Source organism: Brevundimonas sp., assembly GCF_035626975.1.
GTDB lineage: Bacteria > Pseudomonadota > Alphaproteobacteria > Caulobacterales > Caulobacteraceae > Brevundimonas.
This window is the reverse complement of the sequence record NZ_DASPMQ010000037.1, coordinates 56,058-113,728: the sequence shown is the minus strand read 5'-3', so window position 1 is coordinate 113,728 and position 57,671 is coordinate 56,058. Positions and strand designations below refer to the sequence as shown.

34 protein-coding genes (2 of these 34 cut by a window edge) are annotated in these 57,671 nt (G+C 70.1%); 9 read left to right on the top strand and 25 right to left on the bottom strand.

Annotation, left to right across the window (positions count from 1 at the left end):
• Window positions 1-9,133: the 3' portion of an autotransporter outer membrane beta-barrel domain-containing protein gene (locus VEB62_RS09660; protein WP_324798624.1), read on the top strand. The gene continues 3,512 nt to the left of window position 1, outside the view; only the last 9,133 of its 12,645 coding nucleotides appear in the window; its start codon lies off the left edge, out of view; its stop codon occupies window positions 9,131-9,133.
• Between the two features lie 48 nt (window positions 9,134-9,181).
• Here VEB62_RS09660 and VEB62_RS09655 read toward each other — a convergent pair whose 3' ends face one another.
• The 13 genes from VEB62_RS09655 to VEB62_RS09595 form a co-directional block, all read right to left on the bottom strand.
• Window positions 9,182-9,568, bottom strand: a complete 387-nt coding sequence (locus tag VEB62_RS09655; protein WP_324798622.1) for a RidA family protein — start codon at window positions 9,566-9,568, stop codon at window positions 9,182-9,184.
• On the bottom strand, window positions 9,565-9,996 hold the full coding sequence (locus VEB62_RS09650) for an acyl-CoA thioesterase (protein ID WP_324798620.1): 432 nt from the start codon (window positions 9,994-9,996) through the stop codon (window positions 9,565-9,567). Before VEB62_RS09650 ends, VEB62_RS09655 begins: the two co-directional genes overlap by 4 nt.
• Window positions 9,993-11,597 (bottom strand): benzoate-CoA ligase family protein, encoded by a 1,605-nt coding sequence (locus VEB62_RS09645; RefSeq protein ID WP_324798618.1) that lies wholly within the window; start codon window positions 11,595-11,597, stop codon window positions 9,993-9,995. The genes VEB62_RS09650 and VEB62_RS09645 overlap by 4 nt, the downstream gene beginning before the upstream one ends.
• Window positions 11,590-12,774, bottom strand: a complete 1,185-nt coding sequence (locus tag VEB62_RS09640; RefSeq protein ID WP_324798615.1) for an acyl-CoA dehydrogenase family protein — start codon at window positions 12,772-12,774, stop codon at window positions 11,590-11,592. Before VEB62_RS09640 ends, VEB62_RS09645 begins: the two co-directional genes overlap by 8 nt.
• A 3-nt stretch (window positions 12,775-12,777) precedes the next feature.
• On the bottom strand, window positions 12,778-13,590 hold the full coding sequence (locus VEB62_RS09635) for an enoyl-CoA hydratase family protein (RefSeq protein ID WP_324798614.1): 813 nt from the start codon (window positions 13,588-13,590) through the stop codon (window positions 12,778-12,780).
• Window positions 13,587-14,084 (bottom strand): MarR family winged helix-turn-helix transcriptional regulator, encoded by a 498-nt coding sequence (locus VEB62_RS09630; RefSeq protein ID WP_324798611.1) that lies wholly within the window; start codon window positions 14,082-14,084, stop codon window positions 13,587-13,589. Before VEB62_RS09630 ends, VEB62_RS09635 begins: the two co-directional genes overlap by 4 nt.
• Window positions 14,081-14,842, bottom strand: a complete 762-nt coding sequence (locus VEB62_RS09625) for an SDR family NAD(P)-dependent oxidoreductase (RefSeq protein ID WP_324798608.1) — start codon at window positions 14,840-14,842, stop codon at window positions 14,081-14,083. Before VEB62_RS09625 ends, VEB62_RS09630 begins: the two co-directional genes overlap by 4 nt.
• The gene (locus VEB62_RS09620; protein WP_324798605.1) at window positions 14,839-17,139 is read right to left on the bottom strand and encodes a bifunctional salicylyl-CoA 5-hydroxylase/oxidoreductase; all 2,301 of its coding nucleotides are present in this window, start codon (window positions 17,137-17,139) and stop codon (window positions 14,839-14,841) included. Before VEB62_RS09620 ends, VEB62_RS09625 begins: the two co-directional genes overlap by 4 nt.
• Window positions 17,140-17,205: 66 nt before the next feature.
• The gene (locus tag VEB62_RS09615; RefSeq protein WP_324798602.1) at window positions 17,206-18,711 is read right to left on the bottom strand and encodes a tryptophan halogenase family protein; all 1,506 of its coding nucleotides are present in this window, start codon (window positions 18,709-18,711) and stop codon (window positions 17,206-17,208) included.
• Window positions 18,712-18,736: 25 nt separating this feature from the next.
• Window positions 18,737-20,683 carry a glycoside hydrolase family 3 protein gene (locus VEB62_RS09610; protein ID WP_324798599.1) on the bottom strand — a complete coding sequence of 649 codons (1,947 nt, stop codon included), beginning with the start codon at window positions 20,681-20,683 and terminating at the stop codon, window positions 18,737-18,739.
• Between the two features lie 106 nt (window positions 20,684-20,789).
• On the bottom strand, window positions 20,790-23,645 hold the full coding sequence (locus tag VEB62_RS09605; RefSeq protein ID WP_324798596.1) for a TonB-dependent receptor: 2,856 nt from the start codon (window positions 23,643-23,645) through the stop codon (window positions 20,790-20,792).
• Window positions 23,646-23,848: 203 nt separating this feature from the next.
• The gene (locus tag VEB62_RS09600) at window positions 23,849-25,285 is read right to left on the bottom strand and encodes a glycoside hydrolase family 30 protein (RefSeq protein ID WP_324798593.1); all 1,437 of its coding nucleotides are present in this window, start codon (window positions 25,283-25,285) and stop codon (window positions 23,849-23,851) included.
• 101 nt (window positions 25,286-25,386) lie between these two features.
• A complete protein-coding gene (locus VEB62_RS09595; RefSeq protein WP_324798590.1) occupies window positions 25,387-26,454 on the bottom strand; it encodes a LacI family DNA-binding transcriptional regulator in 1,068 nt (355 codons plus the stop codon).
• Window positions 26,455-26,574: 120 nt separating this feature from the next.
• On the opposite strand from VEB62_RS09595, the gene VEB62_RS09590 reads away from it, so the two are divergent.
• Complete coding sequence (locus tag VEB62_RS09590; protein ID WP_324798588.1) at window positions 26,575-27,807, top strand: MFS transporter; 1,233 nt, start codon at window positions 26,575-26,577, stop codon at window positions 27,805-27,807.
• A gap of 21 nt (window positions 27,808-27,828) precedes the next feature.
• Here VEB62_RS09590 and VEB62_RS09585 read toward each other — a convergent pair whose 3' ends face one another.
• Window positions 27,829-28,791, bottom strand: coding sequence for a helix-turn-helix domain-containing protein (locus VEB62_RS09585; protein WP_324798585.1), 963 nt, complete (start codon window positions 28,789-28,791; stop codon window positions 27,829-27,831).
• A 230-nt stretch (window positions 28,792-29,021) separates the two neighbouring features.
• Here VEB62_RS09585 and VEB62_RS09580 point away from each other — a divergent pair, with 230 nt between their 5' ends.
• From VEB62_RS09580 to VEB62_RS09565, 4 genes are all read left to right on the top strand, one after another.
• Entirely contained in the window at window positions 29,022-32,426 is a 3,405-nt protein-coding gene (locus VEB62_RS09580) for a calcium-binding protein (RefSeq protein ID WP_324798582.1), read from the top strand.
• Window positions 32,427-32,596: 170 nt separating this feature from the next.
• A complete protein-coding gene (locus tag VEB62_RS09575; protein ID WP_324798580.1) occupies window positions 32,597-32,785 on the top strand; it encodes a hypothetical protein in 189 nt (62 codons plus the stop codon).
• Window positions 32,786-32,931: 146 nt separating this feature from the next.
• Window positions 32,932-34,329: a glycoside hydrolase family 47 protein gene (locus VEB62_RS09570; protein ID WP_324798578.1), complete on the top strand. Its 1,398-nt coding sequence runs from the start codon at window positions 32,932-32,934 to the stop codon at window positions 34,327-34,329.
• A 12-nt stretch (window positions 34,330-34,341) separates the two neighbouring features.
• A complete protein-coding gene (locus VEB62_RS09565) occupies window positions 34,342-34,869 on the top strand; it encodes a hypothetical protein (protein ID WP_324798576.1) in 528 nt (175 codons plus the stop codon).
• Between the two features lie 10 nt (window positions 34,870-34,879).
• On the opposite strand, the gene VEB62_RS09560 is transcribed toward VEB62_RS09565, so the two are convergent.
• Window positions 34,880-37,204 (bottom strand): GH92 family glycosyl hydrolase, encoded by a 2,325-nt coding sequence (locus VEB62_RS09560; RefSeq protein WP_324798574.1) that lies wholly within the window; start codon window positions 37,202-37,204, stop codon window positions 34,880-34,882.
• A gap of 164 nt (window positions 37,205-37,368) precedes the next feature.
• Between VEB62_RS09560 and VEB62_RS09555 the strand changes: the two genes are divergently transcribed.
• Entirely contained in the window at window positions 37,369-38,292 is a 924-nt protein-coding gene (locus VEB62_RS09555) for an ROK family protein (protein WP_324798571.1), read from the top strand.
• On the opposite strand, the gene VEB62_RS09550 is transcribed toward VEB62_RS09555, so the two are convergent.
• Complete coding sequence (locus tag VEB62_RS09550) at window positions 38,273-39,064, bottom strand: helix-turn-helix transcriptional regulator (RefSeq protein ID WP_324798569.1); 792 nt, start codon at window positions 39,062-39,064, stop codon at window positions 38,273-38,275. The two genes, VEB62_RS09555 and VEB62_RS09550, sit on opposite strands and share 20 nt — an antisense overlap.
• A 672-nt stretch (window positions 39,065-39,736) precedes the next feature.
• Between VEB62_RS09550 and VEB62_RS09545 the strand changes: the two genes are divergently transcribed.
• Both VEB62_RS09545 and thrC read left to right on the top strand, forming a co-directional pair.
• Entirely contained in the window at window positions 39,737-46,177 is a 6,441-nt protein-coding gene (locus tag VEB62_RS09545) for a VCBS domain-containing protein (protein ID WP_324798565.1), read from the top strand.
• A 191-nt stretch (window positions 46,178-46,368) separates the two neighbouring features.
• Window positions 46,369-47,736 carry a threonine synthase gene (thrC, locus tag VEB62_RS09540; protein WP_324798562.1) on the top strand — a complete coding sequence of 456 codons (1,368 nt, stop codon included), beginning with the start codon at window positions 46,369-46,371 and terminating at the stop codon, window positions 47,734-47,736.
• Here the strand turns inward: thrC and VEB62_RS09535 are convergent.
• From VEB62_RS09535 to ilvG, 9 genes are all read right to left on the bottom strand, one after another.
• On the bottom strand, window positions 47,733-48,680 hold the full coding sequence (locus VEB62_RS09535; protein ID WP_324798559.1) for a homoserine kinase: 948 nt from the start codon (window positions 48,678-48,680) through the stop codon (window positions 47,733-47,735). The two genes, thrC and VEB62_RS09535, sit on opposite strands and share 4 nt — an antisense overlap.
• A 2-nt stretch (window positions 48,681-48,682) precedes the next feature.
• Complete coding sequence (locus tag VEB62_RS09530; RefSeq protein WP_324798556.1) at window positions 48,683-50,428, bottom strand: amino acid kinase family protein; 1,746 nt, start codon at window positions 50,426-50,428, stop codon at window positions 48,683-48,685.
• Between the two features lie 341 nt (window positions 50,429-50,769).
• Window positions 50,770-51,870: a 3-isopropylmalate dehydrogenase gene (gene leuB, locus VEB62_RS09525; RefSeq protein ID WP_324798554.1), complete on the bottom strand. Its 1,101-nt coding sequence runs from the start codon at window positions 51,868-51,870 to the stop codon at window positions 50,770-50,772.
• Window positions 51,870-52,454 carry a 3-isopropylmalate dehydratase small subunit gene (gene leuD, locus VEB62_RS09520; protein WP_324798551.1) on the bottom strand — a complete coding sequence of 195 codons (585 nt, stop codon included), beginning with the start codon at window positions 52,452-52,454 and terminating at the stop codon, window positions 51,870-51,872. The genes leuB and leuD overlap by 1 nt, the downstream gene beginning before the upstream one ends.
• On the bottom strand, window positions 52,447-53,904 hold the full coding sequence (leuC, locus tag VEB62_RS09515; protein WP_324798548.1) for a 3-isopropylmalate dehydratase large subunit: 1,458 nt from the start codon (window positions 53,902-53,904) through the stop codon (window positions 52,447-52,449). Before leuC ends, leuD begins: the two co-directional genes overlap by 8 nt.
• Window positions 53,897-54,865 carry a branched-chain amino acid transaminase gene (locus VEB62_RS09510; RefSeq protein WP_324798546.1) on the bottom strand — a complete coding sequence of 323 codons (969 nt, stop codon included), beginning with the start codon at window positions 54,863-54,865 and terminating at the stop codon, window positions 53,897-53,899. The genes leuC and VEB62_RS09510 overlap by 8 nt, the downstream gene beginning before the upstream one ends.
• Window positions 54,849-56,078, bottom strand: a complete 1,230-nt coding sequence (locus tag VEB62_RS09505) for a 2-isopropylmalate synthase (RefSeq protein ID WP_324798544.1) — start codon at window positions 56,076-56,078, stop codon at window positions 54,849-54,851. Before VEB62_RS09505 ends, VEB62_RS09510 begins: the two co-directional genes overlap by 17 nt.
• A complete protein-coding gene (locus tag VEB62_RS09500; protein WP_324798541.1) occupies window positions 56,075-56,335 on the bottom strand; it encodes an ACT domain-containing protein in 261 nt (86 codons plus the stop codon). Before VEB62_RS09500 ends, VEB62_RS09505 begins: the two co-directional genes overlap by 4 nt.
• 2 nt (window positions 56,336-56,337) lie before the next feature.
• On the bottom strand, window positions 56,338-57,671 hold the 3' portion of the coding sequence (gene ilvG, locus VEB62_RS09495) for an acetolactate synthase 2 catalytic subunit (RefSeq protein WP_324798538.1). It continues 370 nt past the right edge of the window; only the last 1,334 of its 1,704 coding nucleotides appear in the window; the start codon falls outside the window, past its right edge — the gene reads right to left on this strand; it ends in the stop codon at window positions 56,338-56,340.

The window sequence follows — 57,671 nt, the reverse complement described above, 5'->3', positions numbered from 1 at the left end:
CGGCTTCAATGTCGCCGGCAGCATCGGCGGCGGCGGCACGGTCGGGGCCGGCCTGGCGGTCGGCGTGGGCGGCTCGGGCGGCGGCGGCGGGGCCGGCGGCTCGGCCAACGGGACCAGCGGCGGCACGATCCTGACCCTCGGCAACCAATCCGGCGGCCTGCTGGTGCAGAGCGTCGGCGGCGGCGGGGGCTCGGGCGGCTTCAACGTCTCGGGCAGCATCGGCGGCGCCGGCACGGTCGGCGGGGCCCTGTCCGTGGGCGTCGGCGGGGCCGGCGGCTCGGGCGGCGCGGGCGGCGCGGTCACCGGCGCGGCCCAGGGCGCGGTCGAGACGCGCGGGGACCAGTCCGCGGGTGTGACCATCCAGAGCGTCGGGGGCGGCGGCGGCTCGGGCGCCTTCAACGTGGCCGGCGGCATCGGCGGCGGCGGCACGGTCGGTGCGGCCCTGTCGGTCGGCGTCGGCGGCGCGGGCGGCGGCGGCGGCGACGGCGGCTCGGTGATCGGCTCGTCCGTCTCGGTCCTGACCTGGGGCGAGCAGTCGGCCGGCTTCCTGGCCCAGAGCGTGGGCGGCGGCGGCGGCAACGGCGGCTTCAACGTCGCCGGCAGCATCGGCGGCGGCCAGACCGCCGGGGTAGGCCTGTCGGTCGGCGTCGGCGGCTCGGGCGGGACCGGCGGCGCCGGCGGCGCGGTCCAGGCCACGATCACGGGCGACGTCACGACCCGCGGCGGCGAGTCCGACGCGGTCACGGCCCAGAGCGTGGGCGGCGGCGGCGGCAACGGGGGCTTCAACGTCTCGGGCAGCATCACCGGCGCCCAGACCGGCGCGGCATCGCTGGCGGCGGGGGTCGGCGGCTCGGGCGGCGGCGGCGGCTCGGCCGGGGCGGTCGGCCTGACCATGACCGGAAGGGCCCAGACCACGGGCGCCTACAGCGACGCGGTCATCGCCCAGAGCGTGGGCGGCGGCGGCGGCAATGGCGGCTTCAACGTCACCGGCAACATGGCCTTCGCCCAGAGCGGGGCCGGCACCCTCGGGGTCGGCGTCGGCGGCATGGGCGGCGGCGGCGGCGACGGCGCCGCGGTGACACTGAACCTCAACACCGGCGTGGCCGATCCGGGCGACACCCTTGTCGCGGCGGTGACGACGGGCGCCAACGCCCGCGGCGTCCTGGCCCAGTCGGTCGGCGGCGGTGGCGGCAACGGCGGCTTCACCATCACCGGCGGCCTGTCGGGCGCGCAGTCGGCGGCCGGCAACGTCGGCTTCGGCGTCGGCGGCGGCGGCGGCGGCGGCGGGAACGCCGCGGCCGTGATCGGCAACATCAACGGCGACGTCGGCACCAGCGGAGCCGACTCTTCGGCCGTTCTGATCCAGTCGGTCGGCGGCGGCGGCGGCAACGGCGGCTTCAACATCTCGGGCGGGATCACCGGCTCGCAGAGCGCGGCCGGCAACCTGATGGTCGGCGTCGGCGGCTTCGGCGGCGCGGGCGGCGACGCCGGCCCGGTCAGCGGGACGCTGACGGGCGACGTCGCGACCGTGGGCAATCGCTCGTTCGGCGTGAGTTATCAAAGCCTTGGCGGCGGGGGCGGCAACGGCGCCTTCAATATCACGGGCGGCGTCGCCCTGGCCGCGAGCGGCGGCGGGGCCGGCAACATCGGTGTGGGGGTCGGCGGCTTTGGCGGCGATGGCGGCGACGCCTCGACCGTCAACGCCACGGTCACCGGCGACATCTCGACGGGCGGCTCGGACGCCTGGGGGGCCCTGCTGCAGAGCGTGGGCGGCGGCGGCGGCGCCGGCGGCTTCAACATCACCGGCGGCCTCAGCGCCTCGACCAGCATGTCCGGCACGCTCGGCTTCGGCCTGGGCGGCTTCGGCGGCGGCGGCGGCGACGCCGGCGACGTCACCGGCTTCCTGACCGGCGACGTGCAGACCCTGGGCGACGGCTCATTCGGAACCATGCTGCAGAGCCTCGGCGGGGCCGGCGGCAACGGCGGCTTCAACGTCACCGGCGCCCTTTCGCTGTCGGTGAACAGCAATCCGGCGGTCGCCGTCGGCATCGGCATCGGGGGCTTCGGCGGCGGCGGGGGCGACGCCGGCGCCGTGAACGGCGCCGTGGTCGGCGACTACATCACCCGCGGCGCCAACGCCGACGGCGTGGTGGCCCAGAGCCTGGGCGGCGGCGGCGGCAACGGCGGGCTGAACGTCACCGGCAACGTCGCGTTGAGCTCGGGCACGGCCGGCACGGTCGGCATCGGGATCGGCGGCTTCGGCGGGGCGGGCGGCGATTCGGGCGCGGTGACCTTCGCCTACACCGGCGATATCGACACCGACGGAGCCAACTCCGACGGCCTCATCGTGCAGAGTCTGGCGGGCGGCGGCGGCAACGGGGCGATCAACGTCACCGGCGGCATCGCGGCCAGCACCAGCGGCACGGCGGGCGGGCTGAGCTTCGGCCTCGGCGGCTTCGGCGGCGGCGGCGGCGACGCCGCCGACGTCAGCGCCACGGTGACCGGCAACGTCCGGGCCCGCGGCCTCGGCAACGACGAGGTGATCCCGGCCGAAACCACGATCGGCGGCCTGCCGGGGACGTGGGACGATACCTATATCCCGCCGCACCGCATCCGCGAGGACGGCTCGAACGGGGTGGTCGTGCAGTCGATCGGCGGCGGCGGCGGCAACGGCGGCCTGAACGTCTCGGGCCAGATCTCCCTGACGCCCCCGGGGACCCAGGCGGCGCGCTCGGTGACGCTGGGCGTCGGCGGCTTCGGCGGCGCCGGCGGCGACGCCGGCAACGTCACGCTGAACCTCGGTTCGCCGGACGCCTCGCAGGTCCAGATCAGCGCCATCGGCGACAACCGCTCGGCGGTGATCGTCCAGTCGGTCGGCGGCGGCGGCGGCGCAGGCGGCATCAACGTCTCGGGCGGCGTCGCCATGGACGGCGTGCTGACCGCCGGCATCGGCGGGTTCGGCGGCGGCGGCGGCCTGGGCCGCGACGTGGTGGCCAACGTCGACGCCGACCTGTTCGCGGCGGGCAGCCTGTCGCGCGGCCTGATGGTCCAGTCGATCGGCGGCGGCGGCGGCGCCGGGGCGATCAACATCTCGGGCGGCCTCAGCGCCGACCCGGCCGGCACCGAGCCCTCGCTGACCTTCGGCCTCGGCGGCTTCGGCGGCGCCGGCAACCGCAGCGGCGACGTGACCGCCAACCAGAGCGGCCAGGTCGTGGTCGAGGGCGCCGGCGCCATCGGCGTCCTGGTCCAGAGCGTCGCCGGCGGCGGCGGCTCGGGCGGCCTGAACGTCACGGCCGACATCCACCTGGGCGAAGGCGGCTCGAGCGCCCGCACGCAGGGCGTGGCCATCGGCGTGGGCATCGGCGGGACCGGCGGCGACGGCGCGGACGCGGGCGAGGTTTCGCTGCGCAGCGTCGGCAACATCTTCATGAACGCGCGACCGGTGGCCTCGCCGCCCCCTGGCGGAGACGCCTTCGAGGCGATCGACTTCGCGGCCGACGCCCCGGGCGTCCTGGCCCAGTCGGTCGGCGGCGGCGGCGGCGTCGGCGGCGTCAACGTCACCGGCGTGGTGGCCCCGTTTGGCCAGCCGGCGGCGATCGGCGTCGGCGGTTCGGGCGGTTCGGGCGGCAACGCCGGGACGGTCAGCGTCGTGCGCGGCTACGCCGGCAGCGGCGCGGGCGAAACCGAGGCCGCAGGCCTCATCCGCACCTTTGGCGACCACTCCGACGGTCTGGTGGCCCAGTCGGTCGGCGGCGGCGGCGGCCGCGCGGGGGTCAACGCCGTCTTCGGCCTGACCACCCACTCGCCGGGCAACAATCCGATCGCGGCCATGATCGCGGTCGGGGGGTCCGGCGCGGGCGCGGGCAGCGGCGACGACGTCTCGGTCCGCCACCTCGGCGACATCCAGACCGCCGGCACGGATTCCGATGGCATCTTCGCCCAGTCGGTCGGCGGCGGCGGCGGCGACGCCAACTACAACATCGGCTTCGGCGTGCTGCGCAACGCCACGGCGCTCAACCTCGCCGTTGGCGGGGCGACAGGCGCGGGCGGCACGGGCGGGAACGTCACGGTGCGGCACGAGGGCGTGATCGTCACCGCCGGCCGGGACTCCTCCGGCATCCACGCCCAGTCGGTCGGCGGCGGCGGCGGCGACACCGTCCTGGACCTGGCGATGGGCATCCTCGCCAACAACTCGCTGGACATCACTATCGGCCGCCAGGGTGGGACGGGCGGCTCGGCCGGCGACGTCACGGTCGTCGCCGACGGGACCATCCAGACCTCGGGCGAGAATGCCGACGGCGTGCTGGCGCAGTCGATCGGCGGCGGCGGCGGGGCGAGCAGCGCCACGACCGTGGGCGTCACCGGCACCAGCGGGGCGAACACCCCGCAGGCCGAGTCCTACAGCGTCGGCGTCTCGGTCGGCCTGGACGGCGGCGTCGGGGCGTTCGCCGGCGACGTCGACGTCGACGTCAGCGGCTCGATCCGCACGGCGGGCTACGAGGCGCGCGGCGTCTTCGCCCAGTCGATCGGCGGCGGCGGCGGCCGCGGGGGCTCGGCGGCGAACACAATCGTCCGCAGCGCCGGGGCGGCCACGGTCGCCGTCGGCGGCACGGGCGGCACGGGTGCGGTTTCGGGCGACGTCAGCGTGTCGAGCGACGCCACCATCGTCACCACCGGCCACCGCGCCGACGGCATCCTGGCCCAGGCGATCGGCGGCGGCGGCGGCATGGGCGGCGTGGCCCGCACGCTGGCCTTCCAGGTCGGCGGCCCGCCCCCGACGACGACCACGCGGACCCTGTCGGTCAGCGTCGGCGGCTCCGGCGGCGCCGGCGCGGTCGGCGGCGCGGTCGACGTCTCGAACTTCGGCGTCATCGCCACCGGGGGCGAGTACTCCCACGGCATCCGCGCCCAGTCGATCGGCGGCGGCGGCGGGGTGGGGGGCATGGTCCTCAATGCGGCCCTGCAGTACCGCGGCAGCGACGACATCGACCTGAACATCGGCGGGGCGGGCGGGACCGGCGGCGCCGGCGGCTCGGTCAGCGTGCTCAACGAGGGCCTGATCTTCACCGAGGGCCGCTTCGCCACCGGCATCAGCGCCAACAGCATCGGCGGCGGCGGCGGCGACGCCGGCCTCGTCCTCGACGTCCAGCTGGGCTACGCCGGCACGGACGCCCAGACCCACCGCTTCGTCGCCAACATCGGCGGCTCGGGCGGCGACGGCGGCGTCGGCGGCGCAGTGTCGGTGATCAACCGGCCCATCGCCGGCGATGACCACACCGGCGAGATCGTCACCCGCGGCGAGGGCGCCTACGGCATCTTCGCCCAGAGCCTCGGCGGCGGCGGCGGCAACGGTTCGAGCGTCCTGTCTCTGACCGGCATGATCACCGGCCGCGACAGCTTCATCTTCGGCCTGAACATCGGCGGTTCGGGTGGAACCGGGAACACCGGCGGCACGGTCGACGTGCTCAACGCCGGCCTGATCGACACCACCGGGGCGGGCGCGCACGGCATCCTGGCCCAGTCGATCGGCGGCGGCGGCGGCAACGGCGGGGCCGCCTTCGCGGCCAACGTCATGATCGCCCCGACGACCCAGATCCTGACCCATGCGCCGCTGGTCACGGTCGGCGGCTTCGGCGGCGACGGCGGCGATGCCGGGGCGGTGACCGTCACCAACACCGGCGCCATCGTGACCCGCGGGGCCAACGCCCACGGCATCCTGGCGCAGTCGATCGGCGGCGGCGGCGGCAACGCCCAGATGGGCTTCGGCCTGACCTCCGACGTCGGCTCGATGATCCTGTCCCACGCCGTGTCGGCCCTCGTCGGCAACTTCGGCGGCGGCTCGGGTGGCGTCGGCGGGCCGGTGACGGTCAACCACTCGGGCGACATCACCGTGCTGGGCGAAGGCTCGCAGGCGATCATCGCCCAGAGCATCAACGGCGGCGGCGGTTCGCTGACCTTCGACTTCAGCGGCATCGTCGGCCTGCCCGGCGCCCCGTTCGTCGACATCCATGGGAACACCGTGACGCCGGACCCGATGGTGCTGGCCCGCGCCGGCGCCGAGAACGCGGTCAATATGTCGTCGGGCGACGTGACCGTCACCTCGACCGGCACCTTCCAGGTCGGCGGCCGCAACGGCGTCGGCAACCTGACCCAGGCGATCGGCGGCGGCGGCGGCTCGGTGATCATGAAGGCCACGATCTCGCCGCTGGCCCCGCCGCCGGCTCCGGCTCCGGCCGTGATCCCGGCCCTGGCCGCGGACAAGGCCGCCGACGGCCCCGAGGTGTCGCCGATGGCGGCCCCGGGCGAAGGCCCGGCCGCGGCGCCGGGCGATCCGATAGCCATCCCGTTTGCCATCGCCCTGGGCGGCACGAACGGCGTCGGCAACAACGGCGGCGTCATCGACAGCCAGCACACCGGCTCGATCCTGACCACCGGCCTGAATTCGCCGGCCGTGGTGCTGCAGTCGGTGGGCGGCGGCGGCGGCCTCGGCTTGCTCGACCTGACCATCCCCGACGGCGCCCTGATCGGGGCGCTGTCCGCCACCCTCGGCGGCGTCAATGGTACGGATGAGGCGGGCGGGCCGGTGTCGCGCGTCAACACCGGCGACGTCACCACCGGCGGCGACCTGTCCCACGCGGTCGTGCTGCAGAGCATCGGCGGCGGCGGCGGCTCGGTCAGCGTGGTCCTGACCGGCGGCGGGGCGGCCAACGCCGCTCTTGACGCCACGCTTGGCTCCGACGGCGGCTCCAACCTGCACGGCGGCGCGATCGTCGGTGAGTTCAGCGGTGACATCCGGACCTACGGCGACCATGCCGTCGGCCTGATGGCCCAGTCGATCGGCGGCGGCGGGGGCGAGCTGCGCCTGTCCGGCGTCTCGAGCGCCGACGTGACGCTCGGCGGCGCGGCCGGCGCGAACGGCGACGGCGGCTCGATCGAGCTGGAGAACAACGGCCTGATCGTCACCCAGGGCGACCGCTCGCATGGCGTCCTGCTGCAGTCGATCGGCGGCGGCGGCGGCGCGGTGTTCGGCGACTTCGCCGCCAATGTCACGCTCAGCGGCGTCAACATGGGCAGCGGCGGGAACATCACCTTCACCCAGAGCGGCGACATCCTCACCTTCGGGGCCGGGTCCTACGGCGTCATCGCCCAGAGCCTGGGCGGCGGCGGCGGCTGGGTCGACGGCGTCTTCGCCGGCACGGCCGGCGGTATCGGACTGAGCGGTACGATTGATCTGAACCTGTCGGGCGCGGTGTTCGCGGCCGGGGTCGACTCGACGGCGATCTTCGCCCAGAGCGACGCCAGCTTCGTCAGCGGCGGCATTTCGATCACCACGGACAATCTCGTCCGTGGCGGCTCGGGATCCGGCGCCGGCGTGCGCATGGACGGGCCGGCGGACAACCGCCTGCACATAACGGCCGGATCGGTTTCGGCCGTCTCGGGCCTGGCGATCGACACGACCTCCGGCAACGACACGGTCGACAACGAGGCCCTGGTCGTCGGCAACATCGACCTCGGCAATGGCGACAACGCCTTCAACAATCGGCTCGGATCGACCTTCGTCGCCTTCAACACCATCGACCTGCGCGACTGGTCGGGCGCTTCGGGGGTCTTCACCAACGCCGGCGATTTCGACATGGGGCTGAGCGCCTCGCGCACGCCGATCGACCTGGCGGCCGGCGAGACCTTCGGAAACCTCGACGCCCTGGGCGATCCGACCACCAACCTGATGTACGGGGCGCGGGTCATCAACACGGTCGCGCTGGACGGCGACTTCGTCCAGACGGCCGCCGGCCACCTCGACTTCGACATCGCCTTCGGGCCCTACGCCTCGGATCGGGTGAACGTCACCGGCGACGCCTTTGTCGACGGGACCGGGGACATCGTCCTGACCTGGCTGGAAAACGACGAGGAGGTCACCCTCTTCGCCACCGGCGGGGTCGGCGTCGATAACGGGCTGGAGATCACCGACACCCTGGCCATGGACTACAGCGTCCGCGGCGACGCGGACGGGGTGCACCTGTCGTTCGTCAGCGACTTCGGCCAGCCGTTCCTGAACCGCAACGGCCGGCAGTTGGGCAGCCACATGGACTTCGCCATCCGGGCCGGGGACTCGGGCGGCATCGGCCAGCTGATGGCCCTGATCGGCAACCTTCAGGTGGGCGAGGAGGACGCCTATGCGCAGATCTTCGAGGAGCTGAATCCCGAGCCGCTGATGGCCCCGCTGGTCACCCAGCTGGCCGCCGCCGAAGACTTCTCGGACCAGCTGTTCAGCTGTGCCTCGCCGGCCTTCAAGGCCCGCGAGCGGTGCGTCTGGGCGCGGATCGAGGGCTCCTCCTACGAGCGCGAGGGCGACTTCGAGCACTTCCGCATGGACGCCCAGGAAACCCGCCTGCGCGCCGGCTTCGAGCGGCCCGTGGCCGAGACCTGGTCGTTCGCGGGAGCCATCGGCTTCGACCGCGTCAACGAAATGGACGTCGGCGGCCGCGCCCGCGCGGACGGCAAGGGCATCCACGGCAGCGTCGGGCTGCAGCGGACCGGCTTCGACGGTCTGCAGTTCGGGACCGCGCTGTCCGGGGGCATGCAGTGGATGGAGACGGCCCGCGCCGTCGACGTCTTCCAGCCGCTGATCGGCACCTCGGAGTCGGATAGCGCCTACGTCCAGGCCAGCGCCCACCTCGCCTATGTGGGCCGCAGCGGGTCCCTGTTCGTCCGGCCGGCGCTGAACGTGTCAGCGACCGCCCTGACCCAGGCCAACTTCTCGGAGGAGGGGTTGGACGGCCTCGGAGTGGAGGCGCTGGAGGAAACCCAGGTGTTCGGGACCCTCAATCCGGAACTGGGCCTCGGCGCGGTGCTGAGCGACACCGAAGCGGCCCAGGCCACCCTGCTGTTCACCGCCGGGGGCGTGTTCCGTTCGGAGGACGAGATCCGGATGCCGTACCGGCTGCGGGGCTCGAATCCCGACGCCATCCCGGCGCTGATCGGCACGGGTCTGGACAGCGAGGCCTGGCGCCTGGGGGCGGACCTGCGGGTAGCCACGCGGGCGGGGGTGGAGCTGCGCTTCACCTATGAGGCGGAGTTCGGCGACAAGGCCGACAATCGGACCGCCGGCCTCAACCTGCGGATGACGTTCTGAAGGATCGGCCCCGGGTTCGCCCGGGGCCGAAGTCCTCGTGACTCCGGCCTAGATCACCGCCGTGGTCTCGATCTCGACCCGGGCGGCGTCCTCGATCAGTCCCTTGACCTCGACCACGGCCATGGCGGGGTAGTGAGGGCCGATCAAATCGCGCCAGATCATGCCGATCTCCCTGAGCGCGGCGAGATATTCGGTCTTGTCGACAACGTACCAGGTCATGCGCACGATGTGTTCCGGCCCGGCTCCGGCCTCGGCGAGGACGGCGAGGGTGTTGTCGAGCGTCTGACGGAACTGGGCGGCGAAGCTGGCGGGGAAGGCGCCGGCCAGGTCCCAGCCGATCTGGCCGGCGACGAAGACGAGGCGACCCTCGGCGGCGATTCCGTTCGAATAGCCTTTGGGACGGGGCCAACCCTCGGGCAGCAGGACGCGGTTCATTGCTGGACCTCCAGGAAGGGCTGGATGCGGGCGCGCAGGGGCCGGGGCCAGGGCTCGGGCTTCATCGAGCGGCCGACGAACACGATCGTCTGTGTGGCCTCGAAGCGGCGCTGACCGCCGGACTCGATGGTGTGGCGCAGGCCGCAGGAGGCGCCGCCCAGTCTGGTCACGACGAGGGAGAAGGTCAGATCGTCCTCCAGCCTCGACGGGGCGATGAAGCGGGCCTCGACGGCGGCGGTCGGGACGCTGGCGCCGCGCTCCATGTGCAGTTCGCGGAACGAAGCGCCGAGCGGGCCGGCGAACCAGTCCTCGACCACGCCGTTCAGCATCTCGAAATAGCGCGGGAAGAAGACGATGCCGGCGGCGTCGCAGTCGGCGAAGCGCACGCGGCGGGTGGTGGTGAAGACCCGGGGAGTCATCTGGCTCATGCGTCCGCCTTCAGCCGGAAGCGCTGAAGCTTGCCGGTCTGGGTCTTGGGCAGGGCGTCCACGAACTCGAGCGCGCGGGGGTATTTGTAGGGGGCGATGACGCCCTTCACATGCGTCTGCAACTCGGCCTTCAGGGCGTCGGAGGCGTCGTGACCTGGGTTGAGGACCACGAAGGCCTTGACGATCTGGCCCCGTTCCTCGTCGGGCGCGCCGATGACGGCGGCCTCGGCCACGGCGGGATGGCGCAGCAGGGCGTTCTCCACCTCGGGCGCGCCGATGTTGTAGCCGGACGAGATGATCATGTCGTCGGCCCGGGCCACGAACCAGAAATAGCCGTCCTCATCGAGCCGGTAGACGTCGCCGGTCAGGTTCCAGCCGCCCTGGACGTAGGCCGCCTGCCGGGGATCATCGAGGTAGCGGCAGCCGGTCGGGCCGCGCACGGCCAGCCGCCCCGTTTCGCCCGGAGGCAAGGGACGGCCCTCTGCATCGATGATGCGGGCCTCGTAGCCGGGCACGGGCTTGCCGGTCGCCCCGGGCCGGATTCCGTCGCCCGAGGCGGAGATGAAGATGTGGATCATCTCGGTCGATCCGATGCCGTCGATGATGCGGAGACCGGTGGCCTGATGCCAGGCGTCGGAGGTGGCGGCGGGCAGGGTCTCGCCGGCTGAGACGCAGGTGCGCAGGGACGACAGGTCATGCGCGCCGGCCAGTTTGAGCAGGGCGCGGTAGCCGGTCGGGGCGGTGAAGAGGGCGGTCGCCTTGTGTTGTTCGATGGTCTCGGCGAGGGCGTCGAAGCCGGGCCGGGAGGCGAAGGCGGTCGCGGCGCCGGCGGCGGCGGGGAACACCACCAGCCCGCCGAGGCCGAAGGTGAAGGCGATCGGCGGGGTGCCGACGACGATGTCTCCCGGGGCGAGATCAAGTGTGTGCCTGGCGAAGGTGTCGGCCATGGCGAGGATGTCCCGATGACCGTGGACGCAGCCCTTGGGCTTGCCGGTGGTGCCCGAGGTGAAGGCGATCAGGGCCGGGTCGTCGGCGGCCGTGTCGACCGGATCGAAGCGGGCTCCCGGCGGCTGGGCCTGGGCGGCGGCCTGGAGCGTCGCGGAGTCCATGACGTGTTTCAATGACGGAGCCGCCGTCTGCGCCTCGGTCACCGCCTCGGCGAGGGAGGCGTAGACGAGGGCATGGCTGACCCGCGCCTTGTCGATGACGGTCGCCAGTTCGGCGGCGCGGAGCATCGGCATGGTGGCCACCACGACGCCGCCGGCCTTGAGGATGGCGAACCACGCCATCGCGGTCCAGGCCGAGTTCGGGCCGTGCAGCAGCACGCGATTGCCGGGGACCAGGCCCATGGTTTCGACCAGCACCCGCGCCATACGGCCGGAGATGGCGTCGACCCGGCTCCAGGTGAACTCGTGGTCGAAGTCGATCAGGGCGCGGGCGTCGGGTCCGGCTGCGGCGATGGCGCGGCGCAGCAGTTCGGCGGCGGCGTTGAGCCGTTGGGGGTAGGCGAGTTCCGGCAGGCTGAAGATCAGCTCCGGCTGCTGCGTCGGCGGCGGCAGGTGGTCGAGGACGAAGCGGTCGATGTGGGCCGTCTCAGCCATGAACCCCTCCCGTCATGGCCGCCAGCGCCTGCCGGGCGATGACGATCTTCTGCACCTCGGACGCGCCCTCGTAGATGCGCAGGGCGCGGATCTCGCGGTAGAGCCGTTCGACGGGATGCCCCGAGACGACGCCGAGGCCGCCGAACAGCTGGACTGCGGCGTCGATCACCGCCTGGGCCTCGTCGGTGGCGTAGAGCTTGGCCATGGCGGCCTCGCGGGTGACGCGCGGGGCGCCCTGATCCTTGAGCCAGGCGGCGCGGTAGATCAGCAGGGCCGAGGCGTCGATCTTGAGCGCCATCTCGGCCAGCGAGGCCTGGACCAGTTGCAGGTCGCTCATCGGTGCGCCGAACAGGGTGCGGGATGCGGCGCGGGCGGCGGCCTCGCCGAAGGCGCGGCGGGAGAACCCGAGGGCGGCGGCGGCGACGGTCGAGCGGAACACGTCGAGGGTGGCCATGGCGATGCGGAAGCCCTCGCCGGGCTGGTCGAGGATGCGGTCGCCGTCGATGCGGCAACCGGTGAAACGGATCGTCGCCAGCGGGTGGGGGGCCATCAGGGGGATGCGCTCGACCACCTCGAAGCCGGGCGTGTCCGCATCGACGACGAAGGCGCCGAGGCCCTTGGCGCCGCCCTCGCCGGTGCGGGCGAAGACCGTGTAGCGGTCGGCGAGACCGCCGTTGGAGATGAAGGTCTTGGCGCCGTCCAGCACCCAGCCGTCGCCGTCGCGGCGGGCGGTGGTGGAGAGGGCGGCGACGTCCGATCCGGCCTCGGGCTCGGACAGGGCGAAGGCGGCGATGGTCTCGCCGGCGGCGACGCCCGGCAGCCAGCGGGCCTTCTGGTCGTCGGTCCCGAACAGGCTGATCGGGCCGGAGCCGAGGCCCTGCATGGCGAAGACGAAGTCGGCGAGGCCGGAACGTCGCGCCAGGGTCTCGCGCGTCAGGCACAGGGTGCGGACGTCGAGCTTGCCGTTGGCGTCGGGCACGGCGTTGCGGAGCCAGCCGCCCTCGGCGAGCGCCTTCAGGATGGTGCGGCAGTCGCCGTCGAGGTCATGGTCGCCGTGGAGGCCGACGGCGCCCGTCCTGTCCGCCCAGGCTTCCAGATCGGCGGCGAAGGCGCGGTGGCGGTCGTCGAAGAAGGGCCAGTCGAGGAAGGTCGTGTCACGAAAGCGATTGGCGGCCATGGTTCAGTTCCCCTCGAACACCGGCTCGCGTTTCGCGGCGAAGGCCTCGTAGGCGCGACGGAAGTCCCTCGTCTGCATGCAGATGGCCTGGGCCTGGGCCTCGGACTCGATGGCCGCGTCCAGGCTCATGTCCCATTCGACGTTGAGCTGGTTCTTGGTGATCCCGTGGGCGAAGGTCGGGCCCTTTGCGAGGGACAGGGCCAGTTCGCCGGCGGCGTCCAGCAGGGCGTCGGGTTCGACGAGGCGATTGTGGAAGCCCCAGCGCTCGCCCTCGTCGGCGGTCATGACCCGGCCGGTGAACAGTAGCTCGGAGGCCCGCCCCTGGCCGATCTGACGGGGCAGGATGGCGCAGGCGCCCATGTCGCAACCGGCCAGGCCGACGCGGGTGAACAGGAAGGCGGTCTTCGTCCGCGGCGTGGCGAGGCGCAGGTCGGAGGCCATGGCCATGATGGCGCCGGCTCCAACGCAGACGCCGTCCAGCGCGGCGATGATCGGCTGGGGACAGCCGCGCATGGCCTTGACCAGATCGCCGGTCATGCGGGTGAAGGCCAGCAAGGCCGGCATGTCCATTTCGGTCAGCGGGCCGATGATCTCGTGCACGTCGCCGCCCGAGGAGAAGTTGCCGCCGGCCCCGGTGAGGATCACCACCTTGCAGTCGTCCGCATGGACGAGGGCGCGGAACAGGTCGCGCATCTCGGCATAGGACTGAAAGGTCAGCGGGTTCTTCCGCTCGGGCCGGTTGAGGGTCAGCGTCGCCACCCCGTCGTCGTCGACCGACCACAGGAAATGTCCGGCCTTGTAGTCGCGCGCCTTCATCGGTTCGGCTCCTCGTGGATGGCGGACCGGAGCGACCGCTTGGTCTGCTCCAGCAGGCGGATCAGGTCGTCGGCCTCCGGCCCGGTCAGGTCGGCCAGCAGGGTCTCGATCCAGTGTTCGTGAGCGGCGGCCATGGCGGCGAAGCGGCCCCGGCCCGTGGCGGTCAGGCGGACGCGCTGCACCCGGCGGTCGGCGCCGGGCAGGTGTTCGATCAGGCCGTCGGCCTTGAGCCGCTGGGCCAGGCCGGTGACGTTGCCGTTGGAGACCATCAGCATGCGCGAGACCTCGCCCATGGTCAGGCCGCCCTCGCCGGCCCGGTCGAGCGCCGACAGCATGTCGAAGCGGGGCAGGGTGGAGCCGAAGTCGTCGCGCAGGCGCTGGGAGATGGTCTGTTCGATGGTGGTGGTGCAGGTCAGAAGGCGCAGCCAGAGACGCAGCGAGCGCTTGCTGTCGGGGGCCCCGCCGAGACGGTCGGGGAGCGCTGGCGGGCTCACAGCTCGCCTCCGGCCACGGGCACGGCGGCGCCGTTGATCCCCGAGGCGCCGTCGCCGCACAGCCAGACGATGGTCCGGGCCACTTCGTCGGGGGTGATCAGCCGGCCCTGCGGATTGGAGGCGGCCAGCGCCGCGCGGGCCTCGTCCTCGCTGCGGCCGGTCTTGTCGACGATGGCGTCTATAGAGCGGGCGACCAGATCGGTGTCGGTGAAACCCGGACAGACGGCGTTGACGGTGACGCCCTTGCTGGCGACCTCAAGGGCCAGGGCGCGGGTCAGGCCGACAAGGCCGTGCTTGGCCGCGACATAGGCGGAGACATAGGCGTAGCCCTTCAGTCCGGCGGTCGAGGCGACATTGACGATCCGGCCCCAGCGGCGGGTGAGCATGCCCGGCAGCACCAGCCGCGCGGCCTCGGCGGGCGCTTCGAGGTTGAGAGCCAGCATGGCGCGCAGGTCGTCGGCGGTCGTCTTGAGGAAGGGCGCGGAGGCGGCGGCGCCGGCGTTGTTGACGAGGATGTCGATCGGCCCGAACCGGTCCCGGCCCGCCTCGATGGCGGCGGCCAGCATGTCCGGGTCGGTGACGTCGGCCGGAGCGGCGAAGGCCAGGTCGCCTATGCGGTCGGCGGTTTCGGACAGCCGGCCGATGTGGCGGCCGATCAGGGTGACCTCGCAGCCCGCTTCGGCCAGCCGCTCGGCCGTGGCTCGCCCGATGCCGGAGCCGGCGCCGGTGACCACGGCATGATGTCCGGAAAGGTTCATACCGGACCGGCCTGCTGCTGCCGTTCGAGGTTGCGCGCCAGCTGGGCGAAGCCCTGCCGGTACTGCACCGGCGGCTGGATGCCGCGCCAGCCGAGTTCGGCCGCGGCGCGCAGGCTCCACGACGGATCGGCCAGATGCGGCCGGGCGAGGGCGCACAGGTCGGCGCGGCCAGCGGCGAGGATGCTGTTGACGTGGTCCGGCTCGTAGATGTTGCCGACGGCCATGGTGGCCACGCCCGCCTCGTTGCGGATGCGGTCGCTGAGAGGGGTCTGGAACATCCGGCCGTAAACCGGCTTGCCGTCGGGCGTGGTCTGGCCGGCCGAGACGTCGATCAGGTCGCAGCCGGCCTCGGCGAAGGCCCTGGCGATGGCCACGGACTCCTCCGGCGTGATGCCGTCCTCGCACCAGTCGGTTGCGGACAGGCGCACGGACATCGGCTTCTCGTCCGGCCAGACGGCGCGCATGGCGCTGAAGACTTCGAGCGGGAAGCGCAGCCGGTTCTCCAGCGAGCCGCCGTATTCGTCGGTGCGGCGGTTCGAGACCGGGGTCAGGAAGGACGACAGCAGATAGCCGTGGGCGCAGTGCAGCTCGACCATGTCGAAGCCGGCCTCGACCGCCCAGCCGACGGCGCGGACGAAGTCGGCCTTGACCCGGTCCATGTCGGCCCGGGTCATCTCGCGCGGGACCTGGTCGCCATCCGACCACGGGATGGGGGAGGGGGCGATCAGCTCCCAGCCGTCCTCTACCAGGGGCTCGTCGGCGCGCGGGCCCCACGGCCGTTCGACCGAGCCCTTGCGGCCGGCGTGGGCCAGCTGCAGGGCGATGCGCGAGCCCTGGGCATGGACGAAGTCGACGATCCGCTTCCAGGCGTCGCGGTGTTCGGGCCTGTACATGCCGGCGCAGCCGTGGGTGATCCGGGCGTCGGCCGAGACATCGGTCATCTCGGTGAAGACCAGCCCCGCCCCGCCGAGCGCCCGGCCGCCGAGGTGGACCAGATGGAAGTCGCCGACCGTGCCGTCCTCCGCCGAATACATGCACATGGGCGAGACCACGATCCGGTTGGGCAGGGTCAGGCCGCGCAGGCGCAGCGGCGCGAACATCGGCGGCGGGGGAGTGTCCGAGGGGAGCGCGCCGGCCGTGTCCGCGAACCAGCGCTCGACGCCCGACAGGAAGGCGCGGTCGCGCAGGCGCAGGTTCTCGTGGCTGACGCGCTGGCTGCGGGTCAGCAGGCTGTAGGCGAATTGCAGCGGGTCGAGGCCGACGTAGCGGTCCAGGGTCTCGAACCATTCGGTGGAGTTGCGGGCGGCGCTCTGAAGCTTCAGCACCTCGACCCGGCGCTCGGCCTCATAGGCGGCGAGGGCGGCGTCCAGATCGCCGCCTTCGGTCAGGGCCTGGGCCAGGCGGATGGCGTCCTCGAAGGCCAGTTTGGTGCCCGAGCCGATGGAGAAATGGGCGGTGTGGGCGGCGTCGCCCAGCAGCACCACCTTGCCGTCGCGCCAGTTCGAACAGGCTACGCGCGGAAAGTTGAGCCAGGCCGAGCCGCGCAGGTGGCGGGCGTTGCTCATCAGCGAATGGCCGTCCAGCCAGTCGGCGAACAGGGCTTCGGCCGCGCGGCAGGTCTGATCCTGGTCCATGGCGTCGAAGCCGAGGCCGCGCCAGGTCGCCTCCGAACACTCGACGATGAAGGTCGAGGCGCCCGACTCGAATTGATAGGCGTGGGCCCAGATCCACCCGTGCGGGGTCGGGACGAAGGCGAAGGTGAAGGCGTCGAACGCCTGGGTCGTCCCCAGCCAGATGTATTTGTTGGTCCGCACGTCGATGTCGACGCCGAACACCTCGGGGTTTTCGTTGCGCACCCGGCTGTTGAGCCCGTCAGCCGCCACCATGACGTCGGCGTCCAGCGCGCGGATGTCGGCGACCTCGCTTTCGAAGCTCAGATCGACGCCGAGCGACCGGGCGCGGTCCTGAAGGATGTTCAACAGCCGCCGCCGGCCGATGCCCGCGAAGCCGTGCCCGCCGGAACGGATGGTATGGCCCTGGATGTGGACGTCGATGTCGTCCCAGTGGACGAAGGCCGCCTCGATGATGGCCGCCGTCCCGGGGTCATTGGCCTTCAGGTTGGCGAGGGTCTGGTCGGAAAAGACCACGCCCCAGCCGAAGGTGTCGTCCGGCCGGTTGCGCTCGTGGACGACCACCTCGAGCGAGGGATCGCGCAGTTTCAGCGAGATGGCGAGATAGAGACCGCCGGGCCCGGCCCCGACAACGGCGATGCTTCTGACGGCGGATCGCGGCGACATGTTTTAGGTTTAAAATAATTGTCGGTCGAAGTCCAGCCAGAGCGGGCAGCCCGCGCCGCCCTTATATCAGACGGGTTCGGCCGGGGCGGTCCGGGCGACGTAGGCGGCGTGGTCCGGCATGACCGCGACGCATTTGCGGATGACGCCCTCGACATTGCCCAGGAAGGCCTCGATCTCGGCGTCGCTCTTGATGTCCACAAGCGGGTCGTAGCCACGCGGAACGACGCCCTGGCCGAGGAAGACCTGGATCCAGCTTTCCTCGGCGAACAGCTCCTCGTCCTCGCGGAAGATGCGGCCGTTGGCGGCGAACAGGTCGATCTTGCGCTGGAGGGTGTCGGGCACCTCCATGTCACGGCAGTAGCGCCAGAACGGCGTGTCGTCCCGCTCGGTCGCCTTGTAGTGCAGGATGATGAAGTCGCGGATCCGCTCGTATTCGAAATCGGTCTGGCGGTTGAATTCGGCGATGGTGGCCGGGTCAAAGCCGGCGTCGGGCAGCAGGCGCACCATGCGGATGATCGCCGACTGGATCAGGTGGATACTGGTCGACTCCAGGGGTTCGAGAAAACCGCTGGCCAAGCCAATGGCGACGCAGTTCCGGTTCCAGGTCTGTTTGCGCTTTCCGGTGACGAAGCGGAGCCGGTTCGGTTCCGCCAGTTGCTCCCCGTCGAGGTTGGCCAGCAGTATGGCCTCGGCCTCGGCGTCGTCCATGTACTGGCTGGCATAGACATGGCCGTTGCCGGTGCGGTGCTGCAGCGGAATGCGCCACTGCCAGCCGGCGGGTCGCGCGGTCGAGCGGGTGTAGGGCGTGAACGGCTCGATGCGGGCGCACGGCACGGCCATGGCGCGATCGCACGGCAGCCAGTGGGTCCAGCTCTCGTAGCCGGTCTTCAGGGCCTGTTCGATGATCAGCCCGCGGAAACCGGAGCAGTCGATGAACAGGTCTGCCTCGATGACCTCGCCGTCGTCCATGGTCACGGACTGGACGAAGCCGTCCTCGGGCCGAAGCGTGACGTCGGCGACCTTGCCCTCGCGCCGCCGTACGCCCTTGGCCTCCGCCAGGCCGCGCAGATAGCGGCCGTAGAGGCCGGCGTCGAACTGGAAGGCGTGGGCGATCTGACCGATCGGCGAGTCGACCATCTTGGGGTCGGCCCGCATAAACTTGTTCTCGAGGGCGGCGGCCGTGTTGATCGAGAAATTGGCGAAGTCCGAGGCCCGGCCCAGGCTGTTCATCTTCAGCCAGTACTGGTGGCAGCGCAGCCATTCCATGTCGCGGCCGATCAGGCCGAAGCCGTGGATGTAGCTGTGCCCCTGCTTCCACCAGTCGACGAACTGGATGCCCAGTTTGAAGCTGCCCTGGGTCTTGCGCATGAAATCGGTCTCGTCGAGACCGAGCAGCTCGTTGTACTTCTTGATGGCGGGGATGGTCGCCTCACCGACCCCGATGATGCCGATGGCCTCGGACTCGATCAGGGTGATCTCGTAGAGGTCCTTGAACAGCTTCGAGAGCAGCGCCGCCGTCATCCAGCCGGCGGTGCCGCCGCCGACGATCAGGATCTTCTTGAGCTGCCGCATGTCGGTCCCGTCCGCTCCCGTGAGCCTAGCTTTCGCAGGTGGCGGGCGTGGACGGCAAGGGCAGGGGCCCGACAGAGGACGGACGGGCGTAGTTCAGGCCGTAGCCGCGGGCGAACTGGACGACCTGTCCCGCGCCCTCGCCGGTGCTGCACGCCGAGCCGGGCCAGGCGAAGGACAGCCGGCCGGTGAAGTCGTGCACGCCGCCGACCAGAACGTCAGCCAGCCCACCGCCTTCCGTGCCCGGCAGGAAGGCGGCGACGAAGGCGTCGGACAGGTTGATCAGGTCGTTGGCGTAGGCGGGGCGGCCCGAGTAGAGCACCGAGATCACCGGAACGCCCTTCCCCGACACCGCCTTCAGGACGGCCAGGTCGGCGGGATTCTGCAGGCTGTGCTGAACCGGGGACGGATAGCGGACGTCGCCGTTGTATTCGGCGTAGGGCGTCTCGCCGAGCACGGCCACGACGGCGTCAAACCGCGAGACGTCCACCCCGACGCCATCGGCCGACCAGGTCACATTGTCCGTCCCAAGGGCGTCGCGCAGGGCGGTCAGCAGGGTCTGGCCGGTGGCGAAGTCGGCGTTGGTGTTCTCGGTCCCCTGCCAGGTCAGCGACCAGCCGCCGGTCTGGTTCGACAGGCTGTCGGCGCTGGCCCCGACGACGAGGACCCTGCGGCCGCGTTGCAGCGGCAGGGCGCCGTTGTCGTTCTTGAGCAGGACCACGGACTTGCGCACGGCCTCGCGGGCGAGGGCGCTGGCGTCCAGAACATCGGCGCGGCCAGTCAGGACGCTGGCCGAGGCCGGACGGTCAAACAGGCCCGAGCGCATCTTGACGCGCAGAACGCGGGTCACGGCGTCGTCGATGCGCGCTTCGGCAATACGCCCCTCGCGGACATCGGCGATGGTGTTGGCGATGAAGGCGCGCCAGTCCTCGGGCACCATGAACACGTCGATGCCGGCGTTGACGGCCTGCGGACAGTGATCCTTGGCGCAGCCCGGCACCTGTTCGATGCCGTTCCAGTCGGAGACGACCAGGCCGTCGAAGCCGAGCTCGCCCTTGAGCACGCCGGCGATCAGGTCACGGTTGCCGTGCATCTTGCCGTGATCCTGGCCGGTCCCGGTGTCGTACCAGCTGCTGTACGAGATCATCACCGTCTGCACGCCGGCGTCGAGCGCGCCGAGGTAGCCGGCTCCGTGGGTCCCCAGCAATGCCTCGCGGGTGGCGCGGGTCTGGCCCTGGTCGACGCCGTTGAAGGTGCCGCCGTCGCCCAGATAGTGTTTGGCGCTGGCCAGCACGTCGCCGTCGCCGGTAAGGCCGCCCTGCAGGCCGCGCACCATGGCCTCGCCGTAGCGACGGACCAGGGCGGGATCGCTCGACCAGCTCTCGTAGGTGCGGCCCCAGCGCCGGTTCTCGCCGACGGCCAGGGTCGGGGCGAAGGCCCAGGTGATGCCGGTGGCGCGGACCTGTTGCGCCGTGGCCCGGCCGATCCGCTCGATCAGCGCAGGATCGTTGGCCGCACCGAGGCCGATATTGTGGGGGAAGATGGTCGCGCCCGAGACGTTGTTGTGTCCGTGCACGGCGTCCGTGCCCCAGAGCAGCGGGATTTTCACGGCCATGTCGGTGGCCATGGCGGCGTCGGCGTAGGAGTCGGCCCAGGCGGCCCATTCGGCCACGGTCGAGCGCTTGTCCATGTCCGGCCAGGCCCCGCCGCCGTTCAACACCGTGCCGATATAGTACTGGCGCACCTCGTCCGGGGTGATGAAGCGGACGTCCGGCTGGGTGATCTGCCCGACCTTCTGCTCAAGCGTCATGCCCGCCACGATGCCGGCGATGCGACGTTCCATGGCCGCGTCGAGCGCGGGGGCCGAGACGGCCGTCGCCGGCGCCTCGAGCGTCCGCGCGGGCAGGGTCTGTACCGGCGCGCAGCCCGCCAGCAGCAGGAGGGACAGCGAGAGCTTCAGGGCGGGGCGCTTCATACGTGTACTCGACGACTCACAGGGAAGGGCGGTCGCCGGGACCGGGGCGGGGAGGCCGCCTCGATCCCGGCGTTTCCGAAACCGGCGCGTTGGGCCGCGCCAGTGGTCAGAAGCGGTAGTTGATGCCGAACAGGTACTGGCGGCCGTACTCTTCGTAGGTCTCGGGCAGGTAGCCTCCGTCCGCAGTCGTGGTGCCGCCGCTGTCGATTCCGAGGCGGGTCCGGTACGGCGAGTTGGTCAGGTTGTTCACCTGGAACAGCAGGCCGAGGCCTTCCATGGGTCCGCTCTCGAAGGTGTAGCCGATCTGTGCGTCGATCTGCTCGTCATCCATGATCTCGGTCTGGCCCCGGGTCGCGAACAACTGCACCACCTCGCCCTTGAAGGCCTCGCGGAAACGCTTGCTGATGCGCGCCTGGAAGCCGCCGCGCTCGTAGTAGGCGGTCATGTTGTAGACCATGCCCGACAGGCCCGGGATGCGGGTCGGCGCGCCGGAAGCGCTGGGGTTCAGGTCGGACTCGGTGAACGAGACGCTGCCCAGCACGCCGAGACCTTCCAGCGGCTCCCAGAGGACGCCGAAGTCCAGGGCGCCGCTGATCTCGATGCCTTCGACCACGCCGCCCTTGCCGTTGACCGGCAAGGTGATCTGGCCGATCGGGCTGATCGTCACGCCGGCCGGGATGGAGGACGCGGTGCTGGGCAGCGGAATGCCCGAGAAATCAAACTCGGTGGTCTGCTGATAGATGTAGGTATCGAGGTCCTTGTAGAAGCCCGCGATCGACAGATAGGTCGTGGGGTTCACGTACCATTCGTAGGCCAGGTCGAACGCGGTGGCCCGCCACGGCTCCAGATGCGGATTGCCGCCCGAGGCCGACCACGGATTGACCGTCGTGCCCGGCAGGCAGGGCTGGCCGGTGCAGACCAGGGCGTTGAAGCCGGGCGTTACGTTGGCGCGCATCTCGTCCATGCGCGGACGGGCCATGGTCTTGGACGCCGCGAAGCGGATGCGATGTCCGCCGCCGAAGTCGTAAATCATGTTCAGACTGGGCAGGACGTCGGTGTAGTCCGCACCCTCGGTGATCGATATCGGCGTGATCGGCTGGCCGGGCTCAAGGCCGTTGATGACGACGCCGGTCGATTCCTGCGATTGCTGGACGACCTGTACGCCGAAGTTGCCACGGACCTGTCCCTTCTCGAATTCCGCCCGGGCGAACCAGGTGACGACCTCTTCCTCGATATCCCAGTTCTTGTCGAAATAGTTGGCGTCCAGGATGGGGGCGCGGTCGTAGTAGACATCCAGGGCCCGGCTCAGGTCGACGCTGAGCACGTCACCGAAGCCGGCGAAGTCCAGCGAGGTCGGCTCCACCAGGTACTGCGGGTCGACATAGACCTGCTGGCGGCCGTTCTTCAGGAAAAGGTCGAAGTCGTCGACGCGCTTGGTCTTGCTGCGGTTGGCCAGGTTCACACCGGCGCTGACGGTATGGATGATGCCGTCCAGGTCCCGCTCGAACTTCAGGTCGGCGGCGTAGATGCGCTCCTCGACGTCAGGGAAGCGGATGGCCCCGTCGTGACCCCAGCCGCCCCAGGGCGCGCGGTCGCCCAGCGACACCTGGGAGGCGTCGGCGTAGTTCAGGCCCTCGGAATAGGTCGGATAACCGTCGTCGTTGACCTCGAAAGTGATGGTGTCGAGCGTACGACCGACGTCCGGGGTGGCCGGAGTGACGCCGCCGACGCCGCGGCCGAAGCCGGCGTAGGTCTCGAGAATCTGCTCACGCCGCTCGTTGGTCGAATAGGACAGGTCGGCCTCGACGCGCGTGCGCTCGTCGATCTCGTACTCCGTGTTCAGCCCGACCGAGAACAGCTCGTCCTGGCGGGTGTTGAAGTCGTTGCGGATGATCGGAACGCCGCCGTTCAACGTACCGCTGGTGGCGAAGAGCGATCCGCCGCGCGTTTCAGTCTGAACGTCGGTGAAGGTCGCGCCGTCGGCCCAACCGTTCGAGAACCACTGGGCACCGCGCGTCGTCTCTTCCTGGTCGAACTTCGAATAGTAGAGGTCGAGCGTCGAGTGGAGGCGATCGTTCGGCCTCCATTCGACGATGCCGATGACCGCATCCCGCTGGTTCAGGCGCGAGGTCGCGAAAATCTCCTGACCGTTGAGGATCAGGGCGTCGTCGGCGCTGTCGGGCGTGACCGCGAAGCCGAACGACTCGTAGCCGTAGGCCTTGTAGTGGCGGTTCTGCGACGGCGAATCCAGGTGGGCGTAGCCCAGGGCGACGCCGATCGTGTCATCGGCGAACTGGTCGATGTAGCTCAGTGAGAAGCGACCGCCGAAGTTGTTGACGTCGTCGTTCAGGCTATCGCCCTCGACCATTTCGCCGCGCAGGTTCACCGCGACGGCCCGGCGGCCGAACTCCAGCGGACGGACGGTGCGCAGGTCGGCAGTGCCGGACAGGCCCATGCCGGAGATTTCGGCGTCCGGGGTCTTGTAGATGACGACGCCGGAGAGAAGCTCGGACGGATACTGGTCGAACTCGACGGCGCGGTTGTCGCCGGAGCTGGCTTGCTGGCGCCCATTGAGCAGGGTGGTGGTGAAGTCAGGGGCCAGACCACGGATCGAGATCGACTGGGCGCGGCCGTTGACGCGCTGGGCGGCCAGCCCGGGCAGGCGGGCGATGGATTCGGCGATGGATACATCCGGCAGCTTGCCGATGTCCTCAGCGGAAACCGCCTCGACGATCGAGGTCTCGTTGCGCTTGATGCTGATCGAGTCCGCCAGGCCGCGCCGCAGGCCGGTGACGACGACCTCCTCGACCTCGACCGCCTCCTCGTCCTGCGCGGACCCGGGATCCTGCGCCATGGCGACGCCTGGCGTGGCCACGGCCAGCGCGAGCGCTGACACGGTCAGGCAAAGTTGTGACGGCGAGACCGCGCCGAACTTGCGAACGCCTGCGAACTGGTTGCGCATGAATACCCCCTGTTGTTTCCCCGGCGCGGGCCCTCTGGGCCGCACGTCCTTTTTATTCGCCGCCGCTCCATTTGCGTGGATGGATTGGAAGCGCTTCCAATGGGTATCCGAATTGAAGTCCCGGCGCAATCCGGTTTTCCGGCGGCGCGGATCACCCTCGCGACCCGAGCCGGAGATGTCTGTGGATCACGCCCGCGCCAGCCTCAGTCGGATGGCCCCCAGACATAGGTCGCGGCCGTTTGCTGCGGCAGTTGGGCGGCGGCGCTTCGCCCGCCCTCGCGGATGTTGAAGGCGACCGGGGCCGTCCCCTCATTGAGGACGATCAGCACCCGCTCGCCGCCGGGATTGACGAAGGCGACTGCCTGCAATCCTTCCGGTTCGACCGAGGACACGCGCCGCGCGCCCGGACGCACGAAGCGGCTGGCGTGGCCGAAGGCGTAATATTCCTGGTTCCGCTCGATCGCGCCGGTGCGGCTGTCGATCTTCACCACGCCGCGGCAGTTCCCGCAGCCGCCTGCGTGGGGGCCGTAGTTCTCGTCGAGCGCCAGGTTCCACATCAGGACGCCGCGCGCCCAGTGTTCGGTGGAGCCGATGATCAGATTCTTCATCGTCCAGGTGAAGCTGTCGGCGAAGCCCGGGGTCCATTCGCCGCCCGAGCATTCCGTGAAGAACACATCCTTGTCGGGCCAGACCGCACGGACCTGGCTCTGGGCCGAGACGTCGCCGCCGTAGCAATGCCAGGCCACCCCGGCGATGAAGGGACGCGCCCGCTCGTCCGCCAGCACGGTCAGCGGCTGTTGCGGCAGGTCCCAATTGTGATCCCAGTCGAGGATCTTCGTGGAAATGCCGGCGTCGCGGAGCAGGGGACCGAGATGTCCGCCGACGAAGGTCGCCCGGTCAGCGGGACCCCAGCGCATGCCGGGATAGCTGTCCGGCTCGAAGTCGGGCTCGTTCTGGATGCTCAGATAGTCGGTCGGCACGCCGTGCGCCGCCGCCGACTCGATGTAGCGCCGGAAGTAGTCGGCGTAGGTCGGGTAGAACTCCGGCTTCAGCTGGCCCTGGATCATCGAGCCGGTGGTCTTCATCCAGCCGGGCGCGCTCCACGGCGAGGCCATGACCTTGAGGTCGGGATTGATGGCCAGGGCCTGGCGGACGGTCGGGAAGACCTGGGCCTCCATCCGGGCGGTCGAGAAGCTCGCCAGCGTCGGATCCGGCCTGTCGGCGAGGCTGTAATGATCGAGCGAGAAGTCCGACGCCCCGATGGTCACCCGGGTGAAGCTGAAACCGAGCCCGCCGTCGTGGCGGCCGAACAGGTCGCGCAACAGCGCGGCCCGCTGGTCGTCGGCCAGCTTTGTCTGGATCAGGAAGGCGGAGGCGTCGGTGATCGCCGCGCCGAAGCCGACCATCTCCTGGTATCGCTGGTCCGCGTCGACGGCGATGCCCGGACCGGCCGGGGCGGGATCGACCTCGAAGCGGAGCGGGGCCTGCTCCGACAGCAGCCGGGTGCGGTCGCCGGACGTCATCCAGACGCGCGCCGAAGGATCCGCCGGGGCGCCGGCGCAGGCGGCGGCGCCCAGCGTCGCAAGGCTGGCGCCGATGATCAGCGCTCTGCGCGCGAGCGTTGCGATAGGCCGTGTCATGGCGTCCCTCCTCCGGTTGACCGAACGTCCAGGTTTGCGGGCGGCGTTCGTTGGCGCTTCATTTGGAAGCGCTTCCAATAGGAAGGCCTACCGCGCGCGCGTCAAGCGCTGACGGTGGCGAGTCTCGAGGCGGCCCGTCCGGCCGAGGCCCGGGCGACCACGGCGTGGGGCAGGGTGGTGAAGCGCCAGTCGGTGTCCCGTCGCGTGCCGGCGAGCCGTTCGGCGATGATGCGGACCGCCTCGCCGCCCATATCCTTCAGCGGCTGATGGACGGTGGTGAGCGGCGGCCAGACGATCTCCGACACCGGGGTGTCGTCGAAGCCGGTGATCGACAGATGCCCCGGCACGTCGAGGCCGCGTCCGTGCGCGGCGGAGAGGGCCCCGGCCGCCATGTCGTCGTTGGCGCAGACGAGGGCGGTGGGCGGGTCCGGCTGGTCGAACAGGCGGGCGGCCAGAACGCTGCCGGACCGGAAGGTGAAATCCCCCTGGAGCACCGTCACCGCATCGGGATCGAGGCGGCGCTCGCGCAGGGCCCTTTTCAGGCCGTCGAGACGCTGTTCGGCCGACAGGTGACCCGCGATCCCGCTGATGAAGGCGAACCGGCGGTGGCCGAGATCGAGCAGATACCGCGCGATATCGTAGCCGCCCGCCTCGTCGTCGATCCCGACGCCATCGGCGACCGAGCGACCGGGGCCGCCAGGCGAGATGGTCGCGACCTGGCAACCCTGGCGCCGGATCTCCTCGATCAGCGTCGGATCATCGGCGAAAGGCGGCGTCAGGATCAGGCCCTGGCAGCGCTGGGTGGTCATCAGTTCGAGCACCTGCTCACGCCGGTCGGGGCTCTGCTGCGCGACGTGGCGGGTCATCAGCTGGTAGCCGAGCGCCAGGCACTCGCGCAGGGCGCCGAGCTCCAGCGCCGAGGCGTAGAAGGAGTTGGGCTCGGCCTCGAGGTCGGACGCCAGGATCAGGGCGAGCATCCGGCTGCCGCCACCGGCCAGCGAGCGCGCCTGCGGATTGACGCGATAGTTCAACGCCGCCACCGACGCCAACACGCGGTCGCGCACTTCGGCGCGGACGTTCGGGCCGCCGTTCAGCACGCGCGAGACCGTGGTCCGGCCGACGCCCGAATGGAGGGCGACATCATCGATAGTCGGTTTTCTGGCCGTCAAACTCCGCTCCCCTCGCGATCATGGCGACGATGGGCCGACCCGGGCCGCCTTTCAATAGTGCCCGGACCTTGATGCGCGCGAGGCCTCGACGGCGGCGGCGCGGCGACGTCATATGGCCCGATGACCGACGCCGCCGCCGGGGCTCCGCCGCCACCGTCCCACCGCTCGAGATGGTTCGTGCTCGGTTACGGCGCCGCCCAGACCGGCGCCTTCATCTCCTTCATCCCGTTGCTGACGTTGCTGCTGCCCGAGAAGGCGGGGGTGATCGGCGGCGCCGACAAGGCCCTGCTGCTCAGCCTCGCCGCCATGCTGGGCGGCCTGACGGCGGCGGCGGCCAACGTCATGTTCGGGGCTCTCAGCGACCGGACCCACAGCCGTTTCGGCCGGCGGCGCCCCTGGATCCTGTGCGGCGTCGCCGCCGTGGCGATCAGTCTGACCCTGCTCGCCCTCGCCCGCAGCCCGGTCCAGCTGGTGCTCGGGGTCATCGTCTTCCAGATCGCCGTCAACGTCCTGTACGCGCCCCTCACCGCCCTGGTCCCCGACATGGTTCCGCACGCGCAGAAGGGGCTGATCTCGGCCTGGGCCGGCGCGGCCTTGCCGGTCGCCAACCTGTTCACAGCCCTGGTGGTCAGCCGGCTGGCGGGATGGACCGGAGCCCAGTTCGCCGTCGTGGGAGTCGCGGTCGCCGTGCTGATCGTGCCGTTCGCGGTCCGACTGCGCGAGCCGCCGGCGGCGCCGCGCCAGGCGTCGTTTCGCCTGTCGCTCACGGCGCTGCGCGACGGCCGCTTCCGCGCCCTGTTCGTCTCCCGGCTGCTGGCCGAGAGCGCCGTGGCCATCAACACCCTCTACCTGCTGTACTGGCTCCTCGGCCTGCCCGGCGGCGCCACCCCGGCGGGCTGGTCGGTGGCGGATGTGTTCGCCTCGCTGCTTGTCGTCTCAACCCTGGCGGCGACCTTCGGCGGCTTCGCGGGCGGGGCCCTGTCCGACCGGCTGCGCGGGCGACGTGGCTTCGTGATCGCCGGCAGCGCCGGGATGGCCTTGGCGCTGGGCCTGATGGTGGGCTGGTCGGCGTGGCCGGGCCTGCTGGCGGCCCAGCTGCTGTTCGGCCTCAGCCACGGCGTCCACGCCACCACGGTCGCGGCCATGACCGCCGAGAGCCTGCCCGATCCGACGCGCGCCGGCCGCGACCTTGGGGTGATGAACATCGCCATTGCCGTGCCCCAGAGCCTCGCGCCCGCCTGCGCCGCCGTTCTGCTGGCCTCAGGCCTGCCGCTCTCCGCCGTCTTCATGGCCGCCGCGGCCGCGGCTCTTGCGGCCTCCCTGGTGCTCGCGGCGGCGCGACGCCGCGGGTGAGGCGATGCCCCAAGGACCGGTTCAGCCGTTGGGGGCGGCAGGAGTGTTGGTCGCCGCGCGGAACTCGCGGGGTGTCGCGCCGAACGTCTGGCGGAAGCGGCGGTTGAAGGTGGTCAGGTCGGAAAATCCGCAGGCGTAGGCCACCTCCGCGATGGTGCGCCCGCGGGCCGCGGGGTTGCTGAGGATCGCGGCGGCGGCGCCGATGCGTTTGGCGGCCACCGTTTCGCCCAAGGTGACGCCGCCCGCCTCGAACAGCTTGCCGACATAGCGGGTCGAAAGGCCGAACCGCGCGGCCACCGACGCGGCGCCGAGGCCCGGATCAAACAGGTGGGCGTCTATGTGCGCCAGGATGGCCTGGCGGCGCGACTCCGGGAGAGCGTGGGGACCGTTGTCGCCAGCCGCGCCATAGGCGGCGGCCAGCAGATCGCAGAACTGGTCCCCGACCCGGTTCCGGGCAGGACCGTCCAGTTCACCCGAATGCCTGGACACAGCCCGGACGAAGGCCCGCAACAAGGCGGCGGGCCCGCGGCTGAGATCAAGGGCGACGCCGATCCTGTCCTGAAACCCCGGCGCCCGCGCCAGCAGATCGGCGCGAGGCAGGGCCAGTGTCACCGTTTCGAGCCGGTCCGGAATTATTGCGTGCAGGCTGCGCGTCGAATCCGACAGCACCATCTGCCCCGCCATCGCCCGGTCTGGAACGCCGCGGTGATCGTGTTCGATGCCGCCGCGGCGGAGCATGTGCACGAACAGGTGCTCCTGGCTCGTCCGCGCCATCTCGCGGCTGTCGCGCACCACGCGGTGGCGCGGCAGGCTGGTGCGGATGGCCACCACCCGGCCGAAGGTCTCATAGACGATCCGCGCCCGGTAGGGCCCCTCGGCGTCCCGTTCGGCCCGCAACTGCATGAAATCCGAGCACAGGACTTCGCGATAGAAGTCGAACTGCTGATGCGCGGGGAAAGCGGCGGTGTCGTGGACGATTCTCACGGCTGTTCCCCGGTCCGCGAGCGACCACGACGGCCCCGCGAGGCGCGGCGAATGAAAGACCTGCGTTCGGTCAAGGTCAAGCGGAAGCGACATCCCGCGCCGTTCCTGATCGGCGTTCACTTCCGTGGGCGCCCGGTTTCTGTTCCGCCTGCGCCGAGACGACGGTCCGGCCCCCGTGACAGTCTGCTCCCAAAGCGCCCGGCCGGGCGATCGGCTCCTGGAGCTCCCCGATGACCGTCACGACGAGCTACATCTGGTTGCAGGCCTCGCCAAACACCGTGCTCAACACCAATACAGGGGGCGACCAGGTCGATGTCTCGGTCGCGCGGTTCGGCGACGGCGAATGGTGGGGATTCTGGGACAACTTCGATCACATCACCGGGCGCATGATGAGCGCCAACGGCATTCCCCTGCTCCCCAACGAGAACGGGATCGACACCAACTCTCCCGCGCCAACCACCATGGACCAGATCGATTCAGCCACCCTCGCCGGCGGCGGCATGGTGGTGGCCTACGTGGACCACGACAGTGGAAACGGGGACATACGGTTCCGCCGCCTCTACAACGACGCCCCACTCCCGCCCTTCGCGTTCGCCCACAATTCCGGCGGCGCGGAAGCCGATCCGTCGGTCGCGGCCCTGGAGGACGGGGGGTTCATCATCACCTGGACAACGGTGGCTGACGGGGCCATCCGCGGGCGGATCTTCAATCCCGATGGCACGCCGGCGTCCGGCGTTCTGGACCTGGACACCGACGGCGGCGCCTCCCGGTCGTCGGTCACCGGCCTTGCCGGCGGCGCCTTCGCCGTCGTCTACCAGGACGAGGGCGCCGATCCCGCCAATTCGGTGATCCGGCTGCGCATTTTTGATCCGGGCGGCGATCCGGTCGGCCCGTCCGTCGTGCTGGACTCCTTCGGCGGGATCAATCGGGACCCCAAGATCCTGGCGCTTCCGGGCGGCGGCTTCGTGGTGGCCTATGCCGACAACGGCTGGGGTCTGGGAAGCACCGAAATCACCGCTCGAGTCTACGCCGCCAACGGGACGCCGGTGTCGGGTTACATACTGGCCAACGCCGGTGAGACCGAGCTGAACCAGACCGAGCCGACCCTCGCCCTGCTGCCGAATGGCTTCTGGGCCGTCGGCTGGGCGACCGGGACAACCAACGACGGCCGCTTCGCCGCCTTCACCGAGGTCGGTGTGGCCGTCGGCTACATCGCCCTGATCGGTGGCGTCCTGCAGATGGACCTGGCCGGAACGGCCAGTGGTCTGATCGTGGGATGGGAGGCCGCCAGCGGGGACGGCAGCGGCACGGCCGTCCGGGGGCTCATGGCCGATTTCGTGCGCACCTCCTTCAGCGACGCCGCGGGCGACACAATCTTCGGCGACGGCCTGCGGGACAGCATGGCCGGCAACGCGGGCAACGATGTCCTGATCGGTCTCGGCGGCGCCGATACCCTCGATGGCGGAGCCGACTATGACACGCTCAGCGGCGGCGCGGGGAACGACATCCTGATCGGCGGGATCGACAACGACATACTCGTGGGCGGCGCGGGTGCGGACCAACTCGATGGAGGGGACGGTTTCGACCGGGCCTCCTACGTCGACGCAGCGGCCGGCGTGAGCGTGAATCTGGCGACGGGCGTGCATGCCGGCGAGGCGCTGGGCGACCAGCACTTCAGCATCGAAGTCTACGTGCTGAGCTCCTTCGACGACACCTTCACCGCCGGCGCCGCCGCGGCCACCGTCTGGGGTGAGTACGGAGAGGACGCCCTGTTCGGGGCCGGCGGCGACGATTTCCTGTCAGGCGGCGCCGGCGACGACGTTCTCAACGGCGGCGCGGGCGCGGACATCCTGCAGGGCGACGCGGACTTCGACACGGTCAGCTACGCCGGGGCGGCGGCGGCGGTGATTATCGACCTTGTGCTTGGCGCCCACGCCGGCGACGCCGCCGGCGATACATTCATCGAGGTGGAAGCCTTTGTCCTCACCGGTCATGGCGACACCTTCCACGGAACGATCGACAATGAACAGGTCGAGGGCGGCGGCGGGGCCGACACCCTGTTCGGCGGCGATGGCCACGACCTGCTGATCGGCGGCGCCCAGAACGACAGCCTGTTCGGCGACGATGGCGACGATGTGCTGCGGGGCGGCGCCGGCGCGGATGGGCTGACCGGCGGCCTCGGCGTCGACACCGCCGACTACTCCGGCGCCGCGGCGGGGATGCGGGCCCAGCTGAACACCAACGCCTCTACCAACGACGGCGATGGCGGGACCGACACCTTCTCGGGCATAGAGAACCTGACCGGTTCGGCCTTCAACGATGTGCTGATCGGCGACGGCCTGGCCAACGTTCTGCGCGGCGGAACCGGGGCCGACACCCTGCTCGGTCTGGTCGGCAATGATGTGCTGTGGGGCGGTGCCGGGGCGCTCAACACGCTTCAGGGCGGGCTCGGCGACGACCTGTATGTGCTGGAAGCCGCCGACAGCATCGTCGAGAGCGTCGGCGAAGGGACCGACACGGTCGACGCGCGGATCAACACCTATGTGCTGGCCAACAATGTCGAGAACCTGACCTTCGGCGGGCCCGGGAATTTCGCCGGCACCGGCAACGCCCTGGCCAACATCATCACAGGCGGCGACGGCAATGACACCCTGCGCGGCCGCGGCGGCGTGGACGTGATGCACGGTGGCGGCGGCTTCGACACCGCCGACTACACCCTGGCCGCGGCCGGGGTGACGGCCCGCATCGACCAGCAGAAGGCCACCAATGACGGCGACGGGGCGACCGACACCTACACCTCGATCGAGAACCTGATCGGGTCCAACTTCAACGACACCCTGATCGGGGACGGGAACGCCAACGTCCTGATGGGCGGCATCGGCACCGACACACTGCTGGGCTTCGCCGGAGACGACACCCTGATAGGCGGCTCGGGCGGCGGCAATAACCAGATGCAGGGCGGCCAGGGCGACGACTATTACGTCCTCGACGCCTTCGATACCTGCGTGGAGTTCGCCGGCGAGGGCTTCGACACGGTCGAGGCGCGGGTCGGGACCTATACCCTGGGCAACCACATCGAGAACCTGCTCTACACCGGGCCGGGCAAGTTCGTTGGCAACGGCAACGCCCTCGACAACGTCATCACCGGCGGAAACCTCAACGATATCCTGCGCGGCAAGGGCGGCAACGACACCATCCACGGCGGCCTCGGGAACGACGAGGTGCAGCTGCGCGGCGTGGCGGCCAACTACACGATCACCGCCGAGGGCGCCGGCTGGCGCATCGTCGATAGCGTGGCGGGCCGCGACGGCTCGACCTTCGTCACCTCGGTCGAGGCGCTGCGCTATGCCGACAACACCACGACCGCGCTGACCTATCCGCCGCCGCCGCCGGCGCCCCTTGAACCGGTGGCCAAAAGCGACGACGCTTTCGTGCTGCCGGCGCTGCCCGACGGCGAGCCGCTGATTCTGCCCGGGAGCGAGGCGTTCCAGCTCGCCGACGAACCGCCGGTGCTGTCCGGCGCCGAAGAGACCGCGCCGCTGTTTCTCAACCTTGAGGCCCACGTCCCCTTCGCTGGAAACTGGGCGCTGACCTTCGCCGAGCTGGATCATCGCGGCGGCGATGGCTGGACCTAGCGTCCTTGGGGCCCGGCACGTCAGGCGAAGGCAAGCGGGGCGCGACCTTTCGCCTGCCCCGGGAGCCTGCGATTCCCCAGGAACTCGCCCGCCCCGGGGCACGTTTGACCTGTGTGACGCCGCTCTTCGGCGCCGGTGCATCGAGGTATGTGATGCCACGTCAACTTCATATGCCCCACCTCGGTCTGCGGAAGCACGCCGCGACGGGTGAGGCGGAACACCACCACACGCCGGCCAGCCAGAAATTCTGGAGACTGGAACGCACGCTCGACTATCTCGTGGTCGCCGGGATCATGATCCTCGGAGGCGTCATGGCCTACGGCCTGGCGACGGCCTCCGGAGACGCCCCCTGGTTCTAGCGTCTTCCCCCATTTAACGGCGGGGAAGGTCCACCCCATTCCTCAGGGTCGATAGCGGACGTTCGCGCGCAGTCGGAACCGTTCGATCGGACGCGGCGCCGGCGTATGCTAGGCAGGCGATCATCTGTGCCGTCCGGGGGGATTCGATGACGAACGCACTGTCCTTCAACCGCCGTTCCACCCTGTCGCTGCTGGCCGGCGGCGCGGTGGCCGGCCTCGCCGGCTTGCCCGCCGAGGCCCGGTCAGAGGATTGGGCCGCTCTGGGCGAGGACGTGAAGTCCGAGTTCCAGTGGGCCTGGCGGCATTACGTCGAGCGGGCGTGGGGCAGGGACGAGATCAACCCGGTCAGCGGAACGTCGCGGTCCTTCTTCATCGAGGGCCACGACCTCGGCCTGTCGCTGGTCGAGGCGCTGGATACGCTGTGGATCATGGAACTGGACGAGGAGTTCCAGGCCGGCGTCGACTGGGTGAAGGCGAACCTGGACTTCGATGTCGATGGCTACGCCCAGGTGTTCGAGACCAACATCCGGCTGGTCGGCGGCCTGCTGTCGGCGCATCTGGCCTGTGGCGATCCGGCGTTGCTGGACAAGGCGCGCGATCTCGCCGACCGGTTAATGAAAGCGTTCGACGCCTCGCCGCACGGCCTGCCGTACCGCTACGTGAACCTGAAGACCGGCGCGGTGCGCGACCCGGAGACAAACCTGGCCGAAATCGGCACCTATGCGACCGAGTTCGGGGTGCTGGGCCAGCTGACCGGCGACGACCGCTACTACGCGGCGGCGAAGCGGGCGATGAAGCATGCGCTGGACATGCGGTCCGACCTCGGCCTGATGGCGGCGAACCTCCATGCGGAGACGGGGCTGTTCACCAGCCGCAACGCCTCGATCGACGTCTATGCCGACAGCTTCTACGAATACCTGTGGGACAGCTGGGAGCTGTTCGGCGACGCGGACATGAAGCGCTGGGCCGGGGAATGCCTGGGCGCCATGGTCGCCCATCAGGGCAAGCGCTACGACGGGCGGCTGTGGTTCCCGATGGTGGATTATGAGACCGGGGCCGTGACCGGCACGTCGCAGACGGTGCTGGGCGGCTATCTGGCCGGGCTGCTGGGGCAGGCGGGGATGAAGGCCGAGGGCGACGACTTCCTCGCCAGCTACTCAGCCATGCAGGAGCGCTACACGATCATCCCGGAGTCGATCGAGGTGACGACGGCGACGCCCCGCGGCAAGCGCACCGGGCTCCGGCCGGAGTTCGCCGATGCGTGCCTGAATCTGTGGCAGCACGATCGGGACGAGCGCTACCGGGCGCTGACGGCTGTCCACTATCGCAACATGAAAGCGACGTCGAAGGCGACCTACGGCTACACCTCGCTGGCCGACATCACCACGCGGCCGATGACCCAGGGCGACAACTGCCCCGGCTACTGGTGGTCGGAGCAGATGAAATACTACTTCCTGATGTTCGCCGCACCGAAGCGGGTGGACCTGAGCCGGCTGGTGCTGAGCACAGAGGCGAATGTGCTGAGGGGGTTCGTCCGGGACTAGCGGGAGGACGGAATGGACGGGGACCGGGGCTTTCGGCCGCAACAGCGCGGGGTCATCATCCGGATGGGGTTGGCCCTCGCCGCGACCCTCGCCGCTATGGCCGCCGCGCTGTACGCTGGATGGGGCGACGTCGCGCCGGATACGGACGAGCGGCTGTCGATGGCGGGGGCCGCGGGGTTCATCCCGGCCTTCTGGCTGACGGCGACGATCGCCGATGTGGCGCGCCGTCGGCTCCTGTCACCGGATGGGATCGGGGGCGGAGACGACCCGGCGCTTACTGGCCCGCAGTCGGTGCTACGGAACACGCTGGAGCAGGCGGTGCTGGCCTGGCCGGTCTGGTTGGGGGTCGCGCTGTTCATGGACCGGCCCGCGAGCCTGCTGATCGCGCTGGGGGGACTGTTCTCACTGGGCCGTCTGCTGTTCTGGACCGGCTGGGGCAGAGGGGCGGCGGCCCGGGCCTTCGGCTTCGGCCTGACCTTCTATCCAACGGTCGCGGCGCTGGCGCTGGCGTCGCTGTCCGCCGCCGGCGCGCCGTGGTGAACGGCCGGCCTTACTGCGAATATCCAGTCATCGAGTAGGGCCGGGCCGCCGGCGCCGCGCCCCAGGCCGTGTTCGGCTCCGCCCCCATCACGAAGCGCAACTCGCCGCCGGCCATGATCTCGTCATGGCCGATCCAGGTCCGCTCCAGCGGGCGGCCGTTCAGGGTCACCGACTGGACGTAGGGGTGGTCGTCCGACAGCCCCCCCGTCGCGATCGTGAAACGCCTGCCGCCCGGCAGGTTGAGCACCGTGCGATCGGTGAACGGGCGGCCGATGACGTACTGCCCTGACCCCGGCGTGACCGGGTAGAAGCCGATGGCGCTGAACATCAGCCAGGCCGACATCTGGCCGACGTCGTCGTTGCCGCTGAGGCCGTCAGGCGCGGCGCGGTACTGGCTGTCCATGATCTGCTTCAGCCGCGCCTGCGTTCGCCACGGGGCGCCGGCGTAGACATAGGCGTAGGCCGAATGGTGGCTGGGCTCGTTGCCGTGGATGTACTGGCCGATCAGGCCGGCGATGTCCTCGGCGTGGGAGTAGTCGAGCCCGGTGTTGTCGAAGTCGAACATGGCGTCGAGCTTCGTGACCGTCGCCGCGTCGCCGCCCATGGCCGTGACCAGCGCGGCCATGTCCTGCGGCACGAACCAGGAATACTGCCAGGCGTTGCCCTCGGTATAGTCAGATCCGTAGTTGATGGCGGTCGGGTCGAAGGGCTCGCGGAACGAACCGTCGGCGAGGCGGGCGCGCACGAAGCCGGTCTGTGGATCGAAGGTGTTCTTCCAGAAGCCGGCGCGGCGGTCGAACTCCGCGGCCACATCGGCGCGGCCCATCCGCTCGGCCATGCGGGCGATGGTCCAGTCGTCATAGGCGTATTCGACCGTCTTGGACGCGGCCTCGGGCTCGCGGTCGATGGGGACGTAGCCGAGGTCCATATAGTCGCCGAGGCCGCCGTAGGGGCGATAGGTGGCGCTGGCGACCATGGCCTCGAGCGCCGCCGTTCCGTCGATGCCGGGGACGCCCTTCAGATACGCATCGGCGATGACCGGGACGGCGTGGTAGCCGATCATGGTCCAGGTCTCCTGGCCGTGGAACGACCACACCGGCAGGATTCCATAGGGGCTGACCCGCTGGGCCGCGATCAGGGAGTTGACCATGTCGGCGTTGCGCCCGGGCGGGGCGACCAGGGTCAGCAACGGGTGCTCGGCCCGGAAGGTGTCCCACAGGGAAAAGGTGGAGTGGACGGTGAAGTCGGCCTGGTGCACCGCATTGTCCGGCCCGCGCCAGCGCCCGTCGGCGTCACCGTGGACGGCCGGGGCGATCAGGGCGTGATACAGGGCGGTGTAGAGGCTGGTCCGCATCTCCGGCTCGGCGTCGATCTCGACGACGTTCAGCGCCTCTTCCCATGAGGCGCGCGTGGCGGCGCGCAGGCCGTCGAAATCGAAGCCCTCGCCGTCCGACTCAAGGTTCCGGATCGCTCCGGCCTCGTCCACCGAGGAGATGGCGACCTTGACCAGCAAGGGCGACGACAGTTCGCCGAAGTCGAAGGCGGCCTGCAGCGCACGGCCCTGGATCTGGGCGCGGTCGTCCATGGCCCGGCCGGGCTGGCGGAAGCCGTTGTAGGGAATGTTCTCCTCGCGGTTCCGCAACTCGTAGCCGACCACGGGCCGGGAGAACCGCATGGCGAAATAGAGCTGGCGGCCGGGCGCCCAGCCCCGGGTCTCGCGGAAGCCGGTGACCGTCCCGTCCGGATGCACGCGGATGCGCGACCACAGCACCTTGCCCGGATAGTCGTAGATGGAATGGCGCAGATCCAGCAGGACGCGGGCCGGCTCGCCGGCGGCGAAGCTGTAGCGGTGCAGGCCGGTGCGCACGCCGGCGGTCAGCTCGGCCCGGACGCGATTGTCGGTCAGGGCCACCGAATAGTAGCCGGGCTCGGCGTGCTCGGAGCTCTTGTCATAGCGCGAACGATAGCCCGATCCAGGCTGCACCGGGTCGCCGACGTCCCATCTCACCTCGCCGGACAGGGGCGTGATGAGGACGTCGCCCAGATCGGAATGGCCGGTGCCGGAGAAATGGGTGTGCGAGAACCCCATGATGGTCGGGTCGTCCGAGCGGTAGCCGGAGGCCCAGTCATAGGACTGGCGAAAGGGCCGGTAGTCGGTGTCCGGGCTGAGCTGGACCATGCCGAAGGGCGCGACGGCGCCCGGGAAGGTGTGCCCCTTCCCCAGGGTCCCGATGAAGGGGTCGACGGCATCGAAGGCCGAAGGCCCCGTCTGGGCATGGGACGCCCCGGCCATGCATATCGCCAACACCGCCGCCGCCAGACCGAAACGCCGCATCGCCATTCCTCTGTCGAAAGTTCCGCGGCGCGTCGGACCCACGCGCCGGAATCGGGGCAGGATGATGCGGTCTTGCCCGATCGTCACCTTCTTCCTTCGTCCGTTGACGGAGGCTGCGGCGGTTGGCAGGCGCCGGGGGGATCGCGGTGGATCAGGGGAAGCCGATGTCTGGAGGCGATGCGCCATTGATCGCCGGCGTCGAGCTGGGCGGGACCAAATGCGTCTGCCTGCTCGCCTCGGGCCCCGGCGATATCCGCGACGAAGTCCGCATCGCCACCACGACGCCCGACGAAACGCTCGGCCAGATCCGGCGCGTGCTGTCCCGCTGGCGCGAGGGCGGTGGGGTCTCGGCTCTCGGCGTCGCCAGCTTCGGACCCCTGGAACTGGATCGGCGCAGGCCTGACTTCGGCTCCATCGTCGCGACGCCCAAGCCGGGCTGGAGCGACACCGATCTGACCCGCCTCGCCGACGGGTTCGACGGGCCGGTCGAGATCGACACCGACGTCAACGGGGCGGCCCTCGCCGAGGGGCGCTGGGGCGCGGCGAAGGACCTGCGGTCGTTCGCCTATGTCACCGTGGGCACCGGGATAGGCGTGGGCTCGATCGTCAACGGACAGACCGTGCGCGGCCTCGGCCATTCCGAGGCGGGACATATGCGCGTCGGCCGCATCGCCGGTGACGCCTGGCCAGGCAGTTGTCCCTATCATGGTGATTGTGTCGAGGGCCTGGCCGCCGGACCGGCGCTGGAGGCGCGGACCGGCCGGCGCGGCGAGTTCATCGCCGCCGACGACCCCGCATGGGAGATGGTGGTGCAGGCTCTGGGCGGTCTGCTGCACAATCTCGTGCTGACGACCGCGCCGGAGCGCATCCTGATCGGCGGCGGAATATTCACGGGGCAGGAGCACCTGTTTCCGCGTCTGCGCGAGGCGTTGTTGCGAAGTCTGGCCGGCTACGCGACCGCCGCCCGGATCGCGGCGACCATCGACGACTTCGTCGCGCCGCCCGGCCTGGGCGCCATGGCGGGCCCGCTGGGGGCCATAGCCCTGGGCTGCGTGGCCCGGGAGCGCGTCAGTCCTGACCGCCCTTGATCCAGCCGAGGACCACGTCGTAGCGCATATCGCCTTCGAATTGATCGGAGACCGCGGGGCCCGTCGGGCGGGAATGGACGGCTCCGGGAGCCTCTCCATAGGCTTCCCGGAACACGCGACTGAAATGCGATTCACTGACGAAGCCGTGCATATGGGCGACCTCGGCGACCGTCGGCCGTCGGTCGACCCGATCCAGCAGAGCCGCGTGCGCACTTTGCAGCCGTCGCTGTCTGATCTGGACGTTGATCCCGCCTTCCGCCGCGAAGGCCCTGAACAATGTCGCCCGTGACACGCCCAGCGCGCCGGTCAGGCTCGCAACGCTGAGGTTGCGATCATTCAGGTTCCGATCGATCAGGGCGCCGGCGGAGGCCCGTAGTCCGGCATACAGCGCCCTCGTTTGATCGGGCGCGAGTTGGCCGGAACTCGTGAAGGCTCTCTCGGCGAGCGTGAATGCGGCCTGGACTGAAGCGACGCCGTCCTCGACACCCATCCTGGGGGCGGCGCCCGCGAGCGCCGTCAAATGGTGGATGAGGGCGCGCCCCACGGCCTGCGCGCCGTCGATCCGGGCGCCGTGGAACCGCGGCTCCAGCAGCCAGGTCGGCGCCGCTTCCCGCGGCATGGCGATCGTGATCGCGTCGACGGCGGAGACCCGACCGGCCGATGGCCGGCTCATGTCCCGCAGGTGGACGGTTCCGGGACAGCCACTGAAGCTGACGCCGTCGATTTCGCCCTTCATGCCGGCGAGATCCAGCAGCAGGATGATGCCGTTCAACTCGGAACGCCTGATCTCGCGGACGCCCCTTACCAGCGTCTGCCCGATCGATCGGCCCCGGCCGACAACATAATCGCCGAACCGGCAGACCAGATTGTCAGTGAAGAAACGGGGCAGGGCGGCTTCGTCGAAGTCCGAGGCGGCGTACCAGTCGCCCAGGCCTTCACGATAGCGGTCGAGCGCGGTCGAATCGTTCGCGGCGGAGATACTCCATCTCGCGATTCCGGGTCGGGCGCTGGCGGCCGTGCCACTGCTCATGTCTGGCCTCAGGCCCCTACAGGTTAAGCGAGATTGATCTGTGCCCGGAACGGATGGGGCCCGCCGCGACATTCCGCGAGCGAAGTTCCATGAACCATAGTGTTAACGCCAAGTCATTCCCGCGTCAGGAGAAATTGGCCTTTTCTCAGGGGGGTGGCCGCTGTTTTTGAGACGGACAGGCATATTCCGACGTTCAGACTTCGTTTACTTCGTCAGCGGTGCGTCGGCCCGTTCACCGGAAAGTTGAACGGCGGCGCCGCACGGTCGCGGCCGGAACGGGCGCGGCGGGGAGGGGCAGGAAACAAGCAGTGTCGGCGCTTTTGCGTCGCCGGATGACCGGCGGCCGTGCGCTTGCGGCCGTGTGGCCGCCGCCGCCGTTCGATGCCGCACGACACAACAGCAAGGGGCGTACACATGGCTGCTCAATCGAAATCCGGTGGCAACACCATCTCCGGCACCGCTGGCGCCGATCACCTGAACGGCGGCGCTGGCGCCGACGACATCCAGGGCCTGGGCGGGAACGACCGGATCAACGGCGGTTCGGGCAATGACGTCCTGGACGGCGGCGCGGGCAACGACATCGTCAGCGGCGACGCCGGCGACGACCTGCTGGTCTACGGCATGGGCGAGAACGCCGGTTCGACCGACACCTATGACGGCGGTTCCGGCCGTGACACCCTTCAGCTGACGATGACCCGCGCCGAATGGCAGAGCCCGGCGGTCCAGGCCGACATCGCGCGCTATCTCGCCTTCCTGGCCGAGGTCACCAACCCGGTGAACGGCCAGGCCAACAACCGCAACTTCACCTTCTCCTCCGGCCTGACCGTCTCGAAGTTCGAGAGCCTGACCGTCATCGTGGATGGCGTCGCCTTCGACCCCCGCGACGAGGCCGTGGCGCTGGTCGACGACGCGATGAGCGCCGGCGAGGAGACCGGTTCGATCTCGGTCGACGTGCTCGCCAACGACAGCGTGCCTGACCTGATCGCCAACCTGACCAACACCCAGCCCGCGCACGGCTCGGTCGTCCTGACCCGGACCTCCGGCGCGCCGGCCTCGCCCGACACCGCCAGCTTCGTCTATACGCCGGACGCCGCCCACTGGCAGCATCTCGCCGAGGGCGAGACGGCGACCGACACCTTCACCTACACCGTCACCGACTCGGACGGCGACGTGCGCACGGCCACCGTGACCGTGACCATCACCGGTTCGAACGATGCGCCCACCCTCGGCGCGGTCGTGTCGGAAGGCGCCGTGGTCGAGGACGCCGGCGCCGGCGCGACCGGCGTGATCGCCTTCGCGGACGTCGATCTTCTGGACAGCCATTCCGTCACCAGCGAAGCGAACGGCGACGGCTACCTGGGCGTCTTCTCGGCGGTCGTCACGGACGACAGCACGGGCGACGGCGCGGGTTCGGTCGAGTGGACCTTTTCCATCGACGACGCCGCCATCCAGTATCTGGCCGCTGGCGAGACCCTGACCCAGACCTACACCGTCTCCGTTTCCGACGGCCATGGCGGCATGGTCAGTCAGCCGGTGACCGTCACCATCACCGGCACGAACGACACGCCGGTCATCACCGCGGCGGACGCGACCGGCGGCGTGTCGGAAACCAATCCGGTCACCGCGCCCGGCGCGGCGTCGACTCCGGTGGTGTCGGAGGTCGAGGGCAACGACACCTTCGACGCGGCCCAGGTCATCGACCGCAGTCTGCTGCGCATCGCCCCGAACGCCAACCTCGGCGATCCGTCGGATGCGTCGTTGTCGATCAACGGCGGCGTGTCGGCGCCCGGCGCGCAGGACGTCTACCGGATCGATCTGTCCGCGGGTGAACTGCTGACGCTGGATATCGATTTCGCGGCGGGCTACGGCTCGGGTTCCTTCCCCGGCTATCCGGCGAACTTCGGCCTCGACTCCTTCGTCTTCATCTATGACTCGGCCGGCAACCTGCTCAACTTCAACGATGACGCGCCCCGTACGGTCGGCGGCGCCGGCTCGTCTGCGTCCCAGGATTCCTACCTGCAGTTCTCGCCGTCGGCGGACGGCGTCTACTATGTCGTGGTCAAGAACTGGGACGGCGACGGCGCGCGCTCGGCGGGGCCGTACACGCTCCAGGTCAGCGTCGACAGCCAGAACCTGCAACTGACCGACACCGGCGTGATCAGCTTCGCGGACGTGGATCTGGTGGATAGCCATTCGGTCAGCGTCGCCGCCTATGGGGGTGACTATCTCGGCGCCCTGACCGCCTCGGTCTCCGACGCCTCGACCGGCGATGGCGCCGGGTCCGTCGAGTGGAATTTCTCGGTCGCCAATGCGGCGGTGCAGTTCCTCGGCGCGGGCGAGACCCGTACCCAGGTCTATACGGTCAGCGTCGATGACGGAGAGGGCGGCGTCGCCACACAGGATGTGATCATCACGGTCACCGGCGAGAACGACGGCCCGGTCATCTCCTCGGCCTTCTCTCTCGGGGAAGTGGTCGAGGGCGGCGTGGAAAGCGTCTCCGGCGTCATCACCTTCGATGACATCGACCTCATCGACGGCCATTCGGTCAGCGCCGAAGCAGAGGCGGCGGGCTACGTCGGGACCTTCACCGCGGTGATCAACGACAGCGCCACCGGAAACGGCGCCGGCGAGATCACCTGGGCCTTCTCCGCCACCGACGCTGAACTGGCCTATCTCTCGCAAGGACAGACGCTGCTGCAGCGCTATCTCGTCACTATCGACGATGGCGAGGGCGGCACGACCCAGCAGCTGGTCAACGTCACCATCGTCGGGACCAACGACACGCCGACCATCACCGGAGCGGTTTCGTCCGGCTCGGTCCAGGAAGACGGCGTCGTCACCGCCTCAGGCGCGATCCAGTTCGCGGATGTCGATCTGCGCGACAGCCACTCCGTATCCAGCGTCGGCAACGGCGCCGACTACCTCGGCGTCTTCACCGCCAGCGTCACCGATAACGGCTTCGGCGACGGCGCGGGTTCGGTCAGCTGGCAGTTCGATATCGATAACGCCGCTATCCAGCACCTCGCCGCCGGCGAGACGCTGACCCAGAGCTATACCGTCACCGTTTCCGACGGCCGCGGCGGCACCGTCGACCAGCTGGTCGAGGTGACGATCACCGGCTCCAACGACGTGCCGACCGTGACCACCAGCGCGAGTCATGTGTTCAGCTTCAGCGACTCCAACGACTCGAGCGTCTACGATGGGACGAACTGGTCGTTCCATGAGAACGGCTTCGATTTCGACGGCTTCTACGACTATCCGTACGGCTACGGCGCCGACGGGGGCATGACCTACACCTACGGATCCGCCAACTGGTCCGTCGGCGGGTCGGACGGCACGATCAGCCGGGAGGACGGCGCCAACTTCAGCATCCGCAGCTTCTCGGTGGCCAATTTCCAGTCTAGCTCGACGGCGACCATCTACGGCTACCTGGACGGCGTTCTGGTCGCGACCCAGACCTTCAACGTCGACTATCAGCATCAGGTCGTCACCCTGGACCCCGCGTTCGGCAATGTGGACGAGGTGCGCTTCGACGCCCCCTACAACGACTACATCTTCCTCGACGAGATCGTAATCGGCTCGACTGAAACGACGGTCCAGCTGACCGAACTGGCCGACGGCGACGCCGGCGAGGGCTCGACGATGTTGAGCGCGAGCGGGACCACCGCCTTCTTCGATGTCGATCTGAGCGACACCCATACGGCTACGGTCGCGGCCCAGGGTTCGGCCTATGTCGGCGGCCTGACCATCGACGGCGTCGACCAGGCGACCAACACGGTCAACTGGACCTTCGCGGCCAATGACGGCGAGCTTCAACATCTGGCCGCCGGTCAGACGATCACCCAGAGCTACCTCGTCACCATCGACGACGGCGCCGGCGGCTCGATCGAGCAGATGGTCAGCGTCACCATCGTCGGAACCAATGATGCGCCGACGATCACCGCGGCCGTTTCGTCGGGCGCGGTCCAGGAAGATGGCGTCGTCGCCGCGTCCGGGACGGTCCAGTTCGCTGACGTCGACCTTGCCGACGGTCACTCCGTCTCCAGCGCCGCGCAGGGCTCCGGCAATGTGGGCGCCTTCAACGCCCACGTCACCGACAACGGATCCGGCGACGGCGCCGGTTCGGTAAGCTGGCAGTTCGCGGTCGACAACGCCGCCATCCAGCACCTCGCCGCAGGCCAGACGCTGACCCAGAGCTACACCGTCACCGTTTCCGACGGCCTCGGCGGCACGGTCGACCAGCTGGTTGAGGTGACGATCACGGGAACCAATGACGGTCCGGTCGCCGTGGGTGATGTCGCGAGCGCCAACGAGGACACCGCCATCGTCCTGACCGCCGCCAGCCTGCTGGCCAACGACAGCGATGTCGACGGCGGCGCGCCGACCCTGACCTCGGTCTCGGGCGTCTCGGCCAAAGGAGCCTCCGTCTCGATCAACGCGGCAGGCGACGTGGTCTACGACCCGTCGACTTCGAGCAGCCTGCAGGGGCTGAGCCGGGGGCAGCAGACGACCGACTCCTTCACCTACACGGTCACCGACGCCCATGGTGCGACGTCGACCGCCACGGTGACCATCACGGTCGAGGGCCGTCTTGAGGCCCCGGTCGCCAATCCCGACACGGTCGTCGTGTCGGAGGGAGGCTCGACCTCGGGCGACGTGATCGCCAACGACGTCGTCACCGGTTCGACGGACAACAGCGGCAATGTGCTGGTCAACGGCAGCTTCGAGGACGGGCACGGCGTGGGGCCGGGCGGTATCGGCTATGCGGCCAGCCTGCCGGGCTGGACCTCGGTGCAGGGCTCGTTCGAGGTCTGGGGCACCGGCTTCCTCGGCAACACCGCCAGCGACGGCACGGCCTTCCTGGAACTGGACAACGGCGGCGGCCAGGACGCCTACAGCAGCAACCTGACGACCGATGTGGGCCGCGAATACACGCTCGCCTTCGACCTGGCGCAGCGCAACGGCACCTCGTCCGCCAGCAACCAGGTCGAGTTCTTCGTCAACGGCGTGTCGCTGGGCGTCTTCACGCCGCCCTCGACCACCTTCTCCACCTTTACCGTGACCTTCATCGGCAGCGGCTCGGACGTCATCACCTTCCGTGAGCCGGCGGGGGCCAACGACAATGTTGGCGGGCTGATCGACAACCTGCGCATCGCGGCCGACGCCGATGTCTTCGTCACCGCCGTCGACGGCGATGCGGCGCTCGTGGGCCAGGAGGTCGAAGGCTCGAACGGCGGGGAGTTCATCCTGCAGTCGGACGGCAGCTATACCTTCGGCTCGGACGGCGACTTCGATCACCTCGGCGTCGGAGAATCGGCCACCACTTCCGTGACCTACACGGTGACCGACGACGGCGGATCGTCCAGCACGACGCTGAGCGTTACGGTTCAGGGCCAGAACGACGGCCCGGCCGCGGGCAACGACGCCGTCGCGGCGGTGGAAGACCAGCCGGTCACCTTCGACGTGCGGTCCAACGACAGCGACGTCGACGGCGACAGCCTGACCGTGACCCACATCAACGGCCAGGCCGTCGCGGCCGGCGGCACGGTGGGGCTTGCGGACGGCGGCTTCCTGAAACTGAACGCCAACGGAAGCCTCACCTACACCCCGGCGGCCAACGCCAGCGGTCCGGTCGACTTCACCTATACGGTGGCGGACGGCTTCGGCGGCGTGGCCAGCGCCTCGGCCACCATCAACGTGGCGGGCATAGCGGATGCTCCGGTGCTCGCGGTCGGCTCCTCGACGGTGCTGAATCCCACGGTCGGTTCGGCCATCAAGACGACCGTGCACCTCGAGGCGGGCGACGTCGTGTCGTTCAGCTGGGACTTCGTGGCCCACGACTACATGCCCTACAACGACTTCGCCTTCGCCTCGGTGAACGGCGCGGCCTATATGCTGGGCTCGGTCCAGGTGGTCGGCGACTACGGCACCACGGGGTGGAAGACCTTCACCTTCACCGCCACCGAGGCCGGCGACTACAGCTTCGGCGTCGGCGTCTCGAACGTGAATGACAGTTCGCTGAATTCGCATCTGCTGGTCGACAATCTGCAGATCAACGGCGTCACGGTGTCGAGCTTCGAGTCCGGCTTCTCGGGCTGGACCACCCTGGGCAGCGTCGGCGTTCAGAGCGGCCACGATGGCGTCTCGCCCACCCACGGCGGCCAGATGGCCTGGCTCGACTCCTCGTACCAGTCCGCTTCGGCCATCGAGAGCTTCCTCGGCCTGGTCCCGGGACGTCTGGCGAGAATCGCCGAGGCCGCCGGCCAGCAGGGCGACGAGGTGACGGTGCCGGTGTCGATGACCCTCGGCGCGGGCGAGGCGTCGGAAGATACCTACGTCGTCATCACCGGCTTCCCCGCCGGCTCCACCTTCAACTTCGGGGAGCTGGACGCGAGCGGTGGGTGGCGGGTGCCGGCCAGCGATCTTGGCGGCAACCTGCTGATCAACACGCCCGACGACTATTCGGGCTCGTTCACCCTCACCGTGGTGGGCACGACCTACATCGACGAGACCGGGTCCTCGGCCAGCACAGCGCCGCAGAGCATCACGGTGACCATCGACCCGGCTCCGGGGGCGGTCGCGCCCCAGGCGGCGTCGCTGGCCATGTCGTCCAAGGATGCGCCGCAGATCGCGGTCCTGTCCGACGACGACGCCTTCGTGATGCCGGCCGCCAACGACATGGAGCCGCTGGTGCTCCTCGGAGATCTGCTGGCCGATCTCGAGGTGACGGAAATGGCCTCCATGGATCTGGTGGGCTTCGGGGAGATGTTCCTGTCGCACCATACGGACGTGTCCGCGGTCATCCCTGACGATTCCGCCGCGGGCCAGCGGACGGACTTCGATTTCTGGAGCTGAGACATGATGTCCTCGGCGCCGGTGCGGGCGCCGGGGACACGCTTCAGATCAGGACCCGCCGAGGAGCATCATGCGTTGAATCGCCGCGCTGTCTGACCTGACAGCGCTCGCGATCCTGTGTGGCCGTATCGATCCTTCACAACTAGGGTGGAGCGACGAACACACGGAGCCGGCGCTCCGGGGACTCCATGATGCTGAAATACGTGAGCACGCGCGGCCTGGCGCCGCCCTGCGACTTCGCTGGAACGGTCATCGACGGAATCGCGTCGGACGGTGGTCTGTTCGCGCCGGCCCAGTGGCCGCGCCTCGACCTCGTCGCACCGGGGCAGGGGGCGGCCGGCTACGCCGGACTGGCCGAACGCCTGCTGACGCCTTTCGTCGGCGCATCCCTGCCCGAAGGAGCCCTGGCCGCGGCGACCCGGCGCGTGCAGGACAGGGTCGCGCATCCGCGGACCGTCCCCCTGGTGGAGATCGCTCCGGACCTGTTTGTGCTCGAACTCTTCCACGGGCCCACGGCGGCGTTCAAGGACCTGGCCATGCAACTGGTCGCCGGCCTCTCCGAGGCGGCGCTGGCGCAGAGCGGGGAGCGGTTGCTGCTGTTCACCGCCACCAGCGGCGACACCGGCGCGGCGGCCGTGAACGCCTTCGCCGGCGCCGACAGGGTCGACCTCGTCGTCCTGCATCCGCTCGACAGGGTGTCGCCGGTCCAGCGGCTGCAGATGACCACCTCCGGCGCCTCCAACCTGCTCAACCTGGCCGTCCGCGGCGACTTCGACGACTGCCAGCGGCTGGTCAAGGCGCTGCTGGCCGAGCCGGGGCTCAAGGCGTCGCGGCACGTCAGCTCGGTCAATTCGATCAACTGGGCCAGGCTGGCGGGTCAGATGCCCTATTACGCCGCCGCCGCCGCGACCCTCGGCCGGCCGGCGACCTATGTCGTGCCGACGGGCAATTTCGGCGATGCCTTCGCCGGCTGGGCGGCGCGCCGGTGCGGCCTGCCGGTCGGCGGGATCGTGGCGGCGACCAACCGCAACGACGCCCTCGTCCGGGCGCTCGACACCGGCGTCTATGAGCGCAGCCAGGCCCGGCCGACGGCCAGCGTCAGCATGGACGTACAGGCGCCTTCGAATTTCGAGCGGCTGGTGTTCGAGGCGTCGGGCCGGGACGCCGATCTGACCCGCGGCCTGTTCGCGGACTTCGCGCGGGACGGCCGGATGACGCTGCCGGACGACCTGTTGGCGGCCTTGCGGCGGGAGGTCACGGCCGTGTCGGTCAGCGAGGCGGAAACGGTGGAAGAGATGCGGCGGAGCTGGGCCGACAACGGCCGGGTGATCTGTCCTCACACCGCCGTGGCCTTGCATGCGGCGCGGCGCGCCGACCGTACGGCGGGGCCGGTAGTGGCCCTGTCGACCGCCCATCCGGCCAAGTTTCCGGAAAGCGTGGAAGCGGCGCTGGGCTTCGCGCCTGAGCGCCCGCCGCAACTCGAAGGCCTTGAAGGACGGACCGAGCGCTTCGAGATGGTCGATCCGACGCTCGAGGCGGTGCTGGCGGCGGTGGCCTAGGCCGCCAGCGCCTGATCGGTCCACCAGTCGAGACGCCGGAGGAACGGGGCCGGATCCTTGGGCGTGACCAGTCGGGTCGGATCGTGGAACAGCCGGTCGTGCAGCCGCGTCAGGGTGAAGCGCACGGCCGCGACGGCGCCGAGCGCCGGCAGGGCGGCGGCCTCGGCCGGGCTGAGCGGACGCACGGACTCATAGCCCGTCCGGAACGCCCGCAGCGCGCCCGGCCGCGGTTCGCCGGCGGCGTCGAACCCCCAGGCCGACAGGGCGATGGCGAGGTCGTAGGCCAGGGCGCCCGTGCAGGCGAAATAGAAGTCGATGAGCCCGCTCGGCGCGTCGCCCTCGAACAGGAGATTGTCGGGGAAGTAGTCGGCGTGGATCGGGCCCCGCGGCAGACCCGCGGCGGGGTCCGGGGCTTCCGGCGCCACCCACGGAACCATCCGCTCGAGCAGGGCGAGGTCCGCTGCGTCCGCGCGGGTCAGGCAGCGGTCGAACAGCGCCCGACGCGTGGAGGGACCGACCGGGTCGGCGCGCTCGCTCCGGAAATCAGCCGAGACCAGATGAAAACGGGCCAGCAATTCGCCCGCTCGGGTCAGATCGGCGGTCGAGGGATCGCCTTTCCAGGCTCCGGGCAGCCATTCCAGGATGGCGGCGGGGCGGCCGTTCAGGGTCCCGATGGTATGGCCGGCGACGTCCTTCAACGGACGGGCGCAGGGCAGGCCCCGGGCGGCGGCGTGGGCGGTCAGGCCCAGGCAGAAGGGCAGGGCGGCGGCGTCGGTCCGGCCTTCGAACAGGGTCAGGACGAACCGCCCGCCTTCGGTGTCGAGCCGGTAGTTGGTGTTCTCCACCCCTTCCGCGATCGGCGTGAGCGCCCGCAGGGCCCCCAGGCCGTAGCGGCTAATGAAGGGTTCGGCCTCGGCCTCCTCGACAGGGGTGAAGACGGCCATGTTCAGGCCGATTCGAGGGCGAGGCGGCGCGCCGCGATGTCCGACAGGTCCGCCAGCAGGCTCTCGGCCGTGGCCCAGCGCCCCGCGCCGCGTCCCCGACAACGCACCACCGACCCATCCCGGGAAACCACTTTCAAGGCGTTGCCCTCTCCCTTCAGGTCCCCGAACAGGGGGTCCAGCGGCCCCGCCGTCAGACGGACCGAGGCGAACAGCTTGCCGTCTTTCCATTCGCAGCGACAGACCTGACGCGATCCGGCGGGCGGGAGCGACGCGGGGTGTAGAACATCGCGCGGGATGTCGGCCTCGTCGGGCATCTCGCCGAACGCCTCGAAGGCCAGCAGCCGCACCTTGGCGAGGGCGTCGAGGCCCTCAAGGTCCGCTGAAGGGTCCTCCTCGGCGAAGCCGGCGGCGCGGGCTTCCGTGAGCGCCTGGTCGAAGGGAGTCCCGTCGCCGAGACGATCCAGCATGAAGTTGACGGTGCCGTTCAGAACCGCCTCGAAGGCCGCGACCGGGCCTTGGGCGCGGACCTCGCGAACGGCTTCGACCATGGGCGCGCCACCCCCGACCGAGGCTGACCACAGGAGCCGTGCGCCATGGGCGTGGGCCAGCGCCAGAAGGCCGGCCGGGTCGAGGCTGACCGCCTGTTTGTTGGCGGTGGCCACGTCGGCTCCCCGCTCAAGCGCGGCCCGGATCACGGCGTGGCCCGCGCCGGCCTCGGACAGGGCCTCCAGCACGATATCGGGACGACGATCGAGCAAGGCCCCGGCATCCGTGACCAGCAGCGGGTCCAGACGGCCGGGCGCCGCGCCGGGCACGTCGCGGCTTCTGGCCACATCGCGGACCAGCACGCCGACGACCTCGACCCGCGGATCGACGAGCAGCCGGGCCAGGGCCCCGCCACCCACAACCCCGCAGCCGGCGACGGCTACCCGTAGCCGGCGGCGCGGCAGGGCGGCGCGCGGCGGCGCGCTGAGCGGGCCGACAACGGTGCGGTGGCCGTCCAGATAGTTGCGCACCTCGACCTTCAGGCCGCGGGCCTCGGCGAGGTCCAGCGCATCCGGCTGCACCAGGCCGCCGCCAAGCGCCTTGGCCTCGGCCCAGCTGGCGTGGTCGTAACGGCGGGCGTCGGGAAAGGCGTTGGGGTCGCGGTCGTAGAGGCCGTCGACATCTTTCACCAGCTGGACGCTGTCGAGCCCCAGTTCGGCGGCGAGGAACAGGGCGCTGAGGTCCGAACCGCCGCGGCCCAGCAGCACGACCAGGCCCTCCGGCGACAGGGCGCCGAAGCCGGGCACCACGACCACCTCGTGCTTCAGCAGCGCGCCTTCGAGAGCGGCGCGGTCAAGGGCCACCGGGCGGGCGTGCTCGCACGGGCCTTCCGCGACGAGGCCGAGGTCGCGCACCGACAGGGTGGAGGCGTTCAGGCCGACGCGGTCGCAGGCCAGCGCCACCAGGGCGGCGGCGCGCTCCTCACCCTGCACCACATAGGCGGGCAGAAGGGCGTTGTCGTGGGCGAGGCCGAGGGCGCGGGCCTCTCCCAGCAACCGGTCGGTTTCGCCGGCGAGGGCGGAGACGACGGCGACGACCCGGCGGCCCTTGCGGACCTCGGCGTAGATGTCGGAGGCGACCTTGGGCGCGTCGGCGGGATCGACCAGCACGGAGCTGCCGAACTTCATCACCACGACCGGCGAGGCGGCGGCGGGCGACGGTTTCTGGAGGGGGCGGTCGAGGAGGGCGAGACTGGCGGACATGGGAGGGGACTTTCGGAGAGGGGGAGGGAGAAAAGAAAAACCCCGCCTGGAGCTTTCCAGGCGGGGTTGGGTCTGTGCGTTCCTGAGCTTCGGTGCGCGCTAACCTGTCCCCGCCGGAGGCGTGGTGGTGGTCATACCGGTACCGATGATGGCGCGCAGGGCCGCGCCGCCGCGCGAGGCGGTCGAGGCGGAGGCGATGCGGGCGTCGAGACGGTTCACGGGAGACCTGCTCAGTTCGGTTCGGATCAAGGCTGACGGAAAAGACGTCGCTCCGTCAACCCATAAGGTTGAAAATTGCGGATGCGGCGGCGCATGCGTCTTTCGGAGCACGGTTTCACCTCTCAGGCCCAGTGCATCTGGACGCGGTGGGCGGCGGCCCAGTGGATCGCCCGGACGCCGTCGATGACCGCGTTGGTTGCGGCGCGGGTGCCCAGGGTTCCGCCGAGGTCGGCGGTGGTGGCGCCGGCCGACAGGACCGCCGCGACGGCGGCCTCGATCGAGCCAGCCTCGTCCTCGAGCCCCAGGCTGTGGCGCAGCAGCAGGGCGGCCGACAGGATGGTCCCGACGGGGTTGGCCTTGTCCTGGCCGGCGATGTCCGGGGCCGAGCCGTGGATCGGTTCGAACAGGCCGGGTCCGCCCGAGCCCAGCGAGGCCGAGGGCAGCAGACCGATCGAACCGCCCAGCACCGAGATTTCGTCCGACAGGATGTCGCCGAACATGTTCTCGGTCAGGATGACGTCGTATTCGCGGGGCTTGCGGATCAGATGCATGGCCATGGAGTCGACCAGGGCGTGCTCCAGTTCGATACGAGGGAACTCCTCGGCGTGGACGCGGGTCACCACCTCGCGCCACAGGCGGCTGGTTTCCATGACGTTGGCCTTGTCGACGGAGGTCACCTTGCCGCGCCGTTGCTGGGCGGTCTTGAAGGCGGCGCGGGCGATGCGTTCGATCTCCGGCGTGGTGTAGACGCACAGGTCGGTGGCGCGGTCGGCGGTGCGGGTCTTTTCCCCGAAATAGATGCCGCCGGTCAGTTCGCGGAACACGATCAGGTCGACGCCTTCGACGATCTCCTTCTTCAGCGGCGAACGGTGAGCCAGCACCGGCGAGACCTGCAGCGGGCGCAGGTTGGCGTACAGGCCCATGGCCTTGCGCAGGCCGAGCAGACCTTCTTCGGGCCGGCGTTTGCCGCCGTCCCACTTCGGTCCGCCGACGGCGCCCAGCAGCACCGCGTCGGCGCCCAGGCAGGCGCTGACCGTCTCCGGGGGCAGGGGATCGCCGGTCGCGTCGATGGCCGCGCCGCCGATCAGGTGTTCGTGGAAGCGGAAGCGCTGGCCGAAGAAGTCGCCGATGACGGTCAGGACAGCCTGGGCCGCGTGGGTGACTTCCGGGCCGACGCCGTCGCCGGGCAGGACAACGATGTCATAGGTCTTGGATGCGGGCATCACAGAGCTTCTTTCTGGCGTTCAAAGGCTTCGATGGCGGGCAGGCGGTTCTGGAGCCAGCCGAGGGTGTCGACCCCGTCCAGCAGGCACTGGCGCGCGAAGCGCTCGACCACGAAGGCGACGGGCGCGGCGTTGCCCCGCTGGATGGTCGAGGCCTCCAGATCGATGGTGACGGGCTGGTCGGCGTGGGCGGCGAGATCGTCCCAGGTCGCCTGGTCGACCACGACCGGCAGAAGGCCGTTCTTCAGCGCGTTGGAGGTGAAGATGTCGGCGATCCCGGTCGAGACGACGGCCCGGAAGCCGTAGTCCAGCAGAGCCCACGGAGCATGTTCCCGGGACGAACCGCAGGCGAAGTTGGAGCCCGCCAGCAGGATGCGCCTCTCGGCCGGATCGATCCGGTTCAGCACGGCCTCGGGTTTCGGCGATCCGTCGGCTTCATAGCGCCAGTCGTGGAAGGCGTGGGCGCCCAGTCCCTCACGCGTCGTGGTGGACAGGAAACGGCCGGGAATGATCTGGTCGGTGTCGATATTGGACTGCGACAGGACCACGGCCTTCGAAGTCAGGGTGCGGAGCGGCTCAGGCATTGTGGACTCCCGCAGGTTCGCGCGCGGCGCCCGTCTGCCTGAGGGCGGCCGCCTCCTCGAGGAAGGCGCGGGGGTCGGTCAGAACCCCCATGACCGCCGTCGCCGCCGCCGTCGCCGGGCTGGCCAGGATGGTCCGCGAGCCCGGACCTTGCCGGCCTTCGAAATTGCGGTTGGACGTGGAGACGGCCAGCTGTCCCGGCGCGACCATGTCGCCGTTCATGGCCAGGCACATCGAGCAGCCGGGAATCCGCCACTCGGCCCCCGCCTCGATGAACACCCGGTCCAGCCCTTCCGCCTCGGCGTCGCGGCGCACGGCCTCCGAGCCGGGGACGACCAGCATGCGCAGCCCCGGCTTGACCTTGCGGCCGCGCAGGACCTCGGCGGCCGAGCGCAGGTCGGGCAGGCGGCCATTGGTGCAACTGCCGATGAAGACCACGTCGACCGGGTGGCCGGTGGTCGCATCGCCGGGCGCGAAGCCCATGTAGGCGAGCGCCTTCTCGCCCGACGCGTCGCGCGGCGCGGGAACGGGGTCGCCGATGGCCGAGGCGGCGTCCGGCGTGGTGCCCCACGTGGCCATCGGTCGGATGGCCGAGCCGTCGATCTCCACCTCGGCGTCGAACACCGCGCCGTCGTCCGAGCGCAGGGACAGCCAATCCGCGGCGGCGCGGTCGAACGCCTCGCCCCGCGGCGCATGCTTGCGGCCCTTGAGCCAGGCGACGGTGCTGGCGTCGGGCGCGATCAGGCCGGCCCGGGCGCCGGCCTCGATCGACATGTTGCAGACGGTCATCCGTCCTTCCATGTCCAGCGACCGGATGGCCTCGCCGGCATATTCGATGACGAAACCGGTGCCCCCGCCGAAGCCCAGCCGGGCGATGATGACCAGGGCCACGTCCTTGCCCGAGACGCCGGGCTGCAGCTGTCCGGAGACCGTGACCCGCATCGTCCTGGGTTTGCGCTGGAGCAGGCACTGCGTCGCCAGCACATGGCCAACCTCGCTGGTGCCGATGCCGAAGGCGAGGGCGCCGAAGGCCCCGTGCGTGGCCGTGTGGCTGTCGCCGCAGACGATGGTCATGCCGGGTTGGGTCAGGCCCAGCTCGGGACCCATGACGTGCACCACGCCCCGGTCCTCGCTGTCCCAGCCGGCCAGCGACACGCCGTGGCGCCGGCAGTTCGCCTCCAGCGCCTCGACCTGCGCCTTCGAGGCGGAGGTATGGTAGGGGCGCTCGCCGCTGGCATCGGCGGGCAGGGTCGGGGTGGAGTGATCGAGGGTGGCGAAGGTCCGGTCCGGCCGACGGACCTTGAGCCCGCGGCTCTCGATCTCCGCGAAGGCCTGCGGGCTGGTGACCTCATGCACCAGATGCAGGTCGACGTAGAGGACCGCCGGAGTGTCCGGCGTCTCCGCCGCCACCACGTGGCGGCTCCAGACCTTGTCGAACAGGGTCTCAGGCATATTCCGGCTCCGCGCGGGCGGAGGTTGGCGCGGCGGCCGCGATCGGTTCCAGCCAGCCGTAGCGATCGGGCGTGCTCCCGTCGAACAGGCCCCGGAAGGCGGCGTTGACCGCCTTCGTCACCGGTCCCGGACCGGCGGCGCGGGTCGGGATGCCGTCGACCGAGCGCACCGGGGTGATTTCGGCCGCGGTGCCCGTCATGAAGATTTCGTCTGCGACGTACAGCGCCTCGCGCGGCAGGATCTGCTCGCGGGTCTCGTAGCCAAGTCCGCGCGCCAGCTTCAGCACACTGTCGCGGGTGATGCCCATCAGGATCGAGGCCGCGGCCGGCGGCGTGATGATCGCGCGGTCCTTGACGACGAACAGGTTCTCGCCCGCGCCTTCCGACAGCCGGCCGTCGGTGCCCAGGGCGATGCCTTCGCCGAAGCCGCCGACCCGGGCCTCGCGGCCGATCAGATAGCTCGACAGATAGTTGCCGCCCGCCTTGGCGCCCGAGGGTACGGTGTTCGGCGCGATCCGCGACCAGCTGGCGACGCAGGCGTCGACGCCCTTCTCCAGCGCTTCCTCGCCGAGGTAGGCGCCCCACGGGAAGGCGGCGATGGCCACGTCCACGTTCATGTTCTCCGGCGCCGGCGTCACTCCCATGCCGCACTGGCCCAGGAAGGCGATCGGGCGGATGTAGGCCGACTTCAGGCCGGTCGAGCGCACCACCTCCCGGCAGGCCTCGACCAGCTCGTCTTCCGTGTACGGAAGAACGAAGTGATACATGCGGGCACTGTCGAACAGGCGGCGCACATGGTCGGTCAGGCGGAAGCCGCACGGCCCCTTCGGCGTGTCATAGACGCGGATGCCCTCGAACACCGAGGTGCCGTAGTGGAGCGCGTGGCTCATCACATGGATCTTCGCGTCGGCCCAGGGCGTCAGTGCGCCATTGACCCAGATGTGCTCAGCCAGCGGCCGCATAGGCGTACTCCTGTTGGACGGTGGCGGCCGGACGCGAGGCCTCGATGATCGCCAGCAGTTCGTGATCGTTGATCTCGCCGATCTCGTCGGCGCGGCGCTTGAATCCGGCGAAGGCGTCGCTCAGATGCTGGCCGCTGACGGGACGGCCCAGGGCCTCGGCGCGTTTGGCCACCGCGTGACGGCCCGAGTGCTTGCCGAGTACGAAGAAGGACCCTTCGAAACCGACGTCCTGGGGCCGCATGATTTCGTAAGTCGAGGCGTCCGCCAGCATGCCGTGCTGATGGATGCCGGCTTCGTGGGCGAAGGCGTTGATGCCCACGATGGCCTTGTTGCGCACCACTGGCGTGTGGGTGATCTCGCTCAGCAGCCGACTGGCGCGCACCAGCTGGGTGGTGTCGACGGCAGTGTGCAGGCCGAAGCGATCCGCGCGGGTGCGCAGGGCCATGACCATTTCCTCAAGCGAGGCGTTGCCGGCGCGCTCGCCGATGCCGTTGATCGCGCCTTCGATCTGGCGGGCGCCGGCCTCGACCGCCGCCAGCGAATTGGCCACCGCCATGCCGAGGTCATCGTGGCAGTGGGCTGAGAAGACCACGTGCGGGAACCGCGCCCGGACCCGGGTGATCAGGGTGCGGAAAATGTCGCCGACCTCGCCCGGCGTGGCGTAGCCGACCGTGTCCGGGATGTTCAGCGTCGTGGCGCCCGCGGCGGCGGCGGCCTCGCACACCTCGGCCAGGAACTCCGGCTCGGTGCGGATGGCGTCCTCGGGGCTGAACTCGACATCCTCGAAGCGGGTGCGGGCGTAGGCCACGGAGCGTTCGGCGGCGGCCAGCACCTCGGCCTTGCTCATTCTCAGCTTGGCTGTCCGGTGGATCGGGCTGGTCCCGAGGAAGATGTGCACGCGGCGCTCGTCCGTACCCCGCAGGGAGCGCCACGCCGCGTCGATGTCGGCCTCGTTGGCCCGGGCCAGCGAACAGAAGACAGGGCCTTCAACTTCACCAACGACGCGGCGCACGCATTCCTCGTCCCCGGGCGAGGCGGCCGCGAAGCCGGCCTCGATGACGTCGACCTTCAGCGCGGCCAGCACCCCGGCCATCCGCACCTTGTCCGCGGGCCCCATCGAGAACCCCGGCGCCTGCTCTCCGTCCCGCAGGGTGGTGTCGAAGACGATTACCCGGTCCGGATCCGCCGCGATCGTCTGCTGGACCCGGGTCATGCCGCTACCTCGCGATGGAAGGCGGCCGGCGAGGACAGGCGGGTGACGCCGAACAGGCGGTCGATCTGGCAGCCCAGCGTCTCGATGCTGCGACCCTCGTCGCGTCCGCGCACGGCCATCTGGACACGGCGGCCGTGGCCCTCGTCGCTCAGGGTCATGCCGTCGATGTGGAACCCCCGGCGCTCAATGAGTCCGATCAGCCGCTGGAGCGAGCCGTCGGCGCGGTCGATATGCAGGTGCAGGGTGTCAGCGGTCATGGTCAGGCGCCTTCCATCATTTCGGCGTTGTTTTTTCCGGGCGGGACCAGCGGCCACACATTCTCCCGGGGATCGATGATCACGTGCGCGAGGCAGGGGCCGTCGGCGGCCAGCAGTCGGGCGATTCCCGCCTCGACCTCCTCGCGCCGGCTAATTCGGAAGGCCTCGACGCCGAACGCCTCGGCGACCTTCACGAAGTCCGGATTGTCGGACAGGTCGACCTCGGAATAGTTGCCGTCGAAGAACAGCTCCTGCCACTGGCGCACGAGGCCCAGCGAGCTGTTGTCCAGCAGCAGCACCTTCACCGCGACGCCGTAGCGCCGCAGGGTCGCCAGTTCCTGCACGTTCATCATGAAGCCGCCGTCGCCGGCGATGACGACCACCGTCGCGTCGGGATCGGCCAGCTTGGCGCCGATGCCGGCGGGCAGGCCGAAGCCCATCGCCCCCAGCCCGCCCGACGACAGGTGGGCCTCGGGACGCGAGAAACTGCAGTGCTGCGCCGCCCACATCTGGTGCTGGCCGACATCGCAAGCCGCGACGAAGGCGTCGCCCGCGGCCTCCGATATCGCCTTCAGCAGGGCGGGGGCATAGACGCCTTCGCCCGGGGCGTCATAGCGGAAGGCCGTGCCCGCGACCCGGCTGGCGCACTGGATTATCCACGGATCGATGGTCAGGCGAGCGCCGGCCAGGAGCGCCGTCAGCGCCTCGACCCCCGGAGCCAGTTCGCCGACGACGGCCACATTGGCGTCGCGCAGCTTGCCGACCTCCGAGGCGTCGACGTCGAAATGCACGACCCGGGCATGCGGGGCGAACTCGGCCAGCTTGCCGGTGGCGCGGTCGTCGAACCGGGCGCCGAAGACGATCAGCAGGTCGGCCTCCTGCACCGCCTCGTTGGCGGCGCGCGTGCCGTGCATGCCCAGCATGCCCTGGAAGCCCGGGGCCCCCGTGGGAATCGTACCCAGCGCGTTCAGCGTCGAGATCGAGGGGATGCCGGTCGCTTCGGCGAAGGCGCGGACCTGCGCGGTCGCGCGCCCGATCTTCACCCCGCCGCCGATGTAGATCAGCGGCCGCTCGGCGGCGCGGATAGCCCGCGCGGCGGCGGCGATCGCGTCGTGATCGACCGTCTGGACCGCGTTCGGATAGTGGAAGCCGAAGTCGTCGCTGGTCTGGCCGACCTGCACGTCCTTGGGCAGGTCGATCAGCACCGGTCCCGGACGGCCCGAGGCGGCGATGTGGAAGGCCTCCTCGACCGCGGCCGGGATGTCGGCGGGGTGCCGGACCAGGATCGAGTGCTTCACGATCGGCAGGGTGACGCCCAGGATGTCGATCTCCTGGA

Excerpts from the sequence above, each read along its gene's own strand:
- VEB62_RS09655 (WP_324798622.1), bottom strand. The coding sequence starts at position 9,568 with ATGAACCGCGTCCTGCTGCCCGAGGGTTGGCCCCGTCCCAAAGGCTAT.
- VEB62_RS09650 (WP_324798620.1), bottom strand. The coding sequence starts at position 9,996 with ATGAGCCAGATGACTCCCCGGGTCTTCACCACCACCCGCCGCGTGCGC.
- VEB62_RS09645 (WP_324798618.1), bottom strand. The coding sequence starts at position 11,597 with ATGGCTGAGACGGCCCACATCGACCGCTTCGTCCTCGACCACCTGCCG.
- VEB62_RS09640 (WP_324798615.1), bottom strand. The coding sequence starts at position 12,774 with ATGGCCGCCAATCGCTTTCGTGACACGACCTTCCTCGACTGGCCCTTC.
- VEB62_RS09635 (WP_324798614.1), bottom strand. The coding sequence starts at position 13,590 with ATGAAGGCGCGCGACTACAAGGCCGGACATTTCCTGTGGTCGGTCGAC.
- VEB62_RS09625 (WP_324798608.1), bottom strand. The coding sequence starts at position 14,842 with ATGAACCTTTCCGGACATCATGCCGTGGTCACCGGCGCCGGCTCCGGC.
- VEB62_RS09620 (WP_324798605.1), bottom strand. The coding sequence starts at position 17,139 with ATGTCGCCGCGATCCGCCGTCAGAAGCATCGCCGTTGTCGGGGCCGGG.
- VEB62_RS09615 (WP_324798602.1), bottom strand. The coding sequence starts at position 18,711 with ATGCGGCAGCTCAAGAAGATCCTGATCGTCGGCGGCGGCACCGCCGGC.
- VEB62_RS09610 (WP_324798599.1), bottom strand. The coding sequence starts at position 20,683 with ATGAAGCGCCCCGCCCTGAAGCTCTCGCTGTCCCTCCTGCTGCTGGCG.
- VEB62_RS09605 (WP_324798596.1), bottom strand. The coding sequence starts at position 23,645 with ATGCGCAACCAGTTCGCAGGCGTTCGCAAGTTCGGCGCGGTCTCGCCG.
- VEB62_RS09600 (WP_324798593.1), bottom strand. The coding sequence starts at position 25,285 with ATGACACGGCCTATCGCAACGCTCGCGCGCAGAGCGCTGATCATCGGC.
- VEB62_RS09590 (WP_324798588.1), top strand. The coding sequence starts at position 26,575 with ATGACCGACGCCGCCGCCGGGGCTCCGCCGCCACCGTCCCACCGCTCG.
- VEB62_RS09580 (WP_324798582.1), top strand. The coding sequence starts at position 29,022 with ATGACCGTCACGACGAGCTACATCTGGTTGCAGGCCTCGCCAAACACC.
- VEB62_RS09575 (WP_324798580.1), top strand. The coding sequence starts at position 32,597 with ATGCCCCACCTCGGTCTGCGGAAGCACGCCGCGACGGGTGAGGCGGAA.
- VEB62_RS09570 (WP_324798578.1), top strand. The coding sequence starts at position 32,932 with ATGACGAACGCACTGTCCTTCAACCGCCGTTCCACCCTGTCGCTGCTG.
- VEB62_RS09565 (WP_324798576.1), top strand. The coding sequence starts at position 34,342 with ATGGACGGGGACCGGGGCTTTCGGCCGCAACAGCGCGGGGTCATCATC.
- VEB62_RS09560 (WP_324798574.1), bottom strand. The coding sequence starts at position 37,204 with ATGCGGCGTTTCGGTCTGGCGGCGGCGGTGTTGGCGATATGCATGGCC.
- VEB62_RS09555 (WP_324798571.1), top strand. The coding sequence starts at position 37,369 with ATGTCTGGAGGCGATGCGCCATTGATCGCCGGCGTCGAGCTGGGCGGG.
- VEB62_RS09545 (WP_324798565.1), top strand. The coding sequence starts at position 39,737 with ATGGCTGCTCAATCGAAATCCGGTGGCAACACCATCTCCGGCACCGCT.
- thrC (WP_324798562.1), top strand. The coding sequence starts at position 46,369 with ATGCTGAAATACGTGAGCACGCGCGGCCTGGCGCCGCCCTGCGACTTC.
- VEB62_RS09535 (WP_324798559.1), bottom strand. The coding sequence starts at position 48,680 with ATGGCCGTCTTCACCCCTGTCGAGGAGGCCGAGGCCGAACCCTTCATT.
- VEB62_RS09530 (WP_324798556.1), bottom strand. The coding sequence starts at position 50,428 with ATGTCCGCCAGTCTCGCCCTCCTCGACCGCCCCCTCCAGAAACCGTCG.
- leuB (WP_324798554.1), bottom strand. The coding sequence starts at position 51,870 with ATGCCCGCATCCAAGACCTATGACATCGTTGTCCTGCCCGGCGACGGC.
- leuD (WP_324798551.1), bottom strand. The coding sequence starts at position 52,454 with ATGCCTGAGCCGCTCCGCACCCTGACTTCGAAGGCCGTGGTCCTGTCG.
- leuC (WP_324798548.1), bottom strand. The coding sequence starts at position 53,904 with ATGCCTGAGACCCTGTTCGACAAGGTCTGGAGCCGCCACGTGGTGGCG.
- VEB62_RS09510 (WP_324798546.1), bottom strand. The coding sequence starts at position 54,865 with ATGCGGCCGCTGGCTGAGCACATCTGGGTCAATGGCGCACTGACGCCC.
- VEB62_RS09505 (WP_324798544.1), bottom strand. The coding sequence starts at position 56,078 with ATGACCCGGGTCCAGCAGACGATCGCGGCGGATCCGGACCGGGTAATC.
- VEB62_RS09500 (WP_324798541.1), bottom strand. The coding sequence starts at position 56,335 with ATGACCGCTGACACCCTGCACCTGCATATCGACCGCGCCGACGGCTCG.